We start from the raw sequence: 57,671 nt of genomic DNA, 5'->3' as shown, positions 1-57,671 counted from the left end.
CAGACCCTGGGCCACAACGGCGTTACGTCCAACTACAGCTACCAGCACGCACCCTACACCTGGCAACTGGTGCAGCAGCTCAAGGGTGGCAAGGCGATCTATACCCAGCCAGCCATGCCGATCAAATGCGCAGGGGCGCCGCAAAAGGCCATGTACCTGTCTTGCGATCATTGGCTCAAGCAAGGTGACCTGAACACCATCGACGTCGAATTCAACCTGGCCGGCGCCGCGCTGTTTGGCGTGGCAACCTTTGTGCCGCCGTTGATGAACTATGTCGAGAAATATGGCGTGCAGTTGGCCTTCAACTCCAACCTGATCAAGGTCGATGGCCCGGCGCGCAAGGCCTGGTTCGAGGTCAAGGACGCCGAAGGCAATATCAGCGTCGAGGAAAAATCCTTCGACATGCTGCACGTCGTCCCGCCGCAAGTGGCCCCGGACTTTATCCGCCACAGCCCACTGGCCGACGCCGCTGGCTGGTGCGAGGTCGACCCCCACAGCCTGCAACAGGTGCGTTACCCGCACATCTTCGCCCTGGGCGATGTGTGCTCCACCAGCAATGCCAAGACGGCGGCGGCGGTGCGCAAGCAAATCGTGGTGGTCGCCGAGAACTTGCTGGCCCTGCGCAGACAGGCGCCGTTGCCGCTCAAGTACGACGGTTATGGCTCCTGCCCGTTGACGGTGGAGAAGGGCAAGGTGGTGCTGGCCGAGTTCGGTTATGGCGGCCGGCTGCTGCCGACCTTTCCCCTCGACCCGACGGTGGCGCGGCGCTCGGCGTGGTTTTTGAAGGCGACGCTGCTGCCGTGGTTCTACTGGAACGGCATGCTCAAGGGCCGCGAATGGCTGACCCGTCTGGCCAAGGTGGAGTGAGAGAACCCTATGCTGCTGGCAAGTTTTTTTGGCGTGTTCATGGGGCTGGTGATGGGCCTGACCGGGGCCGGGGGCGGGATCCTGGGGGTGCCGGCGTTGGTGCTGGGGCTGGGCTTGACCATGACCCAAGCGGCCCCGGTGTCATTGTTCGCCGTGGGGGCGGCGGCGGCGGTGGGGGCGATTGATGGCTTGCGCCATGGCCTGGTGCGGTACCGCGCGGCGTTGCTGATTGCCTTGCTTGGCGCCCTGTTTTCGCCGCTGGGGGTGTTCTTCGCCCATCAGTTGCCGGACAAGATCCTGATGGGCCTGTTCAGCGCGCTGATGGTGCTGGTGGCGTGGCGCATGTTGAGGCGCGAAAAGCTCGAGGCCGGCCCCAGCGACCATGGCGCCGCGTCCTGGGGGCAGAAGAACTGCATGCTCGATCAGCAGACCGGGCGGTTTTCCTGGACCGCCAAATGCACCGCGACCCTGGCCGCCCTTGGTGCGGTGACCGGTGCGGTATCGGGCCTGCTGGGGGTGGGCGGCGGTTTTCTGATCGTGCCGGCGTTCAAGCAACTGACCGATGTGCAGATGCGCGGGATTGTCGCCACCTCGCTGATGGTGATCAGCCTGATTTCGCTGATTGGTGTGGTCGGCGCGTTCCATGCCGGGGTGGTGATCGACACCCTCGGCTGGGTGTTTATTGGTGCCAGCATCGTCGGCATGCTCATCGGCCGGCGCCTGGGCTCGCTGATTCCGGCGCGGGCCTTGCAAATCGGCTTTGCCAGCCTGTGTATCGTGGTGGCAGGCGGGATGTTGTTCAACGCCCTTTGACCCCAACCCCGCGCCTACCGGTGTAAGCCTTAAGTGGCGGGCCCTCGGCGCCCTCCAAAGCACCGCGCATTTCCCTCCAAGGCAGCGTTTAACCGCGCTGCCTTGCTTTCGATAATCGCCTCCGACACCCAGACCCCCGTCGCGGAGCGCGCCATGCATAACAATAAGAACTTCCCCCGTCGTTTGTTGCCAGCCTTTATCGCCAGCCTCGGTTTGAGCTCGGTGGCCCAGGCCGAGATCGTGCTGTACGACAAGGACCAAACCACCTTCTCCACCGATGGCTACGTCAACGCCTTCTACGTCAACAGTGATGTGGACCGTGCCGGCGAGCAATACGACCGGCGCCAGTCGCGGGTAAAAATGGGCTTTTTGCCCAACTACCTGGGCTTCAACATGGGCAAGCAGGTCGATGACCTCAAGCTCGGCGCCCGTGCCTCGTTCTGGGTGACCATCAACGACAGTGAAACCAACGGCACCGACACCGCCATCGACGTGCGCCAGTTCTACGGCACCGTGGCCAACCCCGAGTGGGGCGAAGTGCTGATCGGCAAGGACTTCGGCCTGTTCGCCCGTTCCAACATCCTGCTCGACGAACTGCTCGCCGGCTATGGCCAGGTCAGCGACAGCCTGGGCCTGGTGGACGGCGGCGGGGTCTCGTTCGGCAATATCGGCAGTGGCTACCCATACCCGTTCCCCACCTCGCAAATCACCTACCGCACCCCGGTAATGGACGGCCTGCGGGTGGCCGTGGGCATCATGGACCCGGTCGACACCAACGACAGCAGCCCGCTGGGCAAGGCCTACCAGAAGAACCCACGTACCGAGAGCGAGATCACCTACCAGTTCGACGTGGGCGGGGCGAAGATCTACAGCTGGCTCAACGGCAGCTACCAGACCTCGGACAACACCGACTCTACCGTCGAATCGGTGACCTCCAAGGGCCTGGGCTATGGGGTGCAGGCGAAGATGGGCGGCTTGTCGCTCACCGGCTCCGGCTTCCAGGCCAAGGGCATCAACCCGTTCTTCACCAACAACGCCGGGGAGGCCACCTTGCGTAATGTCGACAGCAATGGCTACCTGCTGCAGGGCTCCTACAAACTGGGCAAGAACCGCCTGGCGCTGTCCTACGGCAAGACCAAGGACGACGGCAACGGCGTGGTCGGCAGCGGCGCCGACTACGAAACCCGGGGCATTGCCCTGTTCCATGACATCAACGACAACCTGAAGCTGGTGGCCGAGTACAACCAGTTCGAGATCAACGGCCACGACACCAGTGCGCAGAATGAAGACACCGATACCTTTGCCGTAGGTGCGGTGCTGACCTGGTAATGACCTGGAACACGGTCAAACGTGTGGGAGCTGGCTTATGTGGGAGCCAGCTTGCCTGCGATGCTTGCGACTCGGTGGGTCAGTTACACCGCGGTGATGCAATCGCAGGCAAGCCAGCTCCCACACAAAGCCAGTCCCCACAGAGATTCATCTGTTGCCCGGTGGCTCTCATCCCATCGAAGCCCCGACCCAGTACCCAAGTAGCATAGGTCGCCACCCCGTGCGTTCGTACACTTGAGCTTCAACGGGGAGATGACCATGCAACAGGTGCACAGCGAAGGCGTAGTCACAGCCATGTCCCAGGCCAGCGATGCGCAGCAGGTGGCCGATGAGCTGGCGTGCCAGTTGTTGCACCCGTACCTGGGGTTCGTGCTGTTCTTCTGCTCTGCCACCTATGACCTGCAGGCCCTCGGCCAGGCCCTGCAACACAGTTTCGGTGGTGTCCGCGTGGTGGGTTGCACCAGCGCCGGCGAGATCACGCCCCAGGGTTACGGGCGCAATTGCGTGACGGCGGTGGGGTTTGACCATGCGCACTTTTCCATTGCCACCGAACTGATCGACCAGGTCGAGCACTTCAGCCTGATCGACGCGCAACAAATGGTCGAACGCCTGGTGGGTGGCTGTCGCAGCAACACCCTGGCCCCGATCAAGGGCAACAGCTTTGCCTTGACCCTGCTCGACGGCCTGTCCAGCCGCGAAGAAATGGTCCTCGCCGCCCTGAGCGCAGCGCTCGGCGATATCCCGCATTTCGGCGGTTCGGCTGGCGATGACAACCACCTGACCCACACCCACGTGTATTTCGACGGCGCCTTCCACAGCGGCGCGGCTGTCGTGGTGCTGGTCAATACCTGGCTGGACTTCGAGGTGTTCACCACCCACCACATCCTGCCCTTGGCACACAAACTGGTGGTGACAGGCGCGGACAGCGCGTCGCGGCGGGTCTTTGAGTTGAATGCCGAACCTGCCGCCGAGGAGTACGCACGGCATATCGGCGTGGCCGTTGCACAGTTGGATCACCGGATCTTCGCCGCCCATCCGTTGGCGGTGCGTATCAACGAGCAGTACTACGTGCGGGCGATCCAGCAGGTCCACGATGACTTGAGCCTGAGTTTCTACTGCGCGGTGGAAAACGGCATCGTCCTCACCGCAATGACCCCGGGGCCGATCCTGCCCAACCTGCAGACCCTGTTCGACGGCCTGCAAGCGCGTCTCGGCGACCTGCTGCTGACCATCGGCTGCGACTGTTTCCTGCGGCGCCTGGAGCTCGAAGAGCACGGCACCCTGGAGCCGATCGGCGCCTTTTTGCGTGAGCAACGGGTGATGGGGTTCAACACCTACGGAGAACAGTTCAATGGCATGCACATCAACCAGACCTTTACCGGGGTCGCCATTGCCCGTGGTCGAAGCTCTGGACAGCGCTGAACTGCACGCGCAGATCCGCGCCCTGCAGCAGGACAATCGCAAGCTGGCGCGGATCAACGCCGCGCTGATCGAGCGCGTCGAGTCCGGCGCGACCCGTGGCAACGACCCTTATGCGGCGTTCCAGCATTCGGTGGTGCTGGCCGAGCAGGTGCGCGAACGTACCGACGCGCTCAACCAGGCGATGGCCGAACTCAAGGCCAGCAACCATCTGCTGCGCGATGCACGGCTGCGCGCGGAAACCGCCCACCAGCATTTGATTGATGCCATCGAGAGCATTTCCGATGCCTTTGTGCTGTTCGACCAGCACCAACATATTGTGTTGTTCAACAGCCGCTTCCAGGGGTTCTGGAGCAACAGCCCGGTGCAGATTGTCGCGGGCATGGGCCTGCGTGAGGTCAAACGGCTGATGACGGTCAACGGCCTGTTCACCGAAGAGGCCCACGGGCACGCTGATGAAACCCTGTTTTACCGTCTGGATAACGGCCGTTGGCTGCAAGTCAGCGAGCGGCCGACCCAGGACGGTGGGCGGGTGATTCTGTTTACCGACATCACTGACGTCAAACTGGCGGAAACCCTGCGCCGTGAACAGGCCGTCGCGCAGAAATCCCAGGAAAGCGAACGCTGGATCCGCCTGATCACCGACCATGTGCCGGCGTTGATTGCCTACCTCAATGCCGATCTGGTCTACGAGTTCACCAACAAGGTCTACGAGCAATGGTATTGCTGGGCGCAGGGCGCGATGCTCGGCAAAAGCCTGCGCCAGGCCCACAGCGAACAGCATTACCAGCGCCTGGAAGCCTACGTGGCGCAGGCGCTGGCGGGGGAGAGCGTGACCTTCGAGTTCGCCGAAACCAATATCAACCATCAGGAGCGCTACATGCTGCGTTCCTATGTGCCCAACCGCCTGGCCAGTGGCGAGGTGGTGGGGATCTTTGTGCTGATCCGCGACATCACCGAACGCCGGCGCACCGCCGAGGCCCTGCACCAGGCTTATCAGAACCTGGAACTGCGAGTGCGCGAGCGCACCGCCGAACTGACTTCGCTCAACGACCAACTGCTGCAGGAAATCGACGAGCGCCGCCGCGTGGAGTCGCGCCTGCGCGAAGCCAAGCTGGAAGCCGAGCAGGCCAACCTGTCGAAAACCAAGTTTCTGGCGGCGGTCAGCCATGACCTGCTGCAACCGCTGAATGCCGCCCGCTTGTTTACTGGGGCCTTGCTGGAGCGGCGTGACCCGGTGGCCAACGAGACCCTGGTGCGCAACGTCAGCAATTCCCTGGAAGACGTGGAAAACCTGCTGGGCACCCTGGTGGATATTTCCAAGCTCGACGCCGGGGTGATCAAGGCCGATATCGCACCGTTTGCCTTGAGCGAACTGCTGGACAACCTCGCCGCCGAATACACCCAAGTGGCGCGCAGCGAAGGCTTGCAGCTGCATTTTATTGGCTGCTCGGCCCTGGTGCGCAGCGATATCCAGTTGCTCGCCAGAATCTTGCGCAACCTGTTGAGCAATGCCATCCGCTACACCTACGGCGGGCGCGTGGTGCTGGGTTGTCGGCGTGAGCATCAGCGGTTGTCGATCCAGGTCTGGGACACCGGCATGGGCATCGCCGAGGAGCGCCTGGAGGAGATTTTCCAGGAGTTCAAGCGCGGCGATGTGCAACGCCCGGACCAGGATCGTGGGTTGGGCCTGGGGTTGGCGATCGTGGAAAAAATCGCGCGGATCCTCGGGCACCGGATCAGCGTGCGCTCCTGGCCGGGACGGGGCTCGATGTTCAGTGTGGAGGTGCCGTTGAGCAGCACCGCACCCAGGGTCTTGCCTATGCCGGTGATGAGTGAGCCGATGCTGGAGCGTTTGCAGGGCGCCCGGGTGTGGGTGCTGGATAACGACGCGGCGATCTGTGCCGGTATGCGTACCTTGCTTGAAGGCTGGGGCTGCCAGGTGATTACCGCCTTGTCCGAACAGGACCTGGCACGCCAGGTGGACAACTACCATGCCCAGGCGGACTTGCTGATTGCTGATTACCACCTGGATGACGAACAGAACGGCGTGGACGCGGTGGCCAGGATCAATGCGCGGCGGGCCAGTGCCATTCCGGCGATGATGATCACCGCCAATTACAGCAACGAACTGAAACTGCAAATCCGCGAGCTGGGGCATACCCTGATGCACAAGCCGGTGCGGCCGATGAAACTCAAGACTGCCATGAGCCACCTCTTGGGCCGTCCCTGACATACCCTCGATCAAAATGTGGGAGCGGGCTTGCCCGCGATAGCGGTGGGTCAGGCAAATAAATGCTGAATGACACACCGTTATCGTGGCGTAGGTATCTACACAGGTCTTTTCTGGGGTTGTGTACATATCCGTTGCTGGGGTCACGGCTGCTATTGGTTCCGCCCTTACGGCGGGTCACTTTTGGAAAAGAGCCCCAAAAGTAACCAAAAGGGCTCTTGCCCCACCACTCGGCACCTCGCCTAGGCTCGGTGTGCCCGTCATCCGACATTGATTTGGGGGGCCGCCGCGATGGGCCATCCATGGCCCAGCGCGGCTAACCCGGCGTCCTGCCGGGTTACCCCCCAAATCAATATCGGATGACGGCCAGCGTGGTTTAACGGGGCGCCTCAGATCAAGATCAAGATCAAAAGCAAAGCGAGGCGGCCTTAAAGCCGACCTGATCTTCGAATCGTACGCGTACCCCTGTGGGAGCTTAGTTGTAAGGAAAATCAGCGCCGCAGGTAGGAGCCGAAGTCGATATCTCCAGCGCTAAGGATCGCCTGCACCCGGTTATGTACGTTCAACTTGCGCAGAATCGCCGACACATGGGCCTTCACCGTGGTCTCGGCAATTTCCAGGGTGTAGGCAATCTGCTTGTTCGACTCGCCCTTGGTCATCCGCTCCAACACCAGCAACTGCTTGCGTGTAAGGGCCTGCAGCAGTTCCGGGGCGAAGGCCGGGTTGTCGTGCATGCGCCGCTGGCCGGGGTTTTTCTGGGTGCGGATGATGTCGGGCGGCAGGTATACGTTGCCATTGAGGATCTGCTGGATGGCTTCGGTCATCTGCGCCCGTGGCGAGGATTTAGTGATAAAGCCCACCGCGCCATAGGTGATGGCTTGCAGCACGATCTGCTTGTCCTGTTCGGCCGAGACGATCACCACCGGTATGGTCGGCGCTTCGTTGCGCAGGTTGATCAGGCCGTTGAGGCCGTGCATGCCGGGCATGTTCAGGTCCAGCAGGATCAGGTCGAGGTCGTCGTGCTCCTGGGTCAGGGCCAGGGCGCTGTCCAGGTCGGCAGTTTCCATCACTTCGCTGCCGGCAAAACCGTCGCTGATGACGTTATGGATCGCTTCGCGAAACAGCGGGTGATCGTCGGCAATCAGAATTTTATACATGGCCGTTCACCTTTTTATTGTGATGTTTCAGGGGGCAAGCTCAAAGGGCTCAGGGTGTGCCGCGGCGACGGGCAGCTTGGCGGCCTCCCATGCGTCCAGGCCATCGCGATACCAATACACAGTGTTATAGCCCAAGGCTTTGGCCCGTTTTACCGCGTTCCAACTCAACCAGCAATCGGCGCGGCAGTAGAACACCAAGGGGTGGGCAAGGTGACCGTCGGTGTAGGTGTACAGGTGGCGGGCAAAGTAGCTCTGCCACTCGGGCGTCAGCTCGCCATCGCCGGTATTGGCCAGCCAGTGGCTGCCGGGCAGGTTGGCGTGGGGCTGGTCTTCGATGAACTGGCCGTGCAGCCATTGCCGGCGGTAGACGTCGATCAGCACCGGGCGCGGCTGTTGCGCCAGCAGGGTTTGCAGGGCCTGGGTATCGACGATGGTCGCGCCCGGCAGGTGTTCGGGGGTGGGGCTGCGATAGAGGTTGATGCGGTAGCCGTCGCGGGAAAACAGCGCGGTTGGCGGCTGGGCAGCAGCCAGCAGCGGGGTCAGCGACAGCACGGCAGCCAGAGTCAGTCGGGCGGGCAGCATGGCAGGTACGATCCTTATAGTTATGCGTCTATTACATGCCAGTCGCGCTGCCTTGGGAATGCGACGATAGACAGCAAAACCAGTACCAAAGTAGTAAATCAGCCGGCGCTTGAGGGCTCTAGCATGAAAGTACCGGTCATCCTCAGGAGTTGTACGATCATGCGAATTCTCAAGGCGCTGCTCTTGCCGTTTTTGCTGATTGTCAGCCTGATCGGCGTGGACAAGCTCCACGGCCCGCGACCGGCGCCGTTGTTGGTGACGCCGGCGCATGCCTCATGAATATCCTGTTGGTAGACAAGCACGCCGTGGTGCGCCTGGGTTACAGCAGCCTGTTGCGGGCGCTGCTACCGGGCGTGGAGGTGCGCGAGGCGGGCACTGGCGAAGAGGCGCTGGCGCGGGTGCAGGAGGCGGTGCCGAACCTGGTGATCACCGGTTTTGGCCTGCCGGGCATCAGTGGCCTGGAGACCACCCGCCGCCTGCGCCAGCGCCTGCCGCAATTGCGCGTGCTGTTTTTCAGCCAGCATCAGGAGCTGCCCCTGGTACGCCAGGCCCTGGAGGCCGGTGCGTCGGGCTATATCACCAAGGGCGCGACGCCTGCGGTGATGAATGAAGCGGTGCAGCGCATCCTCGACGGCCACACCTATATCGAACAGGCCCTGGCCACCGAGCTGGCCTACCACCCGGTCGATCATCGCCTGCAGGGCATGACAGCCCGTGAGCTGGAGATTTTCCTGATGCTGGCCAAGGGCACACCCACCCGGGCCATTGCCGATCAACTGAGTATCAGCAGCAAGACCGTGTCCAATCACCTGACCTTGCTCAAGAGCAAATTGCAGGTCAGCTCCCATGCGGAGCTGGTGCATGTGGGGATTGATATGGGCGTGGTGCGGGCGGCGGGATAAGTCGCTCCTCTGCAGGAGCCGGCAAGCCCGCGCCTGCAAAAGTTAACGGTCCCAGGTGGTGGGGCAATCCTTGCAGCCCTCCATATTCGCGTCCTGGAAGTTTGCATAGTGCTGGCGGGTGCCGGTGAGGGTGGCCTGTTCCAGGTTGCTTTCACCGAACTTGGCCTCTTGCAGGTTGGCGTCGCTCAGGTCCGCACCTTGCAGGTCAGCTTTGCTCAGCCAGGTCATTTCCAGGTCCGCTGCACGCAGGTTGGCCTTGTGCAGCTTGGCCCCCGACAACCGCGCAAATTGCAGGTAAGCCGCGCTGAGGTTGGCGTTTTCAAATTGCGCGCCCTGGGCAAACATGCCCCAGCCTTGCACGGCCATCAAAGTGGCCCCGCTGAAATCTGCCAGGCGCAGGTTGGCTTGCTGCAGGCTGGCGCGGGTCAGGTTGGCGCCTTGCAGTTGGGCTTTTTCCAGGTTGGCCAGGTCGAGGTTCGCGTGGCGCAGGTCGGCCTCGCGCAGATCGGCCCCGGCCAGGTTCATTTTGCTCAAATCCTGGTTGCGCAGGTTGGCGCCCTTGAGGTTGGCGCCGGGGCATTGGCTGTGGGGGGCGAGGGTGCAGCCGTTGATGACCAGGGGTTGGTCGTCGCCGTCGTCGGCGTAGGCCAGGGGGAGGGAGAGCAGGAGTAACAGGGGCAGGTAGTTCATGGCAGGGACCTCGTGGTGGCCGTTGGGGCGCGGAGCGCCCTGGGAGGCATTCCCACGCAGAGCGTGGGAACGATCATCAACGGGGGGTTATTTTTGTGCGGTTTTGTTATCCCAACTCGGGATTTTGAACACCCAGAACGACCCGCCCTGTGCCACCGGTTTGGTCAGCTCGGCCATGTCGCCGCCCCACAACGGCACCGCGCCGCCGTAGCCAACGGTCACGCCGATGTATTGCTCGCCATCCTGTTCCCAGGTGATCGGTGGGGAGACGATGCCGCTGCCGGTCTGGAACTTCCACAGCTCCTTGCCGGTTTTTGCGTCGAAGGCTTTGAAGAAACCGTCGCCGGTGCCGGTGAACACCAGGTTGCCCTTGGTCGCCAGCACGCCGGCCCACAATGGCAGGGCCTCCTTGTGCTCCCACACCACCTTGCCGGTGGTCGGGTTCATCGCGCGCAGGGTGCCGACGTGGTCGTCATACATGCGCTTGATACGGAAGCCCATGCCCAGGTACGCCGAGCCCTTCTTGTAGTTGACCTCTTCGGTCCAGTATTCCTCTTTCCACTGGTTGCCGGGGATGTAGAACAGGCCGGTGTCCTGGCTGTAGGCCATGGGGTTCCAGTTCTTGCCACCGAGGAACGGCGGCGAGACTTCCACCGGCTTGCCCTTGGTTTCACCCGGCAGCGGCTTGGCCGGACGCTGGCCTTCGTTTTCCACGGGGCGGCCGGTCTTCAGGTCGATATGACTGGCCCAGGTGATGTTGTCGACGAACGGGAAGGCGTTCTGCAGCTTGCCGTTGTTACGGTCCACCACGTAGAAGAAGCCGTTGCGGTCAGCGTGGCCGGTGGCCTTGACCACTTTGCCGTCCTTGTCCTTGTAGTCGAACAGTACCAGCTCGTTGTTGCCGGAGAAGTCCCAGGCATCGTTTGGCGTGTGCTGGTAGAACCACTTCACTTCGCCGGTGCTTGGGTCGACACCCACTTGGCCTGAGGTATAGAGGCTGTCGAAGTCGTGAGGGTTGCCATCCTTGGAAGTACGCGCCCAGGTGTTCCACGGGCCGGGGTTGCCGGCGCCGACGATGATGGTGTTGGTCTCGGCATCGAAACTGGCGCTCTGCCAAGGGGCACCGCCGCCGTGGCTCCAGGCCTCGACCTTGCCGGTTTCGGTGGTCGGATCATCCGGCCAGGACGGTGCTTTCACATCGCCGGTGGTGGTGCTGTCCTTGCCATTCAGGCGGCCCATGTGGCCTTCGACGAACGGGCGCATCCACACTTCTTCGCCGGTGTCCGGGTCGCGGGCAAACAGCTGGCCGACCACGCCGAATTCATCGCCGGAGCTGCCGTGGATCAGCAGGACCTTGCCGGTGACCTTGTCTTTGATCAGCACCGGGGCGCCGGTCATGGTGTAGCCGGCGGCGTGGTCGCCGAATTTCTTGTTCCACACCACTTTGCCGGTGTTTTTATCGAGGGCGATCAGGCGCGCATCGAGGGTGCCGAAGTAGATCTTGTCGCCAAAAATCGCCGCCCCGCGGTTGACCACGTCACAGCACGGGCGAATGTTGTCGGGCAGGCGGTGGTTGTAGGTCCACAGGCGCTTGCCGGTCTTGGCGTCGAGGGCGAACACCCGGGAGTAGGAGCCGGTGACATACACCACGCCGTCGTTGACGATGGCCTGGGACTCCTGGCCGCGCTGCTTCTCGTCACCGAACGAGTACGACCAGGCCGGGGTGAGCTTGAACACGTTCTTGTCGTTGACCTGGGCCAGGGGGCTCCAGCGCTGGGCGTTGGTGCCCATGCCGTATTGCAGCACGTCCTTGGTGGTCAGGTGGTCGTTGGCAATGTCTTCCCAGGTGACGTTGCGCGTCTGCTTTGCAGGTTCGGCAGCGGCGAAGCTCGCCGCACTCAAGGACAGGCTGCCGACCAGCAGGAAAGCCTGCACGGCAAGGCTCAGCGGCGAGAGGGCGGGTAGCGATCTTATTGTCATGGTTGCAGTTCCCAGTGGAGGTTTTGGCCTGCACAGGTTGCTGGCTGGATGGTGCCCGCGGATACGGAAAATATCCCGGTGTGGCCGGGACAATTTCCCGAACCGCATCTGATTTAGCAGGGGCCCGCAAGCCTTACTACGAAGGGAGTAGAGCCCGGCCACCAAAGCAGCATACGGGCCCTGGCGAGGCGTTCCTATGATGGTTGCCATAGCCTCTGTAGAGAGGTTTTGCGTGCAATCCTGAGGGGACAATAATGACAACAAAACGCAACGCCTTGCTGGTTGCCGGCCTGTTGGCCGGGGTGATCGGTGCAGGCTCCGTCTGGGCTCACGGCAACGTGACGCCAACTGCCGTGGAAACCCAAGGCCTGACCCCGATCAAGGACGCCGGCGTACCGCTGGATGCCGATGGCTGGGCGGCTGTGAACCCGTATCGCCAGTCGCCGGAACACGCCAAGGCCGTCGAAGTGGGGGCCTCGGCCTATAACCAGAACTGCGCCGCGTGCCACGGTCTGGAAGCCAAGTCCGGCGGGATCGCCCCCGACCTGCGCATGCTCGATGAGGGCGATGCCGGGGACGAATGGTTCGTCGAACGGGTGCGCCACGGCGCCGTGCGCGATGGTCGGGTGTACATGCCGAAAATGGCTGACTACTTGAGCCAGGAAGCCTTGTGGGCGGTACGCACTTATCTTGATAGCGTGCACGTCGAGGAGTAAGCCATGGGCTGGCGCGCACGTTGGCTGTTGGCTTGCTGGTTGCCAGTGGCCGCCTACGGGATGGACCCCGGCAAAGACCCGGTGCCATCGGTGATGTGGAGCTATTTCCACCAGCAGTTCCTCGGCAATGCGCCGTTTGTCTTTGATGAACGGGTCAAGCTGCTGGCGCCGCCATTTGCCGAAGATGCGCGGCAGGTGCCCCTGGAAATCGACGCCCGCGCCTTCAAGGGCCAGGTGGTGAAAATCATCGCCTGGGCCGAACTCAATCCACTGCCGAAAATCGTCGACTTCCAGCCGGGCGAGGGCGTGTTGCCGTGGCTGGCGATCCGCGTCCGGATCGAGCAGGCCACGCCGTTGCGCGCCGCCGTGTTGACCACGGATGGCCTGTGGCATGTGGGGTCGACCCTGATCGACGCCGCCGGCGGCGGCTGTACCGCGCCCAGCGTGGTGCGCAGCCAGCCGGGCTGGGAAGAACACCTGGGGGAAGTGTTGGGCGGTCGTTACCCCCGCGAGGATTTCAGCCGACTGCGCCTGCAGGTAGCACACCCGATGGACAATGGCATGGTCAGCGGCATCCCTGAGTTCTACATCAACCACGCCGAACTGCGCGACGCCCAGGACCGGGTGTTGGCGCGCCTGGAGCTGTTCGCGGCGGTCAGCGAGAACCCCGACCTGGCGTTTGACCTGCAAGGCGCCGGGCCGGTGCGCCTGCTGTTGCGCGATACCAGCGGTAGTGAATTCGCCGGGGCCATCCCATGAAGTGGCTATTACTGCTGTTACTCGGCCTGGGCCTGCCCGCGCTGGCCGACCTCGACTACGCCCTCAAGCCCCGGCAGATCGCCGCCGACACCTGGCTGCTGGAAGGCAGCACGGATAATTTCGCCAGGGCCAACGGCGGCAACATCGTCAATACCGGGTTTATCGTGACCCATGCCGGGGTGGTGGTGATCGACACCGGGCCGTCCCGGCGTTACGGCGAAGCATTGCGCCAGGCGATTGCCACGGTCACCGACAAGCCAGTGATCCAGGTCTTGTTGACCCATCATCACCCCGACCATGTGCTGGGCAACCAGGCGTTCAAGGATGTGCCGATCGCTGCGCTGGCAGGCACCACCACGCTGCTGCGTGAACAGGGCGATGGCATGGCGGAAAACCTGTACCGCATGGTCGGCGACTGGATGCGCGGCACCGAAGTGCTGCTGCCCAGCCAGACGTTGAGCCCCGGAGTGCAGACCGTCGGCGGCCACGCTTTGCGATTGTTGAGCCTGAGCGGCCATACCGGCGCCGACCTGGCGATTTTCGACGAAACCACCGGCGTGCTGTTTGCCGGTGATCTGGTGTTTTACCAGCGCGCCCTGACCACCCCCAACACCCCGGGTCTGGCGGTATGGCTGGCGGATATCGCCACCCTGCAAGGCCTGCCCTGGAAACTGATCGTGCCCGGCCACGGCCCGGTGGCCAGCGATGCCCAACCCTTCGCACAAATGCGTGATTACCTGGGCTGGCTCGACCAACTCATGGCCACCGGTGCTGCCAACGGCAGTGCCATGGGCGAGATGATCCGCAGCCCCATTCCCGAACGTTTTGCGGCCATCAGCCTGAGCCGCTACGAACTGATCCGCAGTGTCAGCCACCTGTATCCCCGCTATGAACGCGCTCAGATGCAACGGATAGATCAATAACAACATCCCCCGAAAGAGGCCTCATCATGATCTACGCACAACCTGGCACCCCCGGCGCCATCGTCACCTTCAAGCCGCGCTACGGTAACTTTATCGGTGGCGAGTTTGTGGCCCCGGTCAACGGTGAATACTTCACCAACACCTCGCCAGTGACTGGCGAGGTGATTGCCGAATTCCCGCGCTCCAGCGCCGCCGATATCGACAAGGCCCTGGACGCTGCGCATGCTGCCGCCGACGCCTGGGGCAAGACCTCGGCCCAGGACCGCGCCCTGGTGCTGCTGAAAATCGCCGACCGCATCGAGCAGCACCTGGAAGTGTTGGCCGTGACCGAGACCTGGGACAATGGCAAGGCCGTGCGCGAGACCCTGAATGCCGACGTGCCATTGGCCGCCGACCACTTCCGTTACTTCGCCGGCTGCATCCGCGCCCAGGAAGGTGGCGCCGCCGAGATCAACGAACTGACCGCGGCCTATCATTTCCATGAGCCCCTGGGCGTGGTCGGGCAGATCATCCCGTGGAACTTTCCGTTGCTGATGGCCGCCTGGAAACTCGCCCCGGCCCTGGCCGCTGGCAACTGCATCGTGCTCAAGCCGGCCGAGCAGACGCCGCTGTCGATCATGGTGTTTGCCGAGCTGATCGCCGACCTGTTGCCGGCCGGCGTGTTGAACATCGTCCAGGGTTTTGGCCGCGAAGCCGGTGAGGCCCTGGCCACCAGCAAGCGCATCGCCAAGATCGCTTTCACCGGCTCCACCCCGGTGGGCGCGCACATCATGCATGCGGCGGCCGAGAACATTATTCCGTCCACCGTCGAGCTGGGCGGCAAGTCGCCGAATATCTTCTTTGAAGACATCATGCAGGCGGAGCCGGCCTTCATCGAGAAAGCCGCCGAGGGCCTGGTGCTGGCGTTCTTCAACCAGGGCGAAGTGTGCACCTGCCCGTCGCGGGCGCTGGTGCAGGAGTCGATCTACGAGCCATTCATGGCCGAGGTCATGAAGAAGATCGTCAAGATCAAGCGCGGCAACCCGCTGGACACCGAGACCATGGTCGGCGCCCAGGCGTCCGAGCAGCAGTACGACAAGATCCTCTCGTACCTGACCATCGCCCAGGAAGAGGGCGCCGAACTGCTGGCCGGTGGCGCCGCCGAACACCTGGCGGGCGACCTGTCCAGCGGCTATTACATCCAGCCGACTCTGCTCAAGGGCCACAACAAAATGCGCGTGTTCCAGGAAGAAATCTTCGGCCCGGTGGTGGGCGTGACCACCTTCAAGGACGAAGCCGAAGCCCTGGCGATTGCCAACGACAGCGAATTCGGCCTGGGTGCCGGGCTGTGGACCCGCGATATCAACCGCGCCTACCGCATGGGCCGGGCGATCAAGGCCGGGCGTGTGTGGACCAACTGCTATCACCTGTACCCGGCGCATGCCGCGTTTGGTGGCTACAAAAAGTCCGGGGTAGGGCGTGAGAACCACAAGATGATGCTCGATCATTACCAGCAGACCAAGAACCTGCTGGTGAGCTACGACATCAACCCGCTGGGGTTCTTCTGATCGCCTGATTGAACTGCCAGCTTCCACCCTTTGATGGGTAGGCATCAGCCGCCCTGCTTGAAATGCAATCAAGTGTGGGAGCTGGCTTGCCTGCGATAGCGGTTGTTCAGCTTGCATCATTGGCGGCTGACCTTCGGTCATCGCAGCATGAGTAGCTACACAACCCTCTTCTGGGTATGTGTACATATCCATTGCTGCGGTCACGGCCACTTAGGGTTCCGCCCTTACGGCGGGTCACTTTTGGAAAAGAGCCCCAAAAGTAACCAAAAGGGCTCTTGCCCCACCACTCGGTGCCTCGCCTAGGCTCGGCATGCCCGTCATCCGACATTGATTTGGGGGGCCGCCGCGATGGGCCATCCATGGCCCAGCGCGGCTAACCCGGCGTCCTGCCGGGTTACCCCCCAAATCAATATCGGATGACGGCCAGCGTGGTTTAACGGGGCGCCTAAGATCAAAATCACCAGCAAAGCGAGGCGGCCTGACAGCCGACCTGATCGTCGAATCGTGCGCGTACCCCTGTGGGAGATTCTATGTACATCCGAGACTAATGACTGCGGCCGGTTCGTTCGAAAGTAGCATTCGCTCGCCAGCCCACCCATGTATTAATGCCTGTACCGGACTCTCCCGGTATAACAAGAGGAACGCTCCCATGTGGACCAAACCCGCCTACACCGACCTGCGTATCGGCTTTGAAGTGACCATGTATTTCGCCAACCGCTGAAACCATCCCAGGAGCCGGCCTGCCGGCTCCTGCAGGGATAAGGGCTAGCCCATTGGTCTGATTGCATTCGCCAGCGGATGCGTTAGTGTGGCCCGTATCTTCCAAAACAATAAAAACAGGCTTTCCAATGAGCCATAGCCTCAGCCAATTGCGTAAATTCGTCTCCCCAGAAATCATCTTCGGCGCCGGTTCCCGGCACAATGTCGGCAATTACGCCAAGACCTTTGGTGCGCGCAAGGTCCTGGTGGTCAGCGATCCGGGTGTGGTCGCTGCCGGTTGGGTCGCGGATGTCGAGGCCAGCCTGCAGGCCCTGGGGATCGAGTACTGCCTGTACACCGCGGTGTCACCCAACCCGCGTGTCGAAGAAGTGATGCAGGGCGCCGAGGTCTACCGCGAGAACCATTGCGATGTGATCGTCGCCGTCGGCGGCGGCAGCCCGATGGATTGCGGCAAGGCCATCGGTATTGTGGTCGCCCATGGGCGCAGCATTCTTGAGTTCGAAGGGGTGGACACCATCCGCGTGCCCAGCCCGCCGCTGATCCTGATCCCGACCACCGCCGGCACCTCGGCCGATGTGTCGCAGTTCGTGATCATTTCCAATCAGCAGGAACGCATGAAGTTTTCCATCGTCAGTAAGGCAGTGGTGCCGGATGTGTCGCTGATCGACCCGGAAACCACCGCCAGCATGGACCCGTTCCTCTCGGCCTGTACCGGGATCGACGCGCTGGTGCATGCCATCGAAGCCTTTGTGTCCACCGGCAACGGCCCACTGACCGACCCCCATGCGCTGGAAGCCATGCGCCTGATCAATGGCAACCTGGTGCAGATGATCGCCAACCCCGGCGATATCGCCCTGCGCGAGAAAATCATGCTCGGCAGCATGCAGGCCGGCCTGGCGTTTTCCAATGCGATCCTCGGCGCGGTGCATGCCATGTCCCACAGCCTGGGCGGCTTTCTCGACTTGCCCCATGGCCTGTGCAACGCGGTGCTGGTGGAGCATGTGGTGGCGTTCAACTACAACTCGGCGCCGGAACGGTTCAAGGTGATTGCCGAGACCTTCGGCATCGACTGCCGGGGCCTCAACCACCGGCAGATCTGCGGGCGGCTGGTGGAGCACCTGATTGCCCTCAAGCACGCCATCGGCTTCCATGAAACTCTCGGCCTGCACGGGGTGCGCGTGGCAGATATTCCGTTTTTGTCGCAACACGCCATGCATGACCCGTGCATCCTGACCAACCCGCGTGAGTCGAGCCAGCGTGACGTCGAGGTCGTCTATGGCGAAGCTCTCTGACGAGCAGCAGCGGGCTCTGGCCGGGCTGCTGGGGCTGGGCGATCACTCGGCGCGCAAGAGCCACTACCCGGAGCTGACGGCGCGGCTGGATGAACTGGAGGCCGAGCGCAAACGCTATATCCGCCTCAACGATGAGCTGGAACAGCGGGTGGCGGCGCGCACCGATGAGCTGCTCGAAGCCAACCACAACCTGCAACAGCAGATCGCCCGGCGCGAACAGACTGAACAAGACCTGCGCGACGCCCGTGACGCCGCCCAGGCCGCCAATCGCAGCAAGGACAAGTACCTGGCCGCCGCCAGCCATGACCTGCTGCAACCGCTCAACGCGGCGCGGCTGCTGATCTCTACCCTGCGTGAACGCAACCTGCCCAGTGTCGAGCAAGTGCTGGTGGAGCGCACCCATCAGGCCCTGGAAGGGGCCGAGGACCTGCTGACCGACTTGCTGGATATCTCGCGCCTGGACCAGGCGGCGGTCAAGCCGGACGTGGCGCTCTACCGCCTGGATGAGCTGTTTGCGCCGCTGGTGTCGGAGTTCCATTCGGTGGCCCAGGCGGCGGGCCTCAAGCTGCGGGCGCGCACTGCCGGCTACGCGATCCGCACGGACTTGCGCTTGATGACGCGTATTTTGCGCAACTTCCTCAGCAATGCCTGCCGCTACACCGACGAAGGTTGCATCCTGTTGGGCGCGCGGCGACGCGGTGATCGCCTGCGCCTGGAGGTCTGGGACACCGGGCGCGGAATCGCGGCGGACCGGTTGAGCTCGATCTTTCTGGAGTTCAACCAACTCGATGTCGGCCGCGCCGCGGATCGCAAGGGCGTTGGGTTGGGCCTGGCGATTGTCGAGCGTATCGCGCTGATTCTGGGTTACCCGGTGGCAGTACGCTCATGGCCGGGGCGCGGCTCGATGTTCAGCATCGAGGTGCCGTTGAGTGCCGAGGTACCCCTGGCCATCAGTCAGTTGCCGACACAGCCGAGCACCGGTAATCCGTTGCCCGGGCGCCGCCTGCTGGTGATTGATAACGAGCTGAGCATCCTTGAAAGCATGCGCGCGCTGCTCGGGCAGTGGGGCTGCGAGGTGGTGACCGCCACCGACCAGGCCGGTGCCTTGCTGGCGTTGCAGGGCCGGGCGCCGGAGCTGATCCTGGCTGACTATCACCTCGACCATGGGGTGGTGGGGTGTGCGGTGGTCAAGCAGTTGCGCGAGCATTTCGCCCAGAACATTCCCGCCGTGATTATCACGGCGGACCGCACCGACCAGTGCCGCCGCGCCCTGCGCCGCCTGGAAGCACCGTTGCTGAACAAACCGGTCAAGCCAGGTAAGTTGAGGGCGGTGTTGAGCCAGTTACTGGGGTAGGGCAATACTCCCTGCTCTTGTACGGGGCTATCGTTAAAAATTCTTTCGCTCTGAATAAAAATTACATGCTGTGTGTTTCTGTAAAAGCAGCACAAACTTTGCCTTATTCCACTGTCATTTAAATAGATGGTGATTTAAGGAGCGCTCCATGCAGTCGATTTTTCATCTGGCCTACCATGTTCGCGATTTGGAAGTTTCACGTCAGTTCTACTGTGACTTGCTGGGTTGCGCACAAGGGCGCAGTACGGATACATGGATGGACGTGAATTTCTTCGGGCATCAATTATCCCTGCACCTGGGTGAGCCCTTTGCCGTCACTGATACCGGCAGGGTCGGCGACCATCTGGTACCGATGCCTCATCTGGGGGTGTTGCTGGAGATGCCGGACTGGCTGGTGTTAAAGGACCGTTTGATCGCGGGCGGGGTGAAGTTTGTCCTCGCCCCTTATCTGCGCTTTGCCGGCGGACCGGGCGAGCAGGCAACCCTGTTCTTCCTGGATCCGGCCGGCAATCCCATCGAGATAAAAGGCTTCTGTGATTTGCAATCGGCGTTCGCTGTTTAACGCATGTTACGCAAACGACGTTAAGTTGATTTAAGTCTTTTGGGCACGCCAGCCAACGGTAGGACGTGAACTCGTCAAGTTGCTCAATGGCTGCGACGGAACCTGGAGCGCGTGCGTATCCCGGAGCAGGCCCACAAGTTTCCGGGGCAATTGTCGGGCGGCCAGCAACAGCGCGTGGCGATTACCTGTGCCCTGTGCATGAAGCCGAAAATCATGCTGTTCGACGAGCCGACCTCGGCGCCCAATGACTTCTTCGACAACCCGCAGATTTTGCATTGAGCCCTTGGGCAGACAGGCCTGTAACAGAGGAATGCCATGTACCGTTTTGATCATTTGGATGCCTCCGCCCTGGCACAGCGGGTCTGTGCGGGTGAGGTGAGCGAAGAGACAGTCGCCGCACACTTCCTTGGGTGTGCCGAGGCCCAGGAGTCGACAATACAGGCCTTTGTTTCGTTCGACCCCGACGCGGTTCGTGCTCAAGCGAGGCAATTGACCGGGACGCGTGCCCGAGGTCTGTTGGCAGGTGTTCCGGTGGGGGTCAAAGATAACTACGACACCGTGGATCATCCCACCGCTTTTTACTCGCCGATCTATGAGGACAACCGCCCGTCCCGTGACGCACAGGTTGTCTCGCTGCTGCGCCAGGCGGGGGCGCTGATTATGGGCAAGACCCATACCACCGAATTCGCCTATATGCACACCGGGCCGACGCGCAATCCCCGGGACCCCCGACGCACGCCTGGGAGTTCGAGTGCGGGCTCGGCGGCGGGGCTGGCGGCTGGATTCTTTCCCATCGCCCTGGGTACGCAGACGGCCGGATCATTGATCAAACCTGCCGCTTACTGTGGGGTGCACGCCTTCAAACCCAGCTATGGGCTGGTCTCGCTTGAGGGGGTCAAGCCACTGGCTCCGAGTTTCGACACGGCCGGCTGGTTTGGGCGTTCGGTGCGTGACTTGAGCCTGATTGCGCAAGTCCTGATCCCGGGGTTCCCGGCGCGCCCCGCGGAAAGCCCGCTACGGTCGTTGGGTTTTTGCCGTACGGCGCGCTGGGATCAGGTGGACAAGGACGTGGCCCTGGCACTGGAAGCCGCTATGGATACGCTGCGTGCGGCAGGGCACCGAGTGAGCGAGGTGGTGTTGCCCGAGGGGTTTGCCAGAGTGTTTGATGACCATCTGCTGATAAACGATTGTGAGGGCGCCCGCTCATTGGCCGCTGAGCTCAATCGACATCCGGACAAGATGAGCATGGAAATTCTCGATATGTTCGCCCGCGCCGAGCGGACCAGTTGGGAGCAAGAGTCAGCGGCGAAGAGGCGTCTGGCACAGTTGGCGCCGGTGCTGGAGGAGATATTCAAACCGTTTGACGCCGTCCTGGGGGCGAGCTGCGGCATCGTCGCCCCGTTGGGCCTTGGCGCCACTGGGCCGTCGGATTTCATCAAATTCTGGATGGCATTTGGATTGCCGCAGGTGAATATTCCTCTTGTGCACAAGGCCGCAGAGCTGCCGGTAGGGCTGCAAATAATCGGAGGATTTAGAAACGACAGCCTTTTGCTAAGCGTGTCTGAGCAGGTCGATGCTCTGCTGCGGCCGGCTGGCCGATAGAGGGGGGCGGTGCTCACGTGTTGGTCTGGCACGTTGATACCCGTCAACACGGCGTGCGGTGCTTTGCCTCATGCTGTCGGCCTGATTTGAAGGCTGACGGAGAACCCCATGAACGGCCCCGCAACAACCGCTGCATCATTCAAGTTGCCCATGGGCCTGGTGATTGCCGTACTGGTGATGGTCGGCGTGCTGCTGTTGCCGCTGCCCGCCGATTTGCCGGTGGCCGGCCAGCGGATGCTGGCGATCCTCGCGTTTGCCGTGGTGGTGTGGATCACCGAAGCGGTGTCCTACGAAGCCAGTGCGATCATGATCACCTCGTTGATGGCCTTTCTGTTGGGCACCGCACCGTCCTTGCAGGACCCGACGCACCTGATCGGTTCCAGCCCCGCTATCAGCATGGCGCTCACCGGGTTTGCCAACCCGGCCCTGGCCCTGGTGGCCGGTGCGTTGTTTATCGCCGCCGCCATGACCCACACCGGCCTCGACCGGCGTATCGCCCTGGTGACTCTGACCCGGGTCGGCACCAGCACTCGCGGGATCCTGGTGGGCGCGATTGCGGTGACCATCCTGCTCAGCCTGGTGGTGCCCAGCGCCACCGCCCGCAGCGCCTGCGTGGTGCCGATCATGATGGGGGTGATTGCCGCGTTTGGCGTGGACAAACGCTCGAATATCGCCGCCGGGATCATGATCGTCGTCGCCCAGGGCACCAGTATCTGGAACGTCGGGATCCAGACCGCCGCCGCGCAGAACCTGCTGACGGTCGGTTTTATGGACAAGATGCTCGGCCAGCGCGTGTCGTGGATCGACTGGTTGATCGCCGGGGCGCCGTGGGCGCTGATTATGTCGGCGGTACTGCTGTTTCTGGTGCTCAAGTTGCTGCCCCCGGAAAGCAATAGCATTCCCGGTGGCAAGGAAGCTGTGGCGCAGTCCCTGGTGGAGATCGGCCCGATGACCGGGCCGCAGAAGCGCTTGCTGACCGTTTCGGTATTGCTGCTGCTGGCCTGGGCCACGGAAGGGCGCCTGCACAGCTTCGATACCACCTCCACCACCTACGCCGGCCTGGTGTTCCTGCTGCTGCCGGGGATCGGCGTGATGACCTGGAAGGACGTGCAGTCGCGTATCCCCTGGGGCACGGTGATTGTGTTCGGTGTGGGCATCAGCCTGGGTACCGCGTTGCTCACCACCCAGGCCGGGCAATGGCTGGGCTCGCAGGTGGTGGGGCATACCGGCCTGGATCAACTGGGGCCGCTGGGGGTGTTTGCGATCCTCGGCGCATTCCTGATTGTGATTCACCTGGGCTTTGCCAGCGCTACCGCGCTGACCTCGGCGTTGTTGCCGATCCTGATTGCCGTACTGCAAACCCTGCCGGGAGACTTCAGCCGGCTGGGCATGACCATGTTGCTCGGGTTTGTGGTCAGCTACGGTTTTATCCTGCCGATCAACGCCCCGCAGAACATGGTGTGCCTGGGCACCGGCACCTTCACCGCGCGGCAGTTTGCCAAGGTAGGCTTGCTGGTCACGGTGATTGGCTATCTGCTGATGCTGGTGTTTGCCGCCACCTACTGGAGCTGGCTGGGCTGGATCTAAAACCTCCTGTGGGAGCTGGCTCTCACAGGAGGGGCTCGGCTGGGGCACATAATTTGCGCCACATCACAAATCAAATGTGGGAGCTGGCTTGCCTGCGATGGCAGTGTGTCAGCCACCAGAAATAGCGCCTGAACCGCCGCTATCGCGAGCAAGCCCGCTCCCACAGGGGGGCGGCTGGGCACATATTTGCGCCACATCACAAATCAAATGTGGGAGCTGGCTTGCCTGCGATGGCAGTGTGTCAGCCACCAGAAATAGCGCCTGAACCGCCGCTATCGCGGGCAAGCCCGCTCCCACAGGGGGGGCGGCTGGGCACGTATTTGCGCCACATCACAAATCAAATGTGGGAGCTGGCTTGCCTGCGATGGCAGTGTGTCAGCCACCAGAAATAGCGCCTGAACCGCCGCTATCGCGGGCAAGCCCGCTCCCACAGGGGGGCTCGGCTGGGCACATATTTGCGCCACATCACAAATCAAATGTGGGAGCTGGCTTGCCTGCGATGGCAGTGTGTCAGCCACCAGAAATAGCGCTTGAACCGCCGCTATCGCGGGCAAGCCCGCTCCCACAGGGGGGCTCGGCTGGGCACATATTTGCGCCACATCACAAATCAAATGTGGGAGCTGGCTTGCCTGCGATGGCAGTGTGTCAGCCACCAGAAATAGCGCCTGAACCGCCGCTATCGCGGGCAAGCCCGCTCCCACAGTGGGGGCGGCTGGGCACATATTTACGCCACATCACAAATCAAATGTGGGAGCAGGCCAGCTCCCACAAAGATGACAAGATGAACCCCGCTCAGGTCTACTAAGCTCTGAGTCAGGGTTTTACCGGCCTCGTGCGTCGGTCATCAAGGTCACGAATGGATAAATACACCCCGCACACCTGGCAACCCCACGAGCGTCCGAGCTTGCCGGGGTCGCCGTCGACGCCCCATCACCCCACGCTCAAACGCTGGGCCTTTGCCCTGGTTGGGGTGCTGGTGGCAATCACCGGCGGCCTGGGCAATGCGCTGGTGATCGCCAATCTGCCGTATCTGCAAGGGGCATTGGGCGCGACCACCGCCGAAATGGCCTGGCTACCCGCCGCCTATGTGATGACCAACGTGTCCATGAACCTGCTGCTGGTGAAGTTCCGCCAGCAGTTCGGCTTGCGCGCGTTTACCGAAGTGTTCCTGGTGCTCTACGCCCTGGTCACCTTTGGCCATCTGTTCGTCAATGACCTCAGTTCGGCAATCGCCGTGCGTGCCGCCCACGGCATGGTGGGCGCGGCCCTCAGTTCCCTGGGGTTGTACTACATGGTCCAGGCGTTCCCGGCGAAGTGGCGGCTCAAGGCTCTGGTACTGGGCCTGGGTACCGCGCAACTGGCGTTGCCGATGGCGCGGCTGTTTTCCGAAGACTTGCTGCAGATTGCCGAGTGGCGCGGCCTGTACCTGTTTGAGCTGGGCATGGCGCTGACTTGCCTGGGCTGTGTGTTCCTGCTCAAGTTGCCGCCGGGTGATCGCTTCAAGACCTTTGAAAAGCTCGACTTCCTGACCTTTGCTTTGCTCGCCTCGGGCGTGGCATTGCTCTGCGCGGTACTGTCCCTGGGGCGCATCGACTGGTGGCTGGAAGCCCCGTGGATCGGCGTGGCCTCGGCCTGTTCCCTGGTGCTGATCATGGCCGGGCTGGCCATCGAACATAACCGCGCCAACCCGCTGCTGATGACCCGCTGGCTGGGCGGCGGGGTGATGATCCGCCTGGCCCTGGCGGTAATCCTGATCCGCATGGTGCTGTCCGAGCAATCCACCGGCGCCGTGGGCTTTTTGCAGGCGCTGAATATGAGCAGCGAGCAGATGCGCACCCTGTACCTGGTGATGCTGTTGGGGGCGATCAGTGGCCTGGTGATCAGCGCGTTGACCATCAACCCGGCACACTTGCTGATGCCCTTGGTGATTTCCCTGGCGCTGATGGCCACGGGCTCGGTGATGGACAGCTTCTCCAGCAACCTGACGCGGCCGCAGAACATGTACCTGAGCCAGTTTCTGCTGGGGTTTGGCGGTACCTTCTTCCTCGGCCCGACCATGGTGCTGGGCATGCGCAATGTGCTGGCCAACCCGCGCAACCTCGTGAGTTTCTCGGTGTTGTTCGGGATCTGCCAGAACCTCGGCGGGCTGTTGGGCGCGGCGTTGCTCGGCACCTTCCAGGTGGTGCGGGAGAAATTTCATTCGAGCATGATTGTCGAACACCTGACCCTGCTGGATCCGCGGGTCGCGGCCCGTGTACAAAGCGGCGGCTCGGCCTACGGCTCGGTGATTGCCGACCCGGAACTGCGCAACCTGATGGGCATTCGCAGCCTGGCCACCGCGGCCACCCGCGAGGCCAATGTCATGGCTTATAACGACGTGTTTATGCTGATCGCGATCATCGCGATCCTCACCATGTTGTGGATCTTTACCCGCAGCCTGTGGCTGATGAGCACCACCAAGAAAGCTGCCGCCAGTGCAGCGCCTTCCGTTCAACCTAGCGGCGCACTTCCTTCATGAGCGAACCTACGGCTACCACCACGACCACCAATGCCATTGCCGCCACCCCGGAGGGCAGCACGCCACCGGGTGCGACGGCCACCGAGCCGCGCTCCCTGGGCGTGCGCATCGTCTCGTCCCTGGGCTTTGCCGCGATTGCCATCGTTGGCGTGTTGATTGTGCTGTACGCCTGGCAATTGCCGCCGTTCAGCAGCGCCGTGGAAACCACCGAAAATGCTCTGGTACGCGGCCAGGTGACGATCATCAGCCCGCAATTGGGCGGTTATGTGTTCGAGGTGCCGGTGCAGGACTTCCAGCACGTCAAGGCCGGGGATTTGCTGGTACGCCTCGACGACCGCATCTACAAGCAGCGCCTGGATCAGGCCCAGGCGCAACTGGCGGTGCAGCAAGCCGCCCTGGCCAACGTGGTGCAACAGCGCAACAGTGCCGAGGCGACCATCAAGCTGCGCCAGGCTGCCCTGGCCGATAGCCAGGCCCAGGCGCGCAAAAGCACCGCCGACCTGCGTCGCAACGAAGAGCTGATCAGCGACGGCTCGGTGTCGCGCCGAGAACTGGACGTGACCCGCGCCGCCAACGCGCAAACCATCGCCGCTGTGGCCCAGGCCCAGGCCAGCCTGGAAATCGCCCGCCAGGACCTGCAGACGGTAATCGTCAATCGCGGCTCCCTGGAAGCGGCGGTGGCCAGTGCCGATGCGGCGGTGGAGCTGGCGCGGATCGACCTGTCGAACACCCGCGTCCTGGCCCCCCGGGACGGTCAACTGGGGCAGATTGGTGTGCGCCTGGGGGCTTACGTCAACTCTGGCGCGCAGTTGATGGCACTGGTGCCGAACCAGTTGTGGGTGATCGCCAATATGAAAGAAACCCAGATGGACAACGTGCAGGTGGGCCAGCCGGTAACGTTTACCGTGGATGCCCTGGACCACCGCAAGTTTCATGGCACGGTGCAGCGTATTTCGCCGGCGACGGGGTCTGAGTTCAGCCTGTTGCAGGCCGATAACGCCACCGGCAACTTCGTCAAGATCGCCCAGCGCGTGCCGGTGCGGATCACGGTGGACCCCGATCAGGAGCAAAGCGAACGCCTGCGACCGGGGCTGTCGGTGGTGGTGAGTATCGACACGGCGGGGCGCTTGAAGAACAGTCCGCCTTGAACTGGACGATGTTCCTACAGCATCGGTGGCAGGGTGCCCAATAGGGAAACGGCCGCCACCGCTGCCGCGCCCAACAGCCATTCCAGCAACACGCTGGCCTGCAATTGGCCACGTCGCTGCTGGCAATCCTGGGTCCGTATCCGGTTCAGCACTGCCAGGCCGAGCATGCCCGCCACCAGCAGCGCCTTGATCAACAGGATCAAGGCAAACCCGCTGAACAGCGGGGTAGGCCAGAATTGCCCGGTGAGCACGCGGATATTGATCAGCCCGGTGACCAGCAAACCCGCCACCAGCCCGTAACCGATGCCACTGAAGCGCTGCAGAATCTCTTTCAGGGGCGTGTGCTGCGTTTGGCGCAGGAGCAGGACCAACAACAGCAACCCACCGAGCCACGCACCGACGCAGAGCAGGTGCACCGCCTGGTTGAGGATCAGCAATTGCCCGCTAAGGCCACTGAGCATGGCGCCATGGCCCACGGGGGCCAGGGTTGCCAGGAGCAGCGCCGTCAGGGGCAGGCGCGCGCGGTTGCAACGTGTCAGCAGGCTCAGCACCAACAGGCCATTCAACAGCAGGTGCACGCTCCAGACCTGGCCGAAAAAAGTCTTGCCCAGCACCAATTGCACCGTTGCAAGGTCCAGCGCCAGCAAGTCGCTGCCGGCCATGCTGGCACTGATCAACAGCAGCCACGCCACACCGCTGCCCAGGGCCAGCCAGGCCAGTGGCCCGGTGAGGCGCGCCAGTTGCCGGTCCACTGCCGGCTGGGGCTTGGTGCCCAGGAGCAAGGGCCGGAACACACTGGCCCCGAACATCAGCAGCACCGCCATAAAGTGCAGGAAACGGCACAGCACCAGCAGGGTTGCCATGGGTTATTGGCCGACCTTGAAGCTGTAGCTGCCTGCGCTCTTGTGGGTATCGACCGAGATGGCGTGCCACTCGACCTTGTAGGTGCCGGCAGCCAACGGGGCGGCCGGGGTCACCACCAGAGTTTTCTTGTCTTTGTCCGGAGTTTCCAGGCCCTTGACCGCCACTTCGGTACCGTCCTTGCTCAGGGACACCTTGGTGAACGTGGCTTCGACGCCTTCGGAAAACACCAGGCGCAGGTCGGCGGGGGCCGCGACGGTGCTGTCGGCCGCCGGCGTGGTGCTTTTCAGGTGGGCGTGGGCCAAGGCCGCCTGGGCGCCCAGCAGAGAGGTCAGCAAGGCAACCGCCATCAACGTGTTCTTGATCAACATCGTGCACTACCTATCAAGGGGAGGAGCGGGCAGTGTACGAAGTTTCCACTCAGGCTGTCGCCCCGATCTAGAGCGGATGGTAGTCTTCCAGGCATGTCGTTGTCAGGGAGCCCCTATGGGCAATCACAAGATCGGTATCCGTCGGGTCAACGTCGAAAAGATTCTGCTGGCCGCTGAAAAGGTCTTCGCCGAAAAAGGCTATGGCAGCACCGCCATGGCCGACATTGCCGAACAGGCACAACTGCCGCGCTCCAACCTGCATTACTACTTCAGCACCAAGAGCGAGTTGTACAGCGCAGTTTTGTTCGACCTGCTGGAAGTGTGGAAGCAGGATGCGCTGTGCTTCGAAATGTTCGATGACCCACGGGTGGTGCTCAGCAGCTACATCCGGGCGAAGATGCAGCACTCGCGCAGCCGCCCCTATGGCTCGAAAGTCTGGGCCAATGAAATCATCCACGGCGCGCCGACCCTCGGCGAAGCGCTGGATGCGAGCCTCTACGATTGGGCCAAGATGAAGGAAGCGAAGATCCGCCAATGGGTGGAAGACAAGCGCATCCTCGCGGTGGAGCCGTCGAGCCTGCTGTATATGATCTGGGCCTCGACCCAGCACTATGCCGACTTCGATCACCAGGTGATGATCCTCAACGACCATCAGGCGCTGTCGGATATGCAGTTCGAGCGGGCGGTGCAGACGGTGACCAGTGTGATTTTGCGGGGGATTGGCTTGGAGCCCTGAGCTTTGGGGAGAGGTTGAGGGCCTCATCGCAGGCAAGCCAGCTCCCACATTGGATTGGATTCACACCATTGAAATGTGGAAGCTGGCTTGCCTGCGATAGCGATTTAAACGGTTACACCGCCTCCCGATAGGGGTTCCTCGGATCCTGGGTCCAGTTGAGAAACGGCTTGCCAGTGTCCATCGGCACCATCTCGATGCAATCCGCCACCGGGCAGGTGATCTGGCACAGGTTGCAGCCCACGCATTCATCGTCGATCACTTGGTACACGTGGGTGCCATCGGCCTGCTTGAGGCTGGCAATCGCCTGGTGCGAGGTGTCTTCACAGGCAATATGGCAACGCCCGCAGCCGATGCACGCGGCCTGGTCAATCTTGGCGATGACCTGGTAGTTGATGTCCAGGTACTTCCAGTCCGTGGTGTTGCCCACCGCGCGCCCGGAAAAATCCTGCAGGCTGCTGTAGCCCTGGCTGTCCATCCACCGCGACAAGCCATCCTTCATCTCGTCGACAATCCGAAAACCATGCAGCATCGCCGCCGTGCACACCTGCACTGCACCGCAGCCCAGGGCGACGAATTCTGCGGCATCGCGCCAGTTGCCGATGCCGCCGATCCCACAGATCGGCAGGCCCTGGGTCTGGGGATCACGGGCAATTTCGGCGACCATGTTCAAGGCAATCGGCTTGACCGCCGAGCCGCAGTAGCCGCCGTGGGTGCTTTGGGTGCCGACGATCGGCAGGGCGACCATGCGTTCCAGGTCGACGCTGGTGATGGAGTTGATGGTATTGATCAGCGACACCGCATCGGCGCCCCCGCGATACGCGGCACGGGCGGCCACGCGAATATCGGTGATGTTGGGCGTGAGCTTGACGATCACCGGCAGCGAACAGTAGGTCTTGCACCAGCGTGTCACCTGTTCCACGTACTCCGGCACCTGGCCCACGGCCGCGCCCATGCCCCGTTCCGGCATGCCGTGGGGGCAGCCGAAGTTCAGTTCGATGCCATCGCAACCGGTGGCTTCTACCAGGGGCAGAATGTTTTTCCATGACTCTTCGACGCACGGCACCATCAACGACACAATCAGTGCGCGGTCCGGCCAGTCCTTTTTCACCTGGGTGATTTCCCGCAGGTTGATCTCCAGGGAACGGTCGGTAATCAGCTCGATATTGTTGATACCCAGCACTTCGCGGTTGGCGCCAAAGTGCGCCGAATAACGGGACGAGACGTTGACCGCCGCCGGGTCCTCACCCAGGGTTTTCCAGACCACGCCACCCCAGCCGGCCTCAAAGGCGCGGACCACGTTGTAGGCTTTGTCGGTGGGTGGCGCAGAGGCCAGCCAGAACGGGTTGGGGGCTTTGATACCTGCGAAGACAATCGAGAGATCGGCCATTTACGCAGCCTCCACGTTGAGCATGAGTTGAGCGTGCATGGCCTCGGCGGCCAGCTTGCCGTGTTGCACGGCCTGGACGGTGAGGTCTTGCCCGAGGCTGATGCAATCGCCGCCGGCATACACGCCGGGGATACTGGTTTGCAGCTGCGCATCGACAAAGATCCGTTCACCCTGGCGTTGCAGTTGCTGGGCCAGGGGATCGTGCAAGGCCTGCTCGTCGAAGCCTTGGCCGATGGCCTTGAAGATCGCATCGGCCGCCAGCTCGAAGGTTTCGCCGGTGGTGTGCAGTCGGCCGTTTTCCAGGCGCGTGCGGGCAAAGCGCATACCGCGTACCTGGCCGTGGTCGTCCAGCAGCACGGTGTCGGGTTGGGCCCAGGTCAGCAGGCGGACCTGGTTGGCCTTGGCGATCTCTTGTTCATGGTCGGTGGCGCCCATGTCGGCAAGGCCACGGCGATATACCAGGTTGACGTCCCGCGCGCCCAGGCGAGCCATTTGGACGGCCATGTCGATGGCGGTATTGCCGGCACCGAGCACGATGCAGCGGTCGGCCAGGGGCAGTTGGCTGAGGTCGTCGGCCTGGCGCAGCTCACGGATGTAGTCGGTGGCGGCGAGCAGACCGGGGGCGTCTTTGTGGGGCAGGCCCAGGTGTTTGCTGGCGGCCAGGCCCAGGCCGAGGAAAACCGCGTCGAATTGCTGGTGCAGGTCGCTCAGGCTCAGGTTGTCGCCCAGGCGCTGGCCGTGGCGGATTTCGATGCCGCCGATCTGCAAGAGGAAATCCAGCTCCTGCTGGGCGAAGTCATCCACCAGTTTGTACTTGGCGATCCCGTATTCATTGAGGCCGCCGGCTTTTTCCCGGGCTTCGAAAATCACCACGTCATGCCCATGCAAGGCACTGCGATGGGCGCAGGACAGCCCCGCAGGCCCGGCACCGACCACCGCGATGCGCTTGCCGGTAGGGGCGGCGCGCTGGAACGGGTGTTGCTCAAAGTGCGCGTTGTCGATGGCATAGCGTTGCAACAGGCCGATCAGCACCGGGGCGCATTCGTCGCTGTGGTTGCGCACACAGGCCTGCTGGCAGAGGATTTCTGTCGGGCAGACCCGGGCGCAACTGCCGCCGAGGATATTGGCCGAGAGAATCTTCTGCGCCGCGCCCTGGACGTTGTCGGTGTGGATATTGCGAATGAACGAGGGGATGTCGATCTCGCTGGGGCACGCGTTGACGCACGGCGCGTCGTAGCAATACAGGCAGCGCGAGGCTTCCAGGTGGGCCTGGCGGGCATTGAGGGGCGGTGCCAGGTCGGTGAAATGGCTGGCGAGGGTCGCCCCATCTTCGTTGGGGTGGGGGAGGTGGTTCAGGGTCTGGATCACGGTAAGGGCCTCACGGTTTTTTTGCCTCTGGCGGGCATTGGTTTTTTGTTGTTTGCACTGGCCTCATCGCGGGCAAGCCTGCTCCCACATTTGATCGGGTTCACCTATCAACGGGTGGCAGCTGGCTTGCCTGCGAGTGGCGATTTCAGCGGTTTATCGCGACTGGCCTGGAATGCTCGGCCCGCTTGCGCAGCTGCTCGAACACCGCCGGATACGCCGGCCGTTCGACATAGCGCCCGGCACCACGCTCGGCGCGCAGGTCGCCATCGACCCACACCAGCTTGCCCTGGCTGATGGTGTGGCTGGGTACGCCACGTACGGTCTTGCCTTCGAAGATATTGAAGTCCACCCGCTGGTGGTGGGTCTTGGCCGAGATGGTCCGTGTGCCCTGGGGATCCCACAGCACCAGGTCGGCATCGGCACCGACGCGGATCGCCCCCTTGCGTGGGTAGAGGTTGAAGATTTTTGCGGTGTTGGTGGAGGTCAATGCGACAAACTCCTGCATCGACAGGCGCCCGCTGTTGACGCCTTCGTCCCACAGCAACGCCATGCGGTCTTCGATGCCGGCGGTGCCGTTGGGGATCTTGCTGAAGTCGTCACGCCCGGCGGCCTTTTGGTCGGCGCAGAAGCAGCAGTGGTCAGTCGCGGTTGTGTGCAGGTTGCCCGATTGCAGGCCGCGCCACAGTGCGTCTTGATGCCCGCGGGGGCGGAAGGGCGGGCTCATCACGTAGCCCGCTGCGGTTTGCCAGTCGGGATGCTGGTACACGCTGTCGTCCAGCAGCAGGTGCCCGGCCAGGACCTCGCCGTAGACCGCCTGGCCCTTGGCGCGGGCGTAGGTGATTTCGTCGAGGGCTTCCTGGGTCGAAACATGCACCAGGTACAGCGGCGTGCCGATGGTTTCGGCAATCCGGATCGCCCGGCTGGCCGCTTCGCCTTCCACTTGTGAAGGGCGCGACAGCGGATGGGCTTCGGGCCCGGTGATGCCCTGGGCCATCAGCTTGCGTTGCAGGTGATACACCAGCTCGCCGTTCTCTGCATGCACGGTGGGCACCGCGCCCAGTTCCAGGCAGCGTTCGAAGCTGGCGACCAGGGTGTCGTCGGCGGCCATGATCGCGTTCTTGTAGGCCATGAAGTGCTTGAAGCTGTTGATGCCGTGGTGGCTTACCAGCTCGGCCATTTCCTCGCGCACCTGTTCGCTCCACCAGGTAATCGCGACATGAAACCCGTAGTCGGCCGCCGACTTCTCGGCCCAGCCGCGCCACTGATGGAAGGCCTCCAGCAACGACTGCTGCGGGTTGGGAATCACGAAGTCGATGATCGACGTGGTCCCGCCCGCCAGGCCTGCTGCCGTACCGCTGAAGAAGTCCTCGCTGGCCACGGTGCCCATGAAGGGCAGTTGCATGTGGGTATGGGGGTCGATACCGCCGGGCATCAGGTATTGGCCGCTGCCATCGAGTATCTCGGTGCCGGCGGGCACCTCCAGATCAGTGCCAATAGCGCGGATTAGACCGTCTGCGCACAAGACATCGGCTGGATAACTTTCATCATGGGTAACAACGGTGGCGCCGCGGATCAACAGAGACATGCCGAGTTCCTCAGGGGCTTGACCGGCTTATGCCAGTTCTAAGTGTTGTAGTTCTGCTCACCGTACAGAATCTATTCTTGTCATCGGTGACAGGAATAGAAACTAGCCCGAGTTTTTCGAATGATCAAGATTATTTTTTATAAGTATATATCTGTAATAACTTATTGATTTATAAGGGTAAAAACTGAAAATCACCAAAATGTAGCGACCTCTCACCATTTTGACGCACTTGACAGGTTCCCAATATGAGCAACATTTCCTATTGCAAATCAGACGCTTGAGAGTTGCCTCTTGACGGCAGGCAGTAATAAAAATAATTGTGTTGCACCAGATTGAGTCCTGATTGTTCGGACAACTTCTGCGTTATTTGGCCTGAGTAACGTTGAAAGTGCCGTGGGACTTTTCGGTAAACAAAATAAAGCTGATAAACATCAGCCAGTTATATAAGCGGTACGGATGCGGTGACGGTGTGCGGCACGGTAATTGAGTGCGCTGCCGGTTGGCCGGGTCCGTGATGTCATGTTGTCCATGCGGGACTGCGGCCATCCAGCGTTGAACGCCGGATGAGCAACAATAATTCAAAAAAACCGTGGAGCGGCCATGCAACAGAACAGATCGCAAGTCATAGAACGCGACGGCCTGTATGAACTCGACGCCGGCAGCGACGTCCTCGACAGCCCCCGTTACAACCACGACATGGCACCGACCAAGGTGCACGAACGAACCTGGAACAAGTGGCACATCACCGCGCTGTGGGTCGGCATGTCGATCTGTGTGCCGACCTACACCCTGGGCGGGGTGCTCACCGCGTACTTCGGCTTGTCGGTGGGCGAGGCGCTGGTGGCGATCCTGCTGGCCAATATCGTGGTGCTGGTGCCCCTGACGCTGAATGCCTTTCCGGGCACCAAGTACGGCATTCCGTTCCCGGTGCTGCTGCGTTCATCCTTCGGCATCCTTGGTTCCAATGTGCCGTGTCTGATCCGAGCGCTGGTGGCCTGCGGCTGGTTCGGTATCCAGACGATGTTCGGCGGGCTGGCGATTCACTTGTTCCTCGGCTCGATCTTCGAGGGCTGGAAGAGCCTGGGCGGCACCGGTGAGGTGATCGGCTTCATGATCTTCTGGGTGCTGAACCTGTGGGTGGTGCTGCGCGGTGCCGAGTCGATCAAATGGCTGGAAACCCTGTCGGCACCGCTGCTGGTGGCCGTGGGTATCGGCCTGCTGGTGTGGGCGTTGCCCAATGTGTCGCTCAGCGAGTTGATGGCGATCCCGCCCAAGCGGCCCGAAGGGGCGAGCCTGACGGGGTACTTTATGGCCGGGCTGACCGCGATGGTCGGGTTCTGGGCCACCTTGTCCCTGAATATTCCTGACTTCAGCCGTTATGCCAAAAGCCAGAAGGACCAGATCCTGGGGCAGATTTTCGGCCTGCCGCTGACCATGTTCCTGTTCGCCGCCCTGGGCGTGATCATGACCGCCGCCTCGGTGAAACTGGTGGGGGTCAGCGTCTCCGACCCGGTGACCCTGATTGGGCACATCCAGAGCCCGGTGTGGGTCGCGGTGGCGATGGCGCTGATCATCATTGCCACGCTGTCGACCAACACGGCGGCCAATATTGTCTCGCCCACCAACGACTTCCAGAACATCGCGCCCAAGCTGATCAACCGCACCACCGCCGTGATACTCACCGGCCTGGTGGGGCTGGCGTTGATGGCCCACGAACTGCTGAAAAAGCTCGGCCTGATCGTGTCCGATGTCAGCCTGGAAACCGTGTATTCCAATTGGTTGCTGGGTTATTCGAGCCTGTTGGGGCCGATTGCCGGGATCATGGTGGTGGACTATTTCCTGATCCGTCGCCAGCAACTGGACCTGGCGGGGCTGTACCGCGATGACGTGTACCCGGCCTGGAACGTGGCGGGTTTTATCGCTTTCGGTGTGCCGGTGGTGCTGACCTTGCTGTCGTTGGGCAGCGATGCCTTCAGCTGGTTCTACAGCTACGGCTGGTTTACCGGATCGGCATTGGGCGGGGTGTTGTATTACGGGCTGTGCAGCAAGCGCAAAACCAGCCCTATCGCCGCTAAATTTCCGTCGTAAATGCGGTCAATGTGGGAGCTGGCTTGCCTGCGATAGCGGTGGTAACTGACCCGCCGCCATCCCAGGCAAGCCAGCCCCCACGGATATCGCGCCGACTCAAACAATAATATTGCCTGAGGAGATCCCCATGAACGCTGCCATCGACGTTCTGCAATCCACCCATCAGCACATCAACCGCGACCGCCTGTGGCAGTCGTTGATGGACCTCGCCAAGCTTGGCGCTACCCCCAAAGGCGGTGTGTGTCGCCTGGCCCTGACCGACCTCGATCGTCAGGCCCGGGATCTGTTTGTGCAGTGGTGCGAGGCGGCGGGGTGCACTGTGACCGTCGATGGGGTGGGCAATATTTTCGCCCGTCGTCCGGGGCGCAACCCGGCGCTGGCGCCGGTGATGACCGGCAGCCATATCGACACCCAACCCACTGGCGGCAAGTTCGATGGTTGCTTCGGTGTATTGGCGGGTGTGGAGGTGTTGCGCACGCTCAATGACCTGAAGATCGAAACCGAGGCGCCGCTGGAGGTGGTGGTGTGGACCAACGAAGAAGGCTCGCGCTTCCCACCGTGCATGATGGGCTCCGGTGTGTTCGCCGAGAAATTCACCCTGGCAGACACCCTGGCCAAGACCGACGCCGAGGGCGTCACGGTGGGCGATGCACTGAATGCGATTGGCTATGCAGGCACCCGGCCGGTCAGCGGGCATAAGGTGGGGGCCTATTTCGAAGCCCATATCGAACAGGGGCCGATCCTGGAAGACGAACGCAAAACCATCGGCGTGGTGCTGGGGGCGCTTGGCCAGAAATGGTTCGACCTGACCCTGCGCGGCGTTGAGGCTCATGCCGGGCCGACGCCGATGCATCTGCGCAAGGACGCTCTGGTCGGCGCTTCGGCAGTGGTGGCTGCGGTCAACGCCGCAGCCCTCGGCCATCAGCCCCATGCCTGTGGCACCGTGGGTTGCCTGCAAGCCTACCCGGGCTCGCGCAATGTGATCCCCGGCGAAGTGCGCATGACCCTCGACTTCCGCCACCTGGAACCGGGGAGCCTGGATTCGATGATTGCCCAGGTGCGCCAGGTGATCGACGACACCTGCGCCAAGCACGGCCTGACCTTCGAAATGGTGCCCACCGCCGATTTCCCACCGCTGTATTTCGATAAGGGCTGTGTCGATGCAGTGCGTGAGGCGGCCAATGGCCTGGGGTTGTCGAACATGGATATCGTCAGTGGCGCCGGGCACGACGCGATCTTCGTCGCTGAACTGGGGCCGGCGGGGATGATATTTGTGCCGTGTGAAGGCGGGATCAGCCATAACGAGATCGAAAATGCGGCACCGGATGACCTGGCGGCGGGGTGCGCGGTGTTACTGCGGGCGATGCTGGCAGCGTCAGTTGCGGTCGCTCGCAAACAGCTGGCCTAGATCTGTAGGGGCCGGCTGCCTGCCGGCTCCTGGCTGGGCTCAGGCGTGATGCGCGACTGGCTTGTGGCTCTTGGCGTGTGCAGCGGGTTTGGGTTGTGGATGATGGTGCCGGCGGGTCACGCGCAAGACCCCCCACAACATGGCGCCGGCGACGGCCAGCCAGCTAAGCACCAGCATGAAAATCGTGGTTGTCAGGCTCATAAGTGCCTCCTTTTGCCCTGTGCAGGGCACTCACTGTCTTTGCAATGGACAGTCTAGCTGCCTCCCGGTTGCGTGCTATTGACCAATGGTCGTGTACATCCAACTTGTTTGCTCTATGCCGGGCTTTTTACTGTGGCCCAAGGCTATACCCGCGTCCCCGGGCGCCCTATGATCAACGCCCCAGCCCGCTGATGATCAAGAGAGTGAAGAAGTTGCGTTTACGGTCGAACCTCAAAACATCCTTGTTGGTGGCTGCCTGCGTCCTCGGCTTGGCCGCGTGTGCGGGGCATCCCACTCCCTCGAACCTCCGCGGTTTGCCCGAGCGCGTAGAGCTCAACGGGGTGCCGGCGTTTCGCGGTGACACCTATCAGGGTGGTCCGGCCGCTTTGGCTAGCATGCTGTCGCAACAAGGCATTGTGATTACACCGGGGTTGCTGGATAAGCCATTGCATTTGCCGGGCGGTGAAGCCGACCTTGAGCGCAATATGCAGGTACTGGCGCGTGAGTACGGGATGCTGGTGTATCCGCTGGACCCCAAGCTGACCGCGCTGTTGGCGCAGGTGGCGGCGGGCTACCCGGTGATGGTGCGGATTACCGAGGGCTCGACGCTATGGGCCGAGCCGCGTTATGCGGTGCTGGTGGGGTTTAATCAGCAAAACAGTACGGTGGTGTTGCGAGTTGCCAGGGACCGGAGGCGCCCAGTGGCGTTCAGCGACTTCGAGTCCGCCTGGAAAAGCGCCGGCCAGTGGGCGGTGCTGGTCCAGCGGCCAAGCCAGTTGCCGGCCAACCTGGATGCGGGTAGGTGGCAGCAGGCCGCCAACGCCACGGCCCAGGCCGGCCAGGAACAGGCGGCCGCCCAGGCACTCAAGGTGATGGCCGAAAGGCCGAAGCAGCCATAATGCAAACGGCGCCCGAGGGCGCCGTTTTTTGTGCCTGTCAACCGTGCCTCAGTGGGACTGGGCGACCCCGGTCTGGCGGGCCTTGAGGTTCTTGTCGGCCTTGTATTGCAGGGCTACGTCCGGCACCGAGCCGCTCTTGCCGGTTTCAATCCACTTGCGAATGCGGCTGGCATCGGCAAAGTGTGTGAACTTGCCGAAGGCATCGAGGATCACCAGCGACACCGGGCGATTGCCCATGCTGGTCACCAGCACCAGGCAGTGGCCGGCCTGGTTGGTGAAGCCGGTCTTGGTCAGCTTGATATCCCAGTTGGCACGGTTGACCAGGTGATCGGTGTTGGAAAAGCCCAGGGTGTAGTTGGGCTTGCGGAACGACACGGTCTTTTCCTTAGTGGTGCTCAATTGCGTGAGCATCGGGTACTTGCGCGCGGCCTGCACCAGCTTGCTCAAGTCGCGGGCGGTAGACACGTTATGGATCGACAGACCGGTCGGCTCGACATAGCGCGTGCTGTTCATGCCCAGGGCCTTGGCCTTGGCGTTCATCGCGGCAATAAACGCGGCATAGCCGCCCGGATAGTGATGGGCCAGGCTGGCGGCGGCGCGGTTTTCCGAGGACATCAGGGTAATCAGCAACATCTCCTTGCGCGGCATCTCGCTGTTGAGCTTGACCCGCGAGAACACCCCTTTCATTTCCGGGGTGTCGCTGATGTTGATGGAGATGTACTCGTCCATATTCTGCTTGGCGTCCAGCACCACCATGCCGGTCATCAATTTGGTGACGGAAGCAATCGGCACCACTACGTCGGGGTTGCTGGCGTAGATCACCTTGTTGGTTTGCAGGTCCACCAACATCGCGCTGCCCGAAGCGATGTGCAGTTGCGAGGTGTCCCGTGGGGCCAGGGTGGTTTCGCTGGCGTTGGCGACGGTGCCGGCGAATGCGAAGAACAGGCTGACAAGAGAAAGACGAATATTCACGCGGATGAACTCGCTAAAAGGTAGAAAAATACCGGGTGTGACCGGCTATATGAAAAATGACGTTACATATTATTAGTATGGATCAGAAACTGATAGAGAGCCTTTAAATAAAGGCTGTAAGCCGATGATTGGTTAGGGTTGTAGCGCAAAGCGCGTTGCCGAGCAGGTATGGCAAAAACGCTTCTGTCAGCCCTGGGCATGTAGGACTGACACAAAAGCCTCAGGGCCTTTGAGAGGGGCTTTTTGTCAGCGGTGCGTCGAGTAGGAGTCGTTGAAATCAGGGACGAAGATGAACGGTAAAACGATTCGTTGGGCCACCCATTTATTACTGTGCGTAGGGGTACTACAACGTTGTTGATCGGTGAAGCCGCAGATGCCACTGACCATCATAGGGTTATGGGGTTTGGGGATTGCACTGCTGATTGGCGTTGCTTTTAAGTGCGCAGGCATCACTTTCAGAAAGCCGCGGCGCACTGTTCTATCGAGCGGGAATAAAAAAATCCGCTGCCAGACAGCTGGCAGCGGATTTTTCAGGAAGCCCGGCGTGACCTGTGAACAGCCTTGGGTCAAGGCGGGGCTCTTTTGGCGCTGCAGGTGATCAGCTGTGCAGGGTTTCGGCCGCGTACAGCGTGTTTTCCAGCAGGCAGGCACGGGTCATCGGGCCAACACCACCCGGCACCGGGGTAATCCAGCCGGCACGGGGCAGGGCGGTTTCATACACCACGTCGCCCACCAGCTTGCCGTCGTCCTGACGGTTGATGCCCACGTCGATCACGATGGCGCCTTCCTTGATCCACTCACCCTTGACTAGGCCCGGCTTGCCGGCGGCGACTACCACCAGGTCGGCACGGCCAACATGGCCCGCCAGATCCTTGGTGAAGCGGTGGGTCACGGTCACGGTGCAGCCGGCCAGCAGCAGTTCCATGGCCATTGGGCGACCAACAATGTTGGACGCGCCGACGATCACGGCGTCCAGGCCGTACAGGTCGACGCCGGTGCTTTCCAGCAGGGTCATGATGCCCTTCGGCGTGCAGGGGCGCAGCAGTGGAATACGCTGGGCCAGGCGACCGACGTTATAGGGGTGGAAACCGTCGACGTCTTTGTCGGGGCGGATGCGCTCCAGCAACAGGGAAGCATCCAGATGCTCCGGCAGCGGCAATTGCAGCAGGATGCCGTCGATATTCGGATCGTCGTTGAGGCCGTCGATCAGGTCGGTGAGGGCCTGCTGGGTGGTGTCGGAAGGCAAGTCGTAGGCCTTGGAAATAAAGCCGACCTCTTCACAGTCTTTACGCTTGTGCGAGACATAAACCTGGGAGGCAGGATCGCTGCCGACCAGGATCACCGCGAGCCCCGGCGTGCGCAGGCCAAGCTGGCGACGCTCGGCGACACGTTTGGCGATCTGCTGGCGCAGGCTGGCGGCGATTGATTTGCCGTCGATAAGTTGTGCAGTCATTACGCGTGATTAACCATCGAGAGGGGGAGGAAAAGTGCGCGCATTCTCGCACGCCAGGACGTGAGGGCAAAGGCGCTTGGTCTGCAAATTCCCCTAACCCCTTAAATAAAATGAATTTTTTTCAAAAAAGATTTGACGGCCCCTGGGGGCGTCTATACTATTCGTCGCACTTGTCGGGCACAGCCTAGCACTGGTTAAGAAGGTCGAGCGCAATAGCTGTTTTATTGTGTGAGGCTGGAAGCATTTAGTTTGTAGTCCTCCAAGAGTACAGATTAATCAGGCGCCCGTAGCTCAGCTGGATAGAGCATCCGCCTTCTAAGCGGATGGTCGCAGGTTCGAGTCCTGCCGGGTGCGCCATTAGGCAGCTTTGGCACAAGTAGCGCAAGATGGTGGGCGTAGCTCAGTTGGTAGAGCACGGGATTGTGACTCCCGTTGTCGAGGGTTCGATCCCCTTCGTCCACCCCATATTTCAAAAGGCGCCAGATTTAACGGTCTGGCGCCTTTGTTTTAAAAGTTTCAAGCCGCGGATGTGGTGGAATTGGTAGACACACTGGATTTAGGTTCCAGCGCCGCGAGGCGTAAGAGTTCGAGTCTCTTCATCCGCACCAAATACAGCGTCACCCTTGCCATGGGCTAGGTTGGGGCTTAACAGAGAAGGCAATTGGCTTCTTTGTCACGCAATATGGTGGGCGTAGCTCAGTTGGTAGAGCACGGGATTGTGACTCCCGTTGTCGAGGGTTCGATCCCCTTCGTCCACCCCATATTCCGAAAGGCGCCAGATTTAACAGTCTGGCGCCTTTTTTGTTTTAGCGGTTTGCGTATTCGGCGGCTGCAGGTACTGGGTCGCAGGGGTAGGGCGCTTCGTCGTATTTTTGTTTCTCGATGATGCCGAACTACCCGCCGGCCTTGCGTGCAAGGTCGGCTGTCAGGGAGATGGTCGCTGGCTGCTTCTATATATAGAAGGGTTGGCACAGAGCCCTGGCGTGATTGGCTGTATTTGTCACTGGGGCGAGGAGCATTCGTGCATTCGTACCTGTAAATTGCCTGCTGTTTTTTTACCCGTTTTCAGTAGGGTGACTTCTTGAGTTTGACCCACTAGAATGCATGCCCTTGATTCTTGGGTCGGAAACGGCCGGCTAACGTCTGTGCAACGAGGAATATCCATGCAAGTTTCTGTTGAAAATACTACTGCTCTCGAGCGCCGCATGAGCATCACCGTGCCGGCAGAGCGCATCGAGACCGCGGTCAACAAGCGTCTGCAGCAGACTGCCCAGAAGGCCAAGATCGCTGGTTTCCGTCCAGGCAAAGTGCCGATGAGCGAAATCAAGCGCCGTTTTGGTGCTGATGCACGTCAAGATGCTGTCGGTGACGTGATCCAGGCTTCCTTCTACGAAGCTGTTGTCGAGCAAAAGCTGAACCCGGCTGGCTCGCCTTCCATCGAGCCTAAGTCCCTGGAAGCTGGCAAGGACCTGGAATACGTTGCTGTATTCGAAGTGTTCCCGGAGTTCACCGTTGCTGGCTTCGAAGGTATCGAAATCGAGCGCCTGAGCGCCGAAGTGGCCGATGCCGACCTGGACAACATGCTGGAAATCCTGCGCAAGCAGAACACTCGTTTTGAAGTGGCCGATCGCGCTGCCCAGAACGAAGATCAGTTGAACATCGACTTCGTGGGCAAGGTTGACGGCGAAGTGTTCGCTGGCGGCTCGGCCAAGGGCACCCAGTTGGTACTGGGCTCCAACCGAATGATCCCGGGTTTCGAAGACGGTCTGGTTGGCGCTAAAGCCGGCGAAGAGCGCGTTCTGAACCTGACGTTCCCTGCTGACTACCAGAACCTGGACCTGGCTGGCAAAGCCGCCGAGTTCACTGTGACCGTCAACAGTGTTTCCGAGCCTAAGCTGCCAGAACTGAACGAAGAGTTCTTCGCCCAGTTCGGTATCAAGGAAACCGGTATCGAAGGTTTCCGCGCCGAAGTTCGCAAGAACATGGAGCGTGAGCTGCGCCAGGCCATCAAGTCCAAGGTCAAGAACCAGGTTATGGACGGTCTGCTGGCCTCCAACCCGATCGAAGTGCCTAAGGCCCTGCTGTCCAACGAAGTGGATCGCCTGCGCGTACAAGCTGTTCAGCAGTTTGGTGGCAACATCAAGCCTGATCAACTGCCGGCCGAGCTGTTCGAAGAGCAAGCCAAGCGCCGCGTTGTGCTGGGTCTGATCGTGGCTGAAGTGGTCAAGCAGTTCGACCTCAAGCCAGACGAAGATCGCGTTCGCGAAATGATCCAGGAAATGGCTTCGGCCTACCAGGAGCCTGAGCAGGTCGTGGCTTGGTACTACAAGAATGACCAGCAGCTGAACGAAGTCCGTTCGGTTGTGCTGGAAGAACAAGTTGTGGATACTGTTCTGCAGAAGGCTAAGGTGACCGACAAAGCGGTCTCTTACGAAGAAGCAGTCAAGCCGGCAGAAGCAGCACAAGCCGACTGATTGTCCAACTCGTTTGAAAATACACCCATAAGCCAGCCTCGCGCTGGCTTATGCGTATTCAAGACATGACTATTTGGGAGTAACTGCAGAGCATGTTCCGTAATTCGTATATTCAGCAGAACTCTGATATCCAGGCCGCAGGCGGCCTGGTCCCGATGGTTGTCGAGCAATCTGCTCGTGGCGAACGCGCCTACGACATCTATTCGCGCCTGCTCAAGGAGCGAGTGATCTTTCTGGTTGGTCCGGTAGAGGACTACATGGCCAACCTGATCTGTGCGCAACTGCTGTTCCTTGAAGCGGAAAACCCGGACAAGGACATCCATCTTTACATCAACTCCCCAGGCGGTTCGGTGACAGCCGGCATGTCGATCTACGACACCATGCAGTTCATCAAGCCGAACGTGTCCACCACTTGCATTGGCCAGGCCTGCAGCATGGGTGCATTCCTGCTGACAGCCGGTGCTGAAGGCAAGCGTTTCTGCCTGCCTAACTCGCGTGTGATGATTCACCAGCCACTGGGCGGTTTCCAGGGCCAGGCGTCGGACATCGAAATCCACGCCAAGGAAATCCTGTTTATCCGTGAGCGCCTCAACACGCTGATGGCCAAGCACAGCGGGCACACCCTGGAAGAAATCGAGCGCGACACTAACCGCGACAACTTCATGAGTGCCGAAGCCGCACGTGAATACGGGCTGATCGACGCCGTGATCGACAAGCGCCCCGCTTAATATAAGCAGCTCAAAATAGGCCTGGTCGGCATGTCCGACCACCGGCGGGCTTGAAAAAGCCCGCATAAGCCTTCATCTTGTGTTGCAAGCCTATCGGATTTGGATCGAACGAATGACTGACACCCGCAACGGCGAGGACAACGGCAAGCTGCTCTATTGCTCCTTCTGTGGCAAAAGCCAGCATGAAGTGCGCAAATTGATTGCCGGCCCCTCGGTCTTTATCTGCGACGAGTGCGTCGACCTGTGCAATGACATCATCCGTGAGGAGGTGCAGGAGGCACAGGCCGAGAGCAGCGCGCATAAATTGCCTTCGCCTAAAGAAATCAGCGGCATCCTTGATCAGTACGTGATTGGTCAAGAGCGTGCAAAGAAGGTTCTGGCCGTAGCGGTGTACAACCACTACAAGCGCTTGAACCAGCGTGACAAGAAAGGTGATGAGGTCGAACTCGGCAAGAGCAACATCCTGCTGATCGGTCCTACAGGCTCGGGTAAAACCCTGCTTGCAGAAACCCTCGCTCGCCTGCTGAACGTTCCCTTCACCATCGCCGACGCCACCACCCTCACTGAGGCGGGTTACGTGGGTGAAGATGTCGAGAACATCATTCAGAAACTGCTGCAGAAGTGCGATTACGACGTAGAGAAGGCCCAGATGGGTATTGTCTATATCGATGAAATCGACAAGATTTCGCGCAAGTCTGACAACCCGTCGATCACCCGGGATGTTTCCGGTGAAGGCGTGCAGCAAGCCCTGCTGAAGCTGATTGAAGGCACGGTCGCTTCCGTACCGCCCCAAGGCGGCCGCAAGCACCCGCAGCAGGAATTCCTGCAGGTTGATACGCGTAACATCCTGTTTATCTGTGGCGGTGCGTTCTCCGGCCTGGAAAAGGTTATTCAAAACCGTTCCACCCGTGGCGGCATCGGTTTCAGTGCAGAAGTGCGCAGCAAGGAAGAAGGCAAGAAGGTGGGCGAGTCCCTGCGTGAAGTCGAGCCTGACGATCTGGTCAAGTTCGGTCTGATCCCGGAGTTCGTTGGCCGTCTGCCGGTCCTGGCGACGTTGGACGAGCTGGATGAGGCTGCTCTGATTCAGATCCTCACCGAGCCGAAAAACGCCCTGACCAAGCAATACGCCAAGCTGTTCGAAATGGAAGGTGTAGACCTCGAGTTCCGTGCCGACGCGCTTAAATCGGTGGCCAAGCGGGCACTGGAGCGCAAGACCGGTGCACGCGGTTTGCGTTCGATTCTCGAAGGCGTATTGCTCGACACCATGTACGAAATCCCCTCGCAGTCCGAGGTGAGTAAAGTGGTGATCGACGAAAGCGTTATAGAAGGTAAGTCCAAGCCACTGTATATCTACGAAAACAGTGAGCCGGCTGCCAAGGCTGCGCCAGACGCGTAAGCGTTTCGCAGTTTCGGTACAAACAAGGGGCCTCTAGGGGCCCCTTTGTTTTGCATAGGAATTTTTACTGTGTGTAACTGCCAGCATTGAGCTTGTTTTTTTTACACGCAGCCCCCATCTTGGTTTCAAGCTTACTTTCATCTGTCATAGAGGCGAAATCATGAAGACAACCATTGAATTGCCTCTCCTGCCATTGCGTGATGTGGTTGTGTATCCGCACATGGTTATCCCGCTGTTCGTGGGGCGCGAGAAGTCTATCGAAGCCCTCGAGGCCGCGATGACGGGCGACAAGCAGATCCTGCTGTTGGCCCAGAGAAATCCGGCTGACGACGATCCAGGCGAAGACGCCCTGTATCGCGTCGGCACTATTGCTACCGTTCTGCAATTGCTCAAGCTGCCAGATGGCACCGTCAAGGTGCTGGTCGAGGGCGAGCAGCGCGGTGCGGTCGAGCGCTTCATGGAGGTGGATGGCCACCTGCGTGCAGAAGTGGCGTTGATCGACGAAGTCGATGCGCCTGAGCGTGAATCCGAAGTTTTTGTACGCAGCCTGCTGTCCCAGTTCGAGCAATACGTGCAACTGGGCAAAAAAGTCCCGGCTGAGGTCCTGTCCTCCCTCAACAGCATTGATGAGCCAAGCCGCCTGGTCGACACCATGGCCGCGCACATGGCGCTGAAGATCGAGCAGAAGCAGGACATCCTCGAAATCATCGACCTGTCGACCCGGGTCGAGCACGTCTTGGCCCTGCTGGATGCCGAGATCGACCTGCTGCAGGTTGAGAAACGCATTCGCGGTCGCGTGAAGAAGCAGATGGAGCGCAGCCAGCGCGAGTACTACCTGAATGAGCAGATGAAGGCCATTCAGAAAGAGCTCGGCGACGGCGAAGAAGGCCACAACGAGATCGAAGAGCTGAAAAAGCGCATCGACGCCGCTGGCTTGCCTAAAGACGCGCTGACCAAAGCCACCGCCGAGTTGAACAAACTCAAGCAAATGTCGCCGATGTCCGCCGAAGCCACCGTGGTTCGTTCCTACATCGACTGGCTGGTGCAGGTGCCGTGGAAGGCCCAGACCAAGGTACGCCTGGACCTGGCGCGTGCCGAAGATATCCTCGACGCCGACCACTATGGCCTCGAAGAGGTCAAGGAACGCATCCTCGAATACCTCGCCGTGCAAAAGCGTGTGAAGAAGATTCGTGGCCCGGTATTGTGCCTGGTCGGTCCTCCTGGCGTGGGTAAAACCTCCCTGGCCGAGTCGATCGCCAATGCCACCAACCGCAAATTCGTGCGCATGGCCCTCGGTGGTGTGCGTGATGAAGCGGAAATTCGCGGTCATCGCCGGACTTACATCGGTTCGATGCCGGGAAGATTGATTCAAAAGATGACAAAGGTTGGCGTACGCAACCCACTGTTCCTGCTCGATGAAATCGACAAAATGGGCAGCGACATGCGGGGCGATCCGGCATCGGCCTTGCTCGAAGTGCTCGACCCCGAGCAGAACCACAATTTCAACGACCATTACCTGGAAGTCGACTACGACCTGTCCGACGTAATGTTCCTGTGCACCTCCAACTCCATGAACATCCCGCCGGCGTTGCTGGACCGGATGGAAGTGATTCGTCTGCCGGGTTACACCGAAGACGAGAAGATCAATATCGCCGTCAAATACCTCGCGCCCAAGCAGATTTCGGCCAATGGCCTGAAGAAGGGCGAGATCGAATTCGACGTCGAGTCGATCCGCGACATCATTCGTTACTACACCCGCGAGGCCGGTGTACGGGGCCTTGAGCGCCAGTTGGCGAAGATCTGCCGTAAGGCGGTCAAGGAACACGCCCTGGAAAAACGCTTCTCTGTGAAGGTCACCGCCGATGCTCTGGAACACTTCCTGGGCGTGCGTAAATTCCGCTACGGCCTGGCCGAGCAGCAGGATCAGGTAGGGCAGGTGACTGGCCTGGCGTGGACCCAGGTGGGCGGCGAATTGCTGACCATCGAAGCGGCGGTTATCCCTGGCAAAGGTCAATTGATCAAGACCGGTTCCCTGGGTGATGTGATGGTCGAATCCATCACTGCCGCGCAGACCGTGGTGCGCAGCCGCGCACGCAGCCTGGGGATCCCCCTGGACTTCCACGAGAAGCACGACACCCACATCCACATGCCGGAAGGGGCTACCCCCAAAGACGGCCCCAGCGCTGGCGTAGGCATGTGTACGGCCCTGGTATCGGCCCTGACCGGCATCCCGGTGCGCGCCGATGTCGCCATGACCGGGGAAATCACCCTGCGCGGCCAGGTATTGGCCATTGGTGGCCTGAAGGAAAAGTTGCTGGCGGCCCACCGTGGTGGCATCAAGACGGTGATCATTCCGGAAGAGAATGTTCGCGACTTGAAGGAAATTCCTGACAACATTAAGCAGGATCTGCAGATTAAACCGGTTAAATGGATTGACGAGGTCCTGCAAATTGCGCTGCAATACGCGCCGGAGCCCTTGCCAGATGTGGCTCCGGAGATAGTCGCGAAGGACGAAAAACGCGAGACTGACTCTAAGGAAAGAATTAGCACGCATTAATACGTTTAAGCCTGGTGGCTTCCTTGACAGCTTTTTAGAGCCCTTGTTATAAAGCGGCTCTTAAGTGTCTGTAGGCCATTCAGCACTGGTTTTTGCTTTCACCAAAAAACTTAGAATCATACTCAATAGATATAAGGGGACTTAGAGTGAACAAGTCGGAACTGATTGATGCTATCGCCGCATCTGCTGATATCCCGAAAGCCGCTGCTGGCCGTGCGCTGGACGCAGTAATCGAATCCGTCACTGGCGCTCTCAAGGCCGGCGACTCCGTGGTACTGGTAGGTTTCGGTACTTTTTCTGTGACCGATCGCCCAGCTCGCACTGGCCGTAACCCACAGACTGGCAAAGCACTGCAAATCGCTGCTGCCAAGAAACCAGGTTTCAAAGCCGGTAAAGCCCTGAAAGAAGCCGTTAACTAAGCTTCGTTCAAGCCTTTGCCTATCCGGGCTGGACGCTGGTCTGGCCTGGCAGCGGAGCGGCAACTGACCCGAGTATCCATCGGGTCGCTACGCCGGGGGGCGGGTTCAATACCCGTCCGTTCCGCCAGTTACGAGAAGGCGCATCCTCGGATGCGCCTTTCTTCTATCCGGATTCTACCCACGCTCCACGGTTGCCTAATTTTGAAGTTCAACCGTTTCTGGGGGACGCATGCTGCAGAATATCAGGGACAATTCACAAGGCTGGATTGCCAAGACCATTATCGGCCTCATCGTTGTATTGATGGCTTTCACCGGTATCGAGGCCATTTTCCAGGCCACGACCAACAGCCAGGACGCGGCCAAGGTCAACGGTGAAGAAATCAGTCAAAACGAGCTGAGCCAGGCCGTCGACATGCAACGTCGGCAGCTGATGCAACAACTGGGCAAGGACTTCGATGCGTCCTTGCTGGATGAAAAAATGCTGCGCGAAGCGGCCCTCAAGGGCCTGATCGAGCGCAAGCTGCTGCTGCAAGGCGCGGCGGATTCGAAGTTCTCCTTCTCGGAAGCTGCACTGGACCAAGTGATCCTGCAGACCCCGGAGTTCCAGGAAGACGGCAAGTTCAGCGCTGAACGCTTTGACCAGGTGATCCGTCAACTGGGCTACAGCCGTATGCAATTCCGTCAGATGCTGACCCAGGAAATGCTGATCGGCCAACTGCGTGCAGGCATTGCCGGCAGCGGTTTTGTCACCGATCAGGAAGTCCTGAACTTTGCGCGCCTGGAAAAACAGACCCGTGATTTCGCCACCGTCAGCGTCAAGGCCGACCCGGCCGCAGTGAAACTCACTGACGACGAGGTCAAGGCTTATTACGACCAGCACGCCAAGGAGTTCATGACCCCGGACCAGGTCGTCATCGACTACCTGGAGCTGAAGAAGGCTTCGTTCTTCGACCAGGTAACGGTCAACGACGATGAGCTGCAGGCCCTGTACGAGAAAGAAACCGCCAACCTCGCTGAACAGCGTCGTGCCGCGCACATTCTGATCGAAGTCAACGACAAGGTGACCGAGGCCCAGGCCAAGGCCAAGATCGACGAAGTCCAGGCACGCCTGGCCAAGGGCGAAAGCTTCGAGGCCCTGGCCAAGGAGTTCTCCCAGGATCCGGGCTCGGCCAACAACGGCGGCGACCTGGGTTTTGCAGGCCCTGGCGTCTACGATCCTGAGTTCGAAAGCGCCCTGTACGGCTTGAACCAGGACCAGGTCTCGGCACCGGTACGTTCCAGCTTCGGCTGGCACCTGATCAAGCTGCTGGGTGTTGAAGCGCCAGAAGTGCCATCGTTCGCCAGCCTGAAAGACAAGCTGACCCGCGAGCTGAAGACCCAGCAAGTGGAGCAGCGCTTCGTCGAGGCGACCAAGCAACTGGAAGACGCGGCATTCGAAGCCTCCGACCTGGCCCAGCCAGCTTCGGACCTGAAACTGACCGTGCACACCTCGGCGCCGTTCGGCCGTGAAGGTGGCGAAGGCATCACGGCCAACCGTGCTGTGATCCAGGCAGCTTTCAGCCCTGAAGTGCTGGATGAGGGTGCCAACAGCACCGCCATCGAACTGGATCCGGAAACCATCGTAGTCCTGCGCGCCAAGGAGCACCGCAAGCCGGAGCAACTGCCACTGGAAAGTGTGGCGACCGCCATCCGTGCCCAGATGACCAAGGAGCGTGCAAGCGCTGCGGCGAAGGCTCACGCTGACGAGCTGATCGCCAACCTGCGCGATGGCAAGCTGGCGTTGGACAAGCCGGTTGATGGTCAGGCCTGGAAAGTCACTGAAGCGGCCACCCGTGGCCAGGAAGGCGTTGAGCCTGCCGTACTGCAGGCACTGTTCCGCATGGCCAAGCCTGTTGCTAAAGACAAGCCGACCTTTGCTGACGTGACCCTGCGTGATGGCAGCTTGATGATCGTGCGCTTGAACAGCGTCACCGAAGGGGCTGCGCCAACCGAAGAGGAGAAGGAGCAGTATCGTCGCTTCCTCGCTTCGCGCGTCGGCCAGCAAGACTTCGCTGCGTTCCGCAAAGAACTGGAAGCCAAGGCTGACATCAAGCGCTTCTGATGCTGTGATAGCGTCTCCAAAAAAGACCCCGGCCTGAAACCGGGGTCTTTTTTTGCCTGTTTGTCAGGTGCGGCGTGGCTGTAGGGGGGGGATCAATGCCAGCGTAGCCAAGGCGGCAACGACCCAGGGAAACCACATGACGCCCCATCCCTGAAGCAGTATGCCGCCCAGCAGCCCACCGCCGGCAATCCCCAGGTTCCACACCGTCACCAGCATCGACTGGGCTGCATCCGCCGAGTCACCGGCCGATTTGGCCAGCGCGGTTTGCAGCAAGGCGGGCAAGCCGCCAAATGCCAGGCCCCAGATGGCGACTGACAGGTAGACGACCTCGGTAGAGGCGATCCACAGCCCCAGGGCCAATGCCGCAGCGGCAAACAGCGTGCAACTGATCACCAGCAAGACCTGCAGCAGGCGGTCAATCAACAGGCCGACGATCCAGATTCCCATCAGCGCGGCCAGGCCAAATACCAGCAACACCCGGTCGATGTCGGCGCTAAGCCCTGCGGGCACCAGGAACGGCGCGATATAGGTGTACAGAATGTTGTGCGCCAGCACGTAGGTGAAGGTCACCCACAGCACCGGACGCACCCCCGGCAAACGCAGGACCTGGTGCAAGCCCAGGCGCTGTTGCGCACGTTGCCCGGCAAAGTCCGGCACCTGCCAGCGCACCCACGCCAGTAGCAGCACCGTCAGCCCGGTCATGATCGCAAAGCTCAAGCGCCAACCCACTGCAGTACCCAGAAACGTTCCAGCAGGTACTCCAAGGGATAACGCCAGGGGCGCGCCCAGCATTGCCACGGCAATCGCCCGGCCCTGTAGGTGCGGCGCCACCATGCGGCTGGCATATCCTGCCAGCAGTGCCCAGAGCAAACCCGCGAACACCCCGGCCAACAGCCGTGCGACCAGGGTCAGCCAATACACGCTTGATAGTGCCGTGACACTGTTGACTAGCGCGAAGCCACCAATGGCTAGCATCAGCAAGGGGCGGCGGCGCCAGCCACGGGTGGCGATGGTCAGGGGGATGGCGGCCAGCAACGAGCCGAGGGCATACAGCGTGACGAGCTGGCCGACCAGCGCCTCGCTCACCCCGAGGCCGGCGCTCATCTGGGGCAGCAGACCTGCGGGCATCGCCTCGGTGAGGATAGTGATGAAGCCGGCGGTGGCCAGCGCCAGCAAGCCCGCCATGGGCAGGCGTTCGCGCTGGCTGGGCAGGCATTGCGGTGTACTGCAGTCATTCATGTGGCTCGGCTCCGTATTCAAGGCATCAGGACATCGGGGCAGAGTAGGGGGCTGAACCACTTAGAAAAATGGGCTAAGGTTCTGAACTTATCGGACGTTTATGTCCGTAATTCGCAGGTAGTGACAATGGACAGTCTGGGCAGTATGTCGGTGTTTGTGCAGGTCGCGGAGACCCGCAGCTTTACCCAGGCCGGTCGGCTGCTGGGGGTCTCGTCCTCGGCTGTGGGCAAAAGCATTGCGCGCATGGAGCAGCGTCTGGGGGTGCGGCTGTTCCATCGCAGTACCCGCAGTATCACGCTGACGGCCGAGGGCGCGCTGTTTCTCGAGCGTTCGCGGCGGATCCTGGCCGAGGTTGAAGCGGCCGAGCAGGAGTTGACTGAAGCAGCGACCACCCCCCGAGGCAAATTGCGCATCAGCTTGCCCCAGGTCAGGGGCCTGTTGATGCCGGTGCTGACCGAATTTATGCGGGCCTATCCAGAGATTGAGCTGGACGTGGATTTTTCCGACCGCATGGTGGATGTGATCGAGGAAGGCTTCGACGCTGTGGTGCGCACCGGCAAGCCCGAGGACTCGCGGCTGTCGGCGCGGCTGCTGGGGCACTATCGGTTGGTGCTGGTGGGAGCGCCGCAGTACTTCGCCCTACACGGCGTACCGGCCTGTCCTAAGGACCTCAACCATCATGCCTGCCTGCGTCACAAGTTCTGCGCCACCGGCAAGCTGGAGAGCTGGCCCCTGCGCCATTTACCCGGCGAACCCGAGCCGGTGCTGCGTGCACCGTTGGTCAGCACTACCATCGAGTCGCTAAAGCACGTAGTGCACGAAGGCCTGGGGATTGCCTGCCTGCCGGACTTCATGGTCCGCGAATCCGTCGAACAGGGCCGCCTGCAGCGGGTGCTGGACGATTACCTGGAGCACAGTGGCAGCTTCTGGATGCTCTGGCCGTCGAGCCGACATGCCTCGGCCAAACTGCGGGTGTTTATCGATCATATGAGCGCCAGGCTTTTTCCTGCAGTGCGCGTGGAGCCGGCCAGTGACGTTTTACCGACAGGAATCCGCGCGCGCACCCGGTGATCTGTTGCACAATACCGCCCTGACCGTTTTCCTCAGGATGATCAATGTCGACTTCATTTCACTTGCGTGGCCTTGCGCTCGCGCTGGTGCTGGCAGGCGCCACGGGCTGCTCGTCGCCCAAGACCGCTATCTACGAACATGAGAATTTCGACGATTCCGGTACGTTTTCGCGCAATTACCCGGTCAGCGATGTCGCGGCCTGCGAAGCGGCACGCCGGGCGTTGCTCAGCCAGGGCTACATCATCACCAGCAGCGACCCGAAGCTGGTGAGTGGTAACAAAAGTTTCCAGCAGACCGGCGAGACCCATCTGCAGATCAGCTTCAACGTGGTGTGTGCCGAAGATGGCAGCGGCGAGCATCATGCGACGATGTTTGCCAACGCCCTGCAGGATCGCTACGCGCTGAAGAAGGTCAACAACTCCGCCAGCCTGGGGGTGGGCGTGCTGGGTTCGGTGTCGATGCCGATTGGCTCCACCGACGACTCGATGGTCAAGGTGGCCAGCGAGACCGTCACCTCACCCAAATTCTATGACCGCTACTTTGCCTTGGTGGACGTGTTCCTGCCTCAGGAAGTGAAGGCCGCCGAACACATTCCCGAAGCGCCCAAGGCCGATCTCGGCGTGCCGGAGCCCAAGCCCGCGCCGGTGGTGGACAAGGTGCAAGCGCCGCAGGAAGCGCCGGCCATGCCTGTCGCACCGCCCGTCTCGGAGCCGCTTGCACCACCGGTGGAAGCCACGCCGATTGCGCCAGAGGCAGTACCGGCAGAAGTACCAGCGCCGACTGCGCCTGTGCTGCCGCCACCGACAGAGACCATCCCGCCGCTGCCGGCCAACGGGCAGTAACTAGACGCCGGTCGGGTCGGCTTTATCGACGTCGATCCCGTAGCGGCTGATCGCCTCGCCGACTTTGGTGCGGCTGATCAGGCCGTCATCAGCCAGGGCCTTCAATGTCGCCAAGACGATGAAATGGCGGTCCACCTCGAAGAACTCGCGCAGCGCTTCACGGGTATCGGACTGGCCAAAACCGTCAGTGCCCAGCGCGACAAAGCGCCTGCCTGTGACGAATGGGCGAATCTGATCGGCGAAGATCTTCATGTAGTCGGTGGCAATCACCACCGGCCCCGGGTGGTCCGCCAGGCATTGCTCCACGTAGCTGGTGCGTGGCTCGTCTTCGGGGTGCAAGAGGTTCCAGCGCTCCACCCCAAGGCCCTCGCGGCGCAGTTCGGTGAGGCTGGTAACACTCCAGACGTCACTGTCCACGGCAAAGTCCTCGCGCAGCAAATCTGCGGCGGCGATCACTTCGCGCAGGATCGAGCCACTGCCCATCAGTTGCACCTGGGCTTGCTGACCCGCCTTCAGTCGATACATGCCCTTGAGAATGCGATCCTCGACACCTTCGGGCATGGCCGGGTGCGGGTAGTTTTCATTGAGCAGGGTGATGTAGTAGTAAATGTCCTCCTGTTCGACGTACATGCGCCGCATGCCCTCGCGGATGATTACCGCAAGCTCGTAGGCAAAGGTTGGGTCGTAGGACACGCAGCAAGGAACCACCGAGGCCAGCACATGGCTATGCCCATCATCGTGCTGTAAGCCTTCGCCCATCAGTGTGGTGCGCCCGGCGGTGGCCCCCAGCAGGAAGCCACGGGCCCGCGCATCGCCTGCGGCCCAGGCCAGGTCGCCGACACGCTGGAAACCGAACATCGAGTAGAAAATGTAGAAGGGCAGCGTCATCAGGCCGTGGTTGGCGTAGGACGTGCTGGCAGCGATCCACGAAGAAAACGCGCCGGACTCATTCAGGCCCTCCTGTAGGATCTGCCCGTCTGTGCTCTCTTTGTAGTAGCTCAGTTGCCCGGCGTCCTGCGGGGTGTAGAGCTGGCCCACGGCAGAATGAATACCGATCTGGCGGAACAGGCTTTCCATGCCAAAGGTGCGCGATTCGTCCGGCACAATCGGCACGATCAACTTGCCGATGTTCGGGTCTTTCAGCAGGGTGCCGAGGATGCGCACGAAGGCCATGGTAGTGGAAATGGCACGCTCGCCAGTGTCTTTGAGTTGGGTGGCAAACGCTTCGAGCGGCGGCACTTGCAGGGCCGGTACCGAACTGTGCCGGGCAGGAACATAACCGCCCAGGGCCTGGCGCCGCGCGGCAAAGTAACGGCCTTCTTCGCTGTCGGCAGCGGGCTTGAGATAGGGGATTTCAGCCAGTTGGTCGTCAGCCACCTCCAGGCCGAACCGGTCGCGGAACGCCTTGACGGCCTCGGCGCCCATTTTCTTGAGTTGGTGATTGATGTTCTGGCCTTCGCCTGCCTCGCCCATGCCAAAACCCTTGACGGTTTTCGCCAGGATCACCGTAGGTTGCCCGGTATGGCGGACTGCGGCGGCATAAGCGTTGTAGACCTTGTCGGGGTCATGGCCGCCCCGTGAGAGCTTCCAGATATCGTCGTCGGAAAGATCCTCCACCAGTGCCAGCAACTCCGGGTATTTGCCGAAGAAGTGTTCGCGCACGTAGGCACCGTTTTGCGACTTGTAGTTCTGATAGTCGCCATCTACGCATTCCATCATGCGTTGGCGCAGCAGGCCACTGCGGTCCTTGGCCAGCAGGGCATCCCAGCCACCGCCCCAGATGACTTTGATCACGTTCCAGCCGGCAGCGCGATACAGGCTTTCGAATTCCTGGATGACTTTGGCGTTGCCACGTACCGGGCCGTCGAGGCGTTGCAGGTTGCAGTTGACCACGAAGATCAGGTTATCCAGTTTCTCGCGCCCCGCCAGGGAGATCGCCGCCAGGGATTCCGGCTGGTCCATCTCGCCATCCCCCAGGAACGCCCAAACCTTGCGCCCCGCCTCAGGCTTGAGGGCGCGCAGGTCCAGATAGCGCATGAATCGCGCCTGATAGGCCGCAGTGATCGGCCCCAGGCCCATGGACACGGTAGGAAACTGCCAGAAGTCCGGCATGAGGCGGGGGTGGGGATAGGACGACAGACCCTGGCCGCCGGCCTCGCGGCGGAAGTTATCGAGTTGTGCTTCGTCGATGCGCCCTTCGAGGTAGGCGCGCCCGTAGATGCCTGGCGAGGAGTGCCCCTGGATATACACCAGGTCGCCGGCAAAGGTCTCGGTTCGACCACGGAAGAAATGGTCAAAGCCTACGTCGTAGAGTACCGCGGCCGACGCATAGGTGGCGATATGCCCGCCCACGCCCGAGTGTTTACCGGCGCGCAAGACCATGGCCATGGCGTTCCAGCGGATAAACGCATTGAGCCGGCGTTCGATTGCCAGGTTGCCGGGGTAGGGCAGTTGCCGGTCCACCGCGATGGTGTTGACGTAGGGGGTGGTGACCCGCCCATGGAAGTCGCCATGTCGCGCTACGTCGAAATCCAGCAACTGATCGATCAGGTAATGGGCGCGGGGGCGACCTTCGGTGGACAGCACCGATTCGATGGACTCCAGCCATTCGCGGGTTTCCTGTGGATCGTCGTCGAGTCTTACTGCGTTGTTCGCGTTCATGTGAGGCTCCAGGTGTGCGGATACCAGCGTGCGGTTTCCTTGTGGGAAGGTGATTCGGCACGCTGCAAAAGTAATTGCAATTGCAACTACATGCCTGAATTTAGCGCGGGATGCGCTACCATTGCAACCTTCTCGAATTCCCCGGATGGTGTTGCATGTCGTCGAAAGAGCCTGATGTCTGGTTCCGTTTTGTCAGGGCCCACAGGACAGTCATCCGTGAAATCGAACGGCGCCTGGCCCTGGCCGACCTGCCGCCATACGCCTGGTACGATGCCCTGTGGGGCCTGGAAAGCGGTCCTGATGGCACTCGGCGCATGCATGAATTGGCCGATGTGCTGGCGATCGAGCGCTACAACCTGACGCGATTGGTGGACCGCCTGGAAAAGGACGGCCTGGTGGTGCGCTCACGCTGCGAAGGTGACGGGCGCGCCGCGTTTGCCTCGATCACCGATGAGGGCCGGGTGTTGCGTAAAAAGATGTGGGGCATCTACGAAAGTACTGTGGATGAACTGTTCCTCTCGCAACTCGACGCCGAGCAACGCCAGGGCTTTGCCGATGCGCTGGAGCGCACGGCCGGGCTGGCGATGCAGGCCAGTGTGCAGACCCGCGGACGGCGCAGGCCTGAAACACCATAGGCAAGGGCATGCTCTTGCTCATTTGAGGGCGTACTGTTGCAGCGCGCGCTCCACTTGTCGCACCTCGATCCGTCCCTCGTCTGCCAGCGCCTTCAGGGCCAGCACGGCAATCCAGTAGCGGTCAGGTGCCGTCGGTTGGACTGAGCCGGCCCCCAGCGCGACAAACCGTGCATCCACATGGGCCGCCAACGGGTCGACGATGGATTGCGGATAGCCGGTGACAGCGATCACCGGGCTGTGGTGGGCCGCCAGGCAATCGCGCAAGTGGCAGCTACGCTTTTCGGCCAGAGGGTGCAGGCGGTTCCAGCGCTCGGCGGCGCGTGCTTCCCGCGCCAGTCGGGTGTAGCTGGGGCAGCTCCATAACTGCGCCGATACGTTCCAGTCGGTCTCCAGCAGCCTCGCTGCATGCAGGACTTCTTCAAGTGCGCGGCCAGCCCCCAGCAAGCGCACGTGCAATTCGCCGGGTGGCTCGCGCCCGATCCGATACATCCCCTTGATTGCATCCTGTCGGTCCTGTGGCGCCAGTCCAGGTCCGTCGTCCTGGTCATGCAGGGCCAGGTAGTAAAATCCGGGCCTGCCGTCGACATACAGCGCGTGCAAACCCGCCAGCACAATCGCTCGGGTTTCGTCGCCGGAGGCTGGATCGTATGGGGTGCACTGCGGGTTGCTGGCCAGCCATAGCGCAAGTGAAGTGTGCGCGCCGTGGCGCCCGGAGGCGGGGCGGGTGTGGATGTCGTTGCACAGAATCCCGCGTTGATCGGTGCCCTGGCAGAGGGCACGCAACTGCGCCGATGAAGTGGCGTTATGCAGGTACAGCAGTGGTTTTTCCCCGGTATTACGCGCAAACCAGGTGGGCCAGGCGGTGATGCGCCTGGAGTGGGATTGGCCGCGAATGACCCAGGCTTGCCGGCGTGTCGCCGGGTGGAACTCCAGGGTGTTGGCCATGGCCATCACTGTATACAGGGGCGAGCTGCGGGGTGATTGTTGATCGTTGAGGGTGTCGATGCAGATTCGTGCGGATTGCGCAGTGCTGGCAGTCATGAGTCACGTCCCATGGCAATGGAGCGCATCACCCTACTGGAAGTTGACATGTGATTGCAATTGCAATGATTGCAGTTGCATTTAAATCGCTCGGTTAAATCCGCGCCTGGCTGCTGCGTTTAATCTTCAAGCCCAGGAACGTCATGCCCCTGTCTTTTTTTCGTCATGACGGCACTTTACGCTGGTGATGCAGGTCACTTGAGTCACCTGCTTTGATTAAACAAGGAGTCGACGATGGACGATTATCAAGAAGAGCTGCTGGAATACCAGGCCTTTGAACTGGACCCTTCGCACCCGGCCGACGACGCCACCGAGCTGTAGGCAGGCGTCAGGCGGAATGCCGCTGACTGCGGCGAAATTCCCCTGGGGTCTGGCTGTTCCAGCGCTTGAAGGCCCGTTGAAAGGCTTCCGCTGAGGCGAAACCGAGCAAGTAGGCAATTTCCCCAAACGCCAGTTCGGTATCGCGAATGTAGGTCAT

Annotated in this window: 48 protein-coding genes, 4 tRNA genes and 1 pseudogene (2 of these 53 cut by a window edge); 36 read left to right on the top strand and 17 right to left on the bottom strand. The window is 61.2% G+C overall.

From position 1 onward, the window contains the following. The 5 genes from HBR94_RS20165 to HBR94_RS20145 form a co-directional block, all read left to right on the top strand. Positions 1–867, top strand: the 3' portion of a protein-coding gene (locus HBR94_RS20165; RefSeq protein WP_170045443.1) for an FAD/NAD(P)-binding oxidoreductase. 378 nt of this gene lie to the left of the window's left edge; only the last 867 of its 1,245 coding nucleotides appear in the window; its start codon lies off the left edge, out of view; it ends in the stop codon at positions 865–867. 9 nt (positions 868–876) lie between these two features. Beyond that, positions 877–1,680, top strand: coding sequence for a sulfite exporter TauE/SafE family protein (locus tag HBR94_RS20160; protein ID WP_057439411.1), 804 nt, complete (start codon positions 877–879; stop codon positions 1,678–1,680). A gap of 153 nt (positions 1,681–1,833) precedes the next feature. After that, positions 1,834–3,009 carry a porin gene (locus tag HBR94_RS20155; protein WP_169961114.1) on the top strand — a complete coding sequence of 392 codons (1,176 nt, stop codon included), beginning with the start codon at positions 1,834–1,836 and terminating at the stop codon, positions 3,007–3,009. 258 nt (positions 3,010–3,267) lie between these two features. Then, complete coding sequence (gene nosP / locus HBR94_RS20150; protein WP_057960094.1) at positions 3,268–4,431, top strand: nitric oxide-sensing protein NosP; 1,164 nt, start codon at positions 3,268–3,270, stop codon at positions 4,429–4,431. After that, positions 4,361–6,661 (top strand): PAS domain-containing hybrid sensor histidine kinase/response regulator, encoded by a 2,301-nt coding sequence (locus HBR94_RS20145; RefSeq protein ID WP_120733526.1) that lies wholly within the window; start codon positions 4,361–4,363, stop codon positions 6,659–6,661. Before nosP ends, HBR94_RS20145 begins: the two co-directional genes overlap by 71 nt. Positions 6,662–7,152: 491 nt before the next feature. Here the strand turns inward: HBR94_RS20145 and HBR94_RS20140 are convergent, their stop codons facing one another. Together HBR94_RS20140 and HBR94_RS20135 are read right to left on the bottom strand one after the other, a co-directional pair. Continuing rightward, positions 7,153–7,818: a response regulator transcription factor gene (locus HBR94_RS20140; RefSeq protein ID WP_029296512.1), complete on the bottom strand. Its 666-nt coding sequence runs from the start codon at positions 7,816–7,818 to the stop codon at positions 7,153–7,155. A 27-nt stretch (positions 7,819–7,845) separates the two neighbouring features. Further along, positions 7,846–8,400: a PQQ-dependent catabolism-associated CXXCW motif protein gene (locus HBR94_RS20135; protein ID WP_057960077.1), complete on the bottom strand. Its 555-nt coding sequence runs from the start codon at positions 8,398–8,400 to the stop codon at positions 7,846–7,848. Between the two features lie 275 nt (positions 8,401–8,675). Between HBR94_RS20135 and HBR94_RS20130 the strand changes: the two genes are divergently transcribed. Next, positions 8,676–9,302: a response regulator transcription factor gene (locus tag HBR94_RS20130; protein WP_057439407.1), complete on the top strand. Its 627-nt coding sequence runs from the start codon at positions 8,676–8,678 to the stop codon at positions 9,300–9,302. A gap of 42 nt (positions 9,303–9,344) precedes the next feature. Here the strand turns inward: HBR94_RS20130 and HBR94_RS20125 are convergent, their stop codons facing one another. Both HBR94_RS20125 and exaA read right to left on the bottom strand, forming a co-directional pair. Further along, on the bottom strand, positions 9,345–9,992 hold the full coding sequence (locus tag HBR94_RS20125) for a pentapeptide repeat-containing protein (protein ID WP_057960075.1): 648 nt from the start codon (positions 9,990–9,992) through the stop codon (positions 9,345–9,347). A gap of 87 nt (positions 9,993–10,079) precedes the next feature. After that, entirely contained in the window at positions 10,080–11,972 is a 1,893-nt protein-coding gene (gene exaA / locus HBR94_RS20120) for a quinoprotein ethanol dehydrogenase (RefSeq protein ID WP_057439406.1), read from the bottom strand. 254 nt (positions 11,973–12,226) lie between these two features. Here exaA and pedF point away from each other — a divergent pair, with 254 nt between their 5' ends. The 13 genes and pseudogenes from pedF to HBR94_RS20055 all read left to right on the top strand — a co-directional run bounded on the left by pedF (position 12,227) and on the right by HBR94_RS20055 (position 26,700). Next, complete coding sequence (gene pedF, locus HBR94_RS20115) at positions 12,227–12,688, top strand: cytochrome c-550 PedF (protein ID WP_057439405.1); 462 nt, start codon at positions 12,227–12,229, stop codon at positions 12,686–12,688. A gap of 3 nt (positions 12,689–12,691) precedes the next feature. Continuing rightward, complete coding sequence (locus HBR94_RS20110) at positions 12,692–13,447, top strand: quinoprotein dehydrogenase-associated SoxYZ-like carrier (RefSeq protein ID WP_057960073.1); 756 nt, start codon at positions 12,692–12,694, stop codon at positions 13,445–13,447. After that, positions 13,444–14,370, top strand: a complete 927-nt coding sequence (locus tag HBR94_RS20105) for a quinoprotein relay system zinc metallohydrolase 1 (RefSeq protein ID WP_170045442.1) — start codon at positions 13,444–13,446, stop codon at positions 14,368–14,370. The genes HBR94_RS20110 and HBR94_RS20105 overlap by 4 nt, the downstream gene beginning before the upstream one ends. Positions 14,371–14,396: 26 nt before the next feature. Further along, positions 14,397–15,917 carry an aldehyde dehydrogenase family protein gene (locus HBR94_RS20100; RefSeq protein WP_057439402.1) on the top strand — a complete coding sequence of 507 codons (1,521 nt, stop codon included), beginning with the start codon at positions 14,397–14,399 and terminating at the stop codon, positions 15,915–15,917. A gap of 649 nt (positions 15,918–16,566) precedes the next feature. Next, positions 16,567–16,638: a pyrroloquinoline quinone precursor peptide PqqA gene (pqqA, locus tag HBR94_RS20095; protein ID WP_003243383.1), complete on the top strand. Its 72-nt coding sequence runs from the start codon at positions 16,567–16,569 to the stop codon at positions 16,636–16,638. Between the two features lie 127 nt (positions 16,639–16,765). Further along, positions 16,766–17,929 carry an alcohol dehydrogenase-like regulatory protein ErcA gene (gene ercA, locus HBR94_RS20090; protein ID WP_170045441.1) on the top strand — a complete coding sequence of 388 codons (1,164 nt, stop codon included), beginning with the start codon at positions 16,766–16,768 and terminating at the stop codon, positions 17,927–17,929. Then, entirely contained in the window at positions 17,913–19,283 is a 1,371-nt protein-coding gene (locus HBR94_RS20085) for a hybrid sensor histidine kinase/response regulator (protein ID WP_170045440.1), read from the top strand. The genes ercA and HBR94_RS20085 overlap by 17 nt, the downstream gene beginning before the upstream one ends. Before the next feature lie 148 nt (positions 19,284–19,431). Continuing rightward, the gene (locus HBR94_RS20080; RefSeq protein ID WP_057439400.1) at positions 19,432–19,845 is read left to right on the top strand and encodes a VOC family protein; all 414 of its coding nucleotides are present in this window, start codon (positions 19,432–19,434) and stop codon (positions 19,843–19,845) included. Positions 19,846–19,935: 90 nt separating this feature from the next. Then, positions 19,936–20,082: pseudogene (locus HBR94_RS20075) on the top strand (ATP-binding cassette domain-containing protein); the annotation flags it as partial. A gap of 78 nt (positions 20,083–20,160) precedes the next feature. Further along, on the top strand, positions 20,161–21,447 hold the full coding sequence (locus tag HBR94_RS20070; RefSeq protein WP_170045439.1) for an amidase: 1,287 nt from the start codon (positions 20,161–20,163) through the stop codon (positions 21,445–21,447). A gap of 108 nt (positions 21,448–21,555) precedes the next feature. Continuing rightward, positions 21,556–23,034 carry a DASS family sodium-coupled anion symporter gene (locus HBR94_RS20065; protein ID WP_170045438.1) on the top strand — a complete coding sequence of 493 codons (1,479 nt, stop codon included), beginning with the start codon at positions 21,556–21,558 and terminating at the stop codon, positions 23,032–23,034. Between the two features lie 856 nt (positions 23,035–23,890). After that, positions 23,891–25,552, top strand: a complete 1,662-nt coding sequence (locus HBR94_RS20060; protein WP_120733519.1) for an MFS transporter — start codon at positions 23,891–23,893, stop codon at positions 25,550–25,552. Further along, positions 25,549–26,700, top strand: a complete 1,152-nt coding sequence (locus tag HBR94_RS20055) for an HlyD family secretion protein (protein WP_115128515.1) — start codon at positions 25,549–25,551, stop codon at positions 26,698–26,700. The genes HBR94_RS20060 and HBR94_RS20055 overlap by 4 nt, the downstream gene beginning before the upstream one ends. Before the next feature lie 14 nt (positions 26,701–26,714). On the opposite strand, the gene copD is transcribed toward HBR94_RS20055, so the two are convergent. Together copD and copC are read right to left on the bottom strand one after the other, a co-directional pair. Beyond that, entirely contained in the window at positions 26,715–27,563 is an 849-nt protein-coding gene (gene copD, locus HBR94_RS20050; protein WP_170045437.1) for a copper homeostasis membrane protein CopD, read from the bottom strand. 3 nt (positions 27,564–27,566) lie between these two features. Continuing rightward, complete coding sequence (gene copC / locus HBR94_RS20045; protein WP_120733517.1) at positions 27,567–27,932, bottom strand: copper homeostasis periplasmic binding protein CopC; 366 nt, start codon at positions 27,930–27,932, stop codon at positions 27,567–27,569. A gap of 115 nt (positions 27,933–28,047) precedes the next feature. Between copC and HBR94_RS20040 the strand changes: the two genes are divergently transcribed. Further along, entirely contained in the window at positions 28,048–28,668 is a 621-nt protein-coding gene (locus tag HBR94_RS20040) for a TetR/AcrR family transcriptional regulator (protein ID WP_029298440.1), read from the top strand. A gap of 112 nt (positions 28,669–28,780) precedes the next feature. Here the strand turns inward: HBR94_RS20040 and preA are convergent, their stop codons facing one another. From preA to hydA, 3 genes are all read right to left on the bottom strand, one after another. Next, entirely contained in the window at positions 28,781–30,055 is a 1,275-nt protein-coding gene (gene preA / locus HBR94_RS20035) for an NAD-dependent dihydropyrimidine dehydrogenase subunit PreA (RefSeq protein ID WP_057441482.1), read from the bottom strand. Continuing rightward, the gene (locus HBR94_RS20030) at positions 30,056–31,423 is read right to left on the bottom strand and encodes an NAD(P)-dependent oxidoreductase (RefSeq protein WP_170045436.1); all 1,368 of its coding nucleotides are present in this window, start codon (positions 31,421–31,423) and stop codon (positions 30,056–30,058) included. Between the two features lie 145 nt (positions 31,424–31,568). Further along, on the bottom strand, positions 31,569–33,008 hold the full coding sequence (hydA, locus tag HBR94_RS20025) for a dihydropyrimidinase (RefSeq protein WP_057441486.1): 1,440 nt from the start codon (positions 33,006–33,008) through the stop codon (positions 31,569–31,571). A gap of 600 nt (positions 33,009–33,608) precedes the next feature. On the opposite strand from hydA, the gene HBR94_RS20020 reads away from it, so the two are divergent. Further along, positions 33,609–35,096, top strand: coding sequence for an NCS1 family nucleobase:cation symporter-1 (locus HBR94_RS20020; protein WP_057441488.1), 1,488 nt, complete (start codon positions 33,609–33,611; stop codon positions 35,094–35,096). 127 nt (positions 35,097–35,223) lie between these two features. After that, positions 35,224–36,504, top strand: a complete 1,281-nt coding sequence (locus HBR94_RS20015; protein WP_170045435.1) for a Zn-dependent hydrolase — start codon at positions 35,224–35,226, stop codon at positions 36,502–36,504. Positions 36,505–36,543: 39 nt separating this feature from the next. Here HBR94_RS20015 and HBR94_RS20010 read toward each other — a convergent pair whose 3' ends face one another. After that, entirely contained in the window at positions 36,544–36,705 is a 162-nt protein-coding gene (locus HBR94_RS20010) for a hypothetical protein (RefSeq protein ID WP_170045434.1), read from the bottom strand. Positions 36,706–36,917: 212 nt separating this feature from the next. Here HBR94_RS20010 and HBR94_RS20005 point away from each other — a divergent pair, with 212 nt between their 5' ends. Further along, entirely contained in the window at positions 36,918–37,604 is a 687-nt protein-coding gene (locus HBR94_RS20005) for a peptidase C39 family protein (RefSeq protein ID WP_057441587.1), read from the top strand. Positions 37,605–37,652: 48 nt separating this feature from the next. On the opposite strand, the gene pbpG is transcribed toward HBR94_RS20005, so the two are convergent. The 3 genes from pbpG to folD form a co-directional block, all read right to left on the bottom strand. Next, positions 37,653–38,576, bottom strand: coding sequence for a D-alanyl-D-alanine endopeptidase (pbpG, locus tag HBR94_RS20000; protein WP_057441495.1), 924 nt, complete (start codon positions 38,574–38,576; stop codon positions 37,653–37,655). 246 nt (positions 38,577–38,822) lie between these two features. Continuing rightward, complete coding sequence (locus HBR94_RS19995) at positions 38,823–39,146, bottom strand: hypothetical protein (RefSeq protein WP_157717301.1); 324 nt, start codon at positions 39,144–39,146, stop codon at positions 38,823–38,825. A gap of 28 nt (positions 39,147–39,174) precedes the next feature. After that, entirely contained in the window at positions 39,175–40,029 is an 855-nt protein-coding gene (gene folD / locus HBR94_RS19990; protein WP_057445013.1) for a bifunctional methylenetetrahydrofolate dehydrogenase/methenyltetrahydrofolate cyclohydrolase FolD, read from the bottom strand. 280 nt (positions 40,030–40,309) lie between these two features. Here folD and HBR94_RS19985 point away from each other — a divergent pair. From HBR94_RS19985 to HBR94_RS19940, 10 genes are all read left to right on the top strand, one after another. Further along, positions 40,310–40,386 (top strand) — tRNA-Arg (locus tag HBR94_RS19985). Between the two features lie 32 nt (positions 40,387–40,418). Then, positions 40,419–40,494 (top strand) — tRNA-His (locus HBR94_RS19980). A gap of 58 nt (positions 40,495–40,552) precedes the next feature. Further along, positions 40,553–40,637 (top strand) — tRNA-Leu (locus HBR94_RS19975). A 77-nt stretch (positions 40,638–40,714) separates the two neighbouring features. Beyond that, positions 40,715–40,790: transfer RNA gene (locus HBR94_RS19970), tRNA-His, on the top strand. 402 nt (positions 40,791–41,192) lie between these two features. Continuing rightward, on the top strand, positions 41,193–42,503 hold the full coding sequence (gene tig / locus HBR94_RS19965; protein ID WP_057441496.1) for a trigger factor: 1,311 nt from the start codon (positions 41,193–41,195) through the stop codon (positions 42,501–42,503). A 92-nt stretch (positions 42,504–42,595) separates the two neighbouring features. Then, on the top strand, positions 42,596–43,231 hold the full coding sequence (gene clpP / locus HBR94_RS19960) for an ATP-dependent Clp endopeptidase proteolytic subunit ClpP (protein ID WP_029298421.1): 636 nt from the start codon (positions 42,596–42,598) through the stop codon (positions 43,229–43,231). A 112-nt stretch (positions 43,232–43,343) separates the two neighbouring features. Beyond that, positions 43,344–44,627: an ATP-dependent Clp protease ATP-binding subunit ClpX gene (gene clpX, locus HBR94_RS19955; protein WP_029298419.1), complete on the top strand. Its 1,284-nt coding sequence runs from the start codon at positions 43,344–43,346 to the stop codon at positions 44,625–44,627. Positions 44,628–44,787: 160 nt separating this feature from the next. Next, entirely contained in the window at positions 44,788–47,184 is a 2,397-nt protein-coding gene (gene lon, locus HBR94_RS19950; protein WP_057441499.1) for an endopeptidase La, read from the top strand. Positions 47,185–47,330: 146 nt separating this feature from the next. Then, complete coding sequence (locus HBR94_RS19945) at positions 47,331–47,603, top strand: HU family DNA-binding protein (protein WP_003174819.1); 273 nt, start codon at positions 47,331–47,333, stop codon at positions 47,601–47,603. 229 nt (positions 47,604–47,832) lie between these two features. Continuing rightward, entirely contained in the window at positions 47,833–49,704 is a 1,872-nt protein-coding gene (locus HBR94_RS19940) for a SurA N-terminal domain-containing protein (RefSeq protein ID WP_115128511.1), read from the top strand. Positions 49,705–49,767: 63 nt separating this feature from the next. On the opposite strand, the gene HBR94_RS19935 is transcribed toward HBR94_RS19940, so the two are convergent. Further along, positions 49,768–50,943: an MFS transporter gene (locus HBR94_RS19935; RefSeq protein WP_170045433.1), complete on the bottom strand. Its 1,176-nt coding sequence runs from the start codon at positions 50,941–50,943 to the stop codon at positions 49,768–49,770. A 126-nt stretch (positions 50,944–51,069) separates the two neighbouring features. Here HBR94_RS19935 and HBR94_RS19930 point away from each other — a divergent pair, with 126 nt between their 5' ends. Then, entirely contained in the window at positions 51,070–52,014 is a 945-nt protein-coding gene (locus tag HBR94_RS19930) for a LysR family transcriptional regulator (RefSeq protein WP_170045432.1), read from the top strand. A gap of 44 nt (positions 52,015–52,058) precedes the next feature. Then, positions 52,059–52,856: a DUF2242 domain-containing protein gene (locus HBR94_RS19925; protein ID WP_170045431.1), complete on the top strand. Its 798-nt coding sequence runs from the start codon at positions 52,059–52,061 to the stop codon at positions 52,854–52,856. Here the strand turns inward: HBR94_RS19925 and aceE are convergent, their stop codons facing one another. Next, the gene (gene aceE, locus HBR94_RS19920) at positions 52,857–55,517 is read right to left on the bottom strand and encodes a pyruvate dehydrogenase (acetyl-transferring), homodimeric type (protein ID WP_170045430.1); all 2,661 of its coding nucleotides are present in this window, start codon (positions 55,515–55,517) and stop codon (positions 52,857–52,859) included. A gap of 155 nt (positions 55,518–55,672) precedes the next feature. On the opposite strand from aceE, the gene HBR94_RS19915 reads away from it, so the two are divergent. Next, on the top strand, positions 55,673–56,152 hold the full coding sequence (locus HBR94_RS19915) for a MarR family transcriptional regulator (RefSeq protein WP_057441509.1): 480 nt from the start codon (positions 55,673–55,675) through the stop codon (positions 56,150–56,152). An 18-nt stretch (positions 56,153–56,170) separates the two neighbouring features. Here HBR94_RS19915 and HBR94_RS19910 read toward each other — a convergent pair whose 3' ends face one another. Both HBR94_RS19910 and HBR94_RS19905 read right to left on the bottom strand, forming a co-directional pair. Next, on the bottom strand, positions 56,171–57,193 hold the full coding sequence (locus tag HBR94_RS19910; protein WP_170045429.1) for a pyruvate dehydrogenase: 1,023 nt from the start codon (positions 57,191–57,193) through the stop codon (positions 56,171–56,173). A gap of 328 nt (positions 57,194–57,521) precedes the next feature. Beyond that, a protein-coding gene (locus HBR94_RS19905; protein WP_170045428.1) for an AraC family transcriptional regulator crosses the window boundary here: on the bottom strand, positions 57,522–57,671 show its 3' portion. Its footprint extends 891 nt past the window's final position; 150 of the gene's 1,041 nt are visible here — the last part of the coding sequence; its start codon lies beyond the right edge, outside the window; it ends in the stop codon at positions 57,522–57,524.

Origin of the sequence: Pseudomonas sp. WS 5412 (assembly GCF_012985615.1) — a bacterium.
GTDB lineage: Bacteria > Pseudomonadota > Gammaproteobacteria > Pseudomonadales > Pseudomonadaceae > Aquipseudomonas > Aquipseudomonas shahriarae.
Note: the sequence above shows the minus strand (reverse complement) of the source record. Positions and strands in the feature narration are given on the sequence as shown.

Excerpts from the sequence above, each read along its gene's own strand:
- HBR94_RS19915 (WP_057441509.1), top strand. The coding sequence starts at position 55,673 with ATGTCGTCGAAAGAGCCTGATGTCTGGTTCCGTTTTGTCAGGGCCCAC.
- nosP (WP_057960094.1), top strand. The coding sequence starts at position 3,268 with ATGCAACAGGTGCACAGCGAAGGCGTAGTCACAGCCATGTCCCAGGCC.
- HBR94_RS20040 (WP_029298440.1), top strand. The coding sequence starts at position 28,048 with ATGGGCAATCACAAGATCGGTATCCGTCGGGTCAACGTCGAAAAGATT.
- HBR94_RS20145 (WP_120733526.1), top strand. The coding sequence starts at position 4,361 with ATGGCATGCACATCAACCAGACCTTTACCGGGGTCGCCATTGCCCGTG.
- aceE (WP_170045430.1), bottom strand. The coding sequence starts at position 55,517 with ATGAACGCGAACAACGCAGTAAGACTCGACGACGATCCACAGGAAACC.
- HBR94_RS19910 (WP_170045429.1), bottom strand. The coding sequence starts at position 57,193 with ATGACTGCCAGCACTGCGCAATCCGCACGAATCTGCATCGACACCCTC.
- preA (WP_057441482.1), bottom strand. The coding sequence starts at position 30,055 with ATGGCCGATCTCTCGATTGTCTTCGCAGGTATCAAAGCCCCCAACCCG.
- HBR94_RS20160 (WP_057439411.1), top strand. The coding sequence starts at position 877 with ATGCTGCTGGCAAGTTTTTTTGGCGTGTTCATGGGGCTGGTGATGGGC.
- HBR94_RS20105 (WP_170045442.1), top strand. The coding sequence starts at position 13,444 with ATGAAGTGGCTATTACTGCTGTTACTCGGCCTGGGCCTGCCCGCGCTG.
- HBR94_RS20065 (WP_170045438.1), top strand. The coding sequence starts at position 21,556 with ATGAACGGCCCCGCAACAACCGCTGCATCATTCAAGTTGCCCATGGGC.
- HBR94_RS20010 (WP_170045434.1), bottom strand. The coding sequence starts at position 36,705 with ATGAGCCTGACAACCACGATTTTCATGCTGGTGCTTAGCTGGCTGGCC.
- HBR94_RS20055 (WP_115128515.1), top strand. The coding sequence starts at position 25,549 with ATGAGCGAACCTACGGCTACCACCACGACCACCAATGCCATTGCCGCC.
- HBR94_RS20085 (WP_170045440.1), top strand. The coding sequence starts at position 17,913 with ATGGCGAAGCTCTCTGACGAGCAGCAGCGGGCTCTGGCCGGGCTGCTG.
- HBR94_RS19930 (WP_170045432.1), top strand. The coding sequence starts at position 51,070 with ATGGACAGTCTGGGCAGTATGTCGGTGTTTGTGCAGGTCGCGGAGACC.
- HBR94_RS19940 (WP_115128511.1), top strand. The coding sequence starts at position 47,833 with ATGCTGCAGAATATCAGGGACAATTCACAAGGCTGGATTGCCAAGACC.
- copD (WP_170045437.1), bottom strand. The coding sequence starts at position 27,563 with ATGGCAACCCTGCTGGTGCTGTGCCGTTTCCTGCACTTTATGGCGGTG.
- copC (WP_120733517.1), bottom strand. The coding sequence starts at position 27,932 with ATGTTGATCAAGAACACGTTGATGGCGGTTGCCTTGCTGACCTCTCTG.
- HBR94_RS20155 (WP_169961114.1), top strand. The coding sequence starts at position 1,834 with ATGCATAACAATAAGAACTTCCCCCGTCGTTTGTTGCCAGCCTTTATC.
- HBR94_RS20080 (WP_057439400.1), top strand. The coding sequence starts at position 19,432 with ATGCAGTCGATTTTTCATCTGGCCTACCATGTTCGCGATTTGGAAGTT.
- tig (WP_057441496.1), top strand. The coding sequence starts at position 41,193 with ATGCAAGTTTCTGTTGAAAATACTACTGCTCTCGAGCGCCGCATGAGC.
- exaA (WP_057439406.1), bottom strand. The coding sequence starts at position 11,972 with ATGACAATAAGATCGCTACCCGCCCTCTCGCCGCTGAGCCTTGCCGTG.
- ercA (WP_170045441.1), top strand. The coding sequence starts at position 16,766 with ATGAGCCATAGCCTCAGCCAATTGCGTAAATTCGTCTCCCCAGAAATC.
- folD (WP_057445013.1), bottom strand. The coding sequence starts at position 40,029 with ATGACTGCACAACTTATCGACGGCAAATCAATCGCCGCCAGCCTGCGC.
- HBR94_RS20070 (WP_170045439.1), top strand. The coding sequence starts at position 20,161 with ATGTACCGTTTTGATCATTTGGATGCCTCCGCCCTGGCACAGCGGGTC.
- HBR94_RS20130 (WP_057439407.1), top strand. The coding sequence starts at position 8,676 with ATGAATATCCTGTTGGTAGACAAGCACGCCGTGGTGCGCCTGGGTTAC.
- lon (WP_057441499.1), top strand. The coding sequence starts at position 44,788 with ATGAAGACAACCATTGAATTGCCTCTCCTGCCATTGCGTGATGTGGTT.
- HBR94_RS20060 (WP_120733519.1), top strand. The coding sequence starts at position 23,891 with ATGGATAAATACACCCCGCACACCTGGCAACCCCACGAGCGTCCGAGC.
- HBR94_RS20015 (WP_170045435.1), top strand. The coding sequence starts at position 35,224 with ATGAACGCTGCCATCGACGTTCTGCAATCCACCCATCAGCACATCAAC.
- pedF (WP_057439405.1), top strand. The coding sequence starts at position 12,227 with ATGACAACAAAACGCAACGCCTTGCTGGTTGCCGGCCTGTTGGCCGGG.
- HBR94_RS19925 (WP_170045431.1), top strand. The coding sequence starts at position 52,059 with ATGTCGACTTCATTTCACTTGCGTGGCCTTGCGCTCGCGCTGGTGCTG.
- HBR94_RS20020 (WP_057441488.1), top strand. The coding sequence starts at position 33,609 with ATGCAACAGAACAGATCGCAAGTCATAGAACGCGACGGCCTGTATGAA.
- hydA (WP_057441486.1), bottom strand. The coding sequence starts at position 33,008 with ATGTCTCTGTTGATCCGCGGCGCCACCGTTGTTACCCATGATGAAAGT.
- clpP (WP_029298421.1), top strand. The coding sequence starts at position 42,596 with ATGTTCCGTAATTCGTATATTCAGCAGAACTCTGATATCCAGGCCGCA.
- HBR94_RS20125 (WP_057960075.1), bottom strand. The coding sequence starts at position 9,992 with ATGAACTACCTGCCCCTGTTACTCCTGCTCTCCCTCCCCCTGGCCTAC.
- HBR94_RS20110 (WP_057960073.1), top strand. The coding sequence starts at position 12,692 with ATGGGCTGGCGCGCACGTTGGCTGTTGGCTTGCTGGTTGCCAGTGGCC.
- HBR94_RS20135 (WP_057960077.1), bottom strand. The coding sequence starts at position 8,400 with ATGCTGCCCGCCCGACTGACTCTGGCTGCCGTGCTGTCGCTGACCCCG.
- HBR94_RS19935 (WP_170045433.1), bottom strand. The coding sequence starts at position 50,943 with ATGAATGACTGCAGTACACCGCAATGCCTGCCCAGCCAGCGCGAACGC.
- HBR94_RS20100 (WP_057439402.1), top strand. The coding sequence starts at position 14,397 with ATGATCTACGCACAACCTGGCACCCCCGGCGCCATCGTCACCTTCAAG.
- clpX (WP_029298419.1), top strand. The coding sequence starts at position 43,344 with ATGACTGACACCCGCAACGGCGAGGACAACGGCAAGCTGCTCTATTGC.
- HBR94_RS20140 (WP_029296512.1), bottom strand. The coding sequence starts at position 7,818 with ATGTATAAAATTCTGATTGCCGACGATCACCCGCTGTTTCGCGAAGCG.